General features: G+C 53.8%; 52 protein-coding genes, 3 tRNA genes, 1 pseudogene and 1 CRISPR repeat array (1 of these 57 running past the window's edge). Of the genes and pseudogenes, 24 read left to right on the plus strand and 32 right to left on the minus strand.

What is annotated here, in order from left to right:
* The 4 genes from L881_RS0101215 to L881_RS13685 all read left to right on the plus strand — a co-directional run.
* Nucleotides 1–347, plus strand: a 347-nt coding sequence (locus tag L881_RS0101215) for an integrase core domain-containing protein (RefSeq protein ID WP_025731906.1), incomplete at its 5' end; no start/stop codon positions are given.
* 383 nt (nucleotides 348–730) lie between these two features.
* Nucleotides 731–1,099 (plus strand): hypothetical protein, encoded by a 369-nt coding sequence (locus L881_RS0101225; protein ID WP_025731908.1) that lies wholly within the window; start codon nucleotides 731–733, stop codon nucleotides 1,097–1,099.
* A gap of 10 nt (nucleotides 1,100–1,109) precedes the next feature.
* Nucleotides 1,110–1,529 (plus strand): secondary thiamine-phosphate synthase enzyme YjbQ, encoded by a 420-nt coding sequence (locus L881_RS0101230; RefSeq protein ID WP_025731909.1) that lies wholly within the window; start codon nucleotides 1,110–1,112, stop codon nucleotides 1,527–1,529.
* Nucleotides 1,530–1,581: 52 nt separating this feature from the next.
* Nucleotides 1,582–1,824, plus strand: a complete 243-nt coding sequence (locus tag L881_RS13685; protein WP_025731910.1) for a secondary thiamine-phosphate synthase enzyme YjbQ — start codon at nucleotides 1,582–1,584, stop codon at nucleotides 1,822–1,824.
* Between the two features lie 80 nt (nucleotides 1,825–1,904).
* Here L881_RS13685 and hda read toward each other — a convergent pair whose 3' ends face one another.
* Nucleotides 1,905–2,603: a DnaA regulatory inactivator Hda gene (gene hda, locus L881_RS0101240; protein ID WP_025731911.1), complete on the minus strand. Its 699-nt coding sequence runs from the start codon at nucleotides 2,601–2,603 to the stop codon at nucleotides 1,905–1,907.
* Between the two features lie 359 nt (nucleotides 2,604–2,962).
* Here hda and purM point away from each other — a divergent pair, with 359 nt between their 5' ends.
* Together purM and purN are read left to right on the plus strand one after the other, a co-directional pair.
* Nucleotides 2,963–4,027, plus strand: coding sequence for a phosphoribosylformylglycinamidine cyclo-ligase (purM, locus tag L881_RS0101245; protein WP_034578139.1), 1,065 nt, complete (start codon nucleotides 2,963–2,965; stop codon nucleotides 4,025–4,027).
* A complete protein-coding gene (gene purN, locus L881_RS0101250) occupies nucleotides 4,027–4,740 on the plus strand; it encodes a phosphoribosylglycinamide formyltransferase (protein ID WP_025731913.1) in 714 nt (237 codons plus the stop codon). The genes purM and purN overlap by 1 nt, the downstream gene beginning before the upstream one ends.
* Before the next feature lie 82 nt (nucleotides 4,741–4,822).
* On the opposite strand, the gene dcd is transcribed toward purN, so the two are convergent.
* A complete protein-coding gene (gene dcd / locus L881_RS0101255) occupies nucleotides 4,823–5,392 on the minus strand; it encodes a dCTP deaminase (protein ID WP_025731914.1) in 570 nt (189 codons plus the stop codon).
* Between the two features lie 256 nt (nucleotides 5,393–5,648).
* Nucleotides 5,649–6,449 (minus strand): iron-sulfur cluster carrier protein ApbC, encoded by an 801-nt coding sequence (gene apbC, locus L881_RS12590; RefSeq protein ID WP_156926469.1) that lies wholly within the window; start codon nucleotides 6,447–6,449, stop codon nucleotides 5,649–5,651.
* Between the two features lie 234 nt (nucleotides 6,450–6,683).
* Here apbC and metG point away from each other — a divergent pair, with 234 nt between their 5' ends.
* The 3 genes from metG to nth are packed head-to-tail and all read left to right on the plus strand — an operon-like array spanning nucleotide 6,684 to nucleotide 10,338.
* Nucleotides 6,684–8,720, plus strand: coding sequence for a methionine--tRNA ligase (gene metG, locus L881_RS0101265; protein WP_025731915.1), 2,037 nt, complete (start codon nucleotides 6,684–6,686; stop codon nucleotides 8,718–8,720).
* Between the two features lie 4 nt (nucleotides 8,721–8,724).
* Nucleotides 8,725–9,684: an RnfABCDGE type electron transport complex subunit B gene (locus tag L881_RS0101270; protein ID WP_025731916.1), complete on the plus strand. Its 960-nt coding sequence runs from the start codon at nucleotides 8,725–8,727 to the stop codon at nucleotides 9,682–9,684.
* An 18-nt stretch (nucleotides 9,685–9,702) separates the two neighbouring features.
* Complete coding sequence (nth, locus tag L881_RS0101275; protein ID WP_025731917.1) at nucleotides 9,703–10,338, plus strand: endonuclease III; 636 nt, start codon at nucleotides 9,703–9,705, stop codon at nucleotides 10,336–10,338.
* 129 nt (nucleotides 10,339–10,467) lie between these two features.
* On the opposite strand, the gene L881_RS13840 is transcribed toward nth, so the two are convergent.
* The 6 genes from L881_RS13840 to L881_RS0101300 all read right to left on the minus strand — a co-directional run bounded on the left by L881_RS13840 (nucleotide 10,468) and on the right by L881_RS0101300 (nucleotide 15,107).
* Nucleotides 10,468–10,899: an ATPase gene (locus L881_RS13840; RefSeq protein ID WP_051464758.1), complete on the minus strand. Its 432-nt coding sequence runs from the start codon at nucleotides 10,897–10,899 to the stop codon at nucleotides 10,468–10,470.
* Nucleotides 10,812–11,054, minus strand: a complete 243-nt coding sequence (locus tag L881_RS14075; protein WP_156926470.1) for a hypothetical protein — start codon at nucleotides 11,052–11,054, stop codon at nucleotides 10,812–10,814. Before L881_RS14075 ends, L881_RS13840 begins: the two co-directional genes overlap by 88 nt.
* On the minus strand, nucleotides 11,041–11,304 hold the full coding sequence (locus tag L881_RS12600; protein WP_025731918.1) for a hypothetical protein: 264 nt from the start codon (nucleotides 11,302–11,304) through the stop codon (nucleotides 11,041–11,043). The genes L881_RS14075 and L881_RS12600 overlap by 14 nt, the downstream gene beginning before the upstream one ends.
* 185 nt (nucleotides 11,305–11,489) lie before the next feature.
* On the minus strand, nucleotides 11,490–12,914 hold the full coding sequence (locus tag L881_RS0101290) for an MFS transporter (RefSeq protein WP_025731919.1): 1,425 nt from the start codon (nucleotides 12,912–12,914) through the stop codon (nucleotides 11,490–11,492).
* Nucleotides 12,915–13,063: 149 nt separating this feature from the next.
* Nucleotides 13,064–14,806, minus strand: coding sequence for a SulP family inorganic anion transporter (locus L881_RS0101295; protein WP_025731920.1), 1,743 nt, complete (start codon nucleotides 14,804–14,806; stop codon nucleotides 13,064–13,066).
* Nucleotides 14,799–15,107, minus strand: coding sequence for an HlyU family transcriptional regulator (locus tag L881_RS0101300; RefSeq protein WP_025731921.1), 309 nt, complete (start codon nucleotides 15,105–15,107; stop codon nucleotides 14,799–14,801). The genes L881_RS0101295 and L881_RS0101300 overlap by 8 nt, the downstream gene beginning before the upstream one ends.
* Before the next feature lie 137 nt (nucleotides 15,108–15,244).
* Between L881_RS0101300 and rnt the strand changes: the two genes are divergently transcribed.
* Nucleotides 15,245–15,922 carry a ribonuclease T gene (gene rnt / locus L881_RS0101305; RefSeq protein ID WP_025731922.1) on the plus strand — a complete coding sequence of 226 codons (678 nt, stop codon included), beginning with the start codon at nucleotides 15,245–15,247 and terminating at the stop codon, nucleotides 15,920–15,922.
* A gap of 105 nt (nucleotides 15,923–16,027) precedes the next feature.
* On the opposite strand, the gene grxD is transcribed toward rnt, so the two are convergent.
* Together grxD and L881_RS0101315 are read right to left on the minus strand one after the other, a co-directional pair.
* The gene (grxD, locus tag L881_RS0101310; protein ID WP_025731923.1) at nucleotides 16,028–16,372 is read right to left on the minus strand and encodes a Grx4 family monothiol glutaredoxin; all 345 of its coding nucleotides are present in this window, start codon (nucleotides 16,370–16,372) and stop codon (nucleotides 16,028–16,030) included.
* A 290-nt stretch (nucleotides 16,373–16,662) separates the two neighbouring features.
* Nucleotides 16,663–16,738 (minus strand) — tRNA-Ala (locus L881_RS0101315).
* A gap of 154 nt (nucleotides 16,739–16,892) precedes the next feature.
* Here L881_RS0101315 and uvrC point away from each other — a divergent pair.
* The 3 genes from uvrC to L881_RS13880 all read left to right on the plus strand — a co-directional run bounded on the left by uvrC (nucleotide 16,893) and on the right by L881_RS13880 (nucleotide 20,763).
* Nucleotides 16,893–18,749, plus strand: coding sequence for an excinuclease ABC subunit UvrC (uvrC, locus tag L881_RS0101320; RefSeq protein WP_084055355.1), 1,857 nt, complete (start codon nucleotides 16,893–16,895; stop codon nucleotides 18,747–18,749).
* Nucleotides 18,750–19,107: 358 nt separating this feature from the next.
* Nucleotides 19,108–19,656, plus strand: coding sequence for a CDP-diacylglycerol--glycerol-3-phosphate 3-phosphatidyltransferase (pgsA, locus tag L881_RS0101325; RefSeq protein WP_025731925.1), 549 nt, complete (start codon nucleotides 19,108–19,110; stop codon nucleotides 19,654–19,656).
* Between the two features lie 888 nt (nucleotides 19,657–20,544).
* Nucleotides 20,545–20,763, plus strand: coding sequence for a hypothetical protein (locus L881_RS13880; RefSeq protein ID WP_025731926.1), 219 nt, complete (start codon nucleotides 20,545–20,547; stop codon nucleotides 20,761–20,763).
* A gap of 810 nt (nucleotides 20,764–21,573) precedes the next feature.
* Here the strand turns inward: L881_RS13880 and L881_RS0101335 are convergent.
* The 3 genes from L881_RS0101335 to L881_RS0101350 all read right to left on the minus strand — a co-directional run bounded on the left by L881_RS0101335 (nucleotide 21,574) and on the right by L881_RS0101350 (nucleotide 22,288).
* Nucleotides 21,574–21,647: transfer RNA gene (locus L881_RS0101335), tRNA-Cys, on the minus strand.
* Between the two features lie 30 nt (nucleotides 21,648–21,677).
* Nucleotides 21,678–21,752 (minus strand) — tRNA-Gly (locus L881_RS0101340).
* Between the two features lie 332 nt (nucleotides 21,753–22,084).
* Nucleotides 22,085–22,288: a hypothetical protein gene (locus L881_RS0101350; RefSeq protein WP_025731927.1), complete on the minus strand. Its 204-nt coding sequence runs from the start codon at nucleotides 22,286–22,288 to the stop codon at nucleotides 22,085–22,087.
* Between the two features lie 553 nt (nucleotides 22,289–22,841).
* On the opposite strand from L881_RS0101350, the gene L881_RS0101355 reads away from it, so the two are divergent.
* Nucleotides 22,842–24,059 (plus strand): acetyltransferase domain-containing protein, encoded by a 1,218-nt coding sequence (locus L881_RS0101355; RefSeq protein WP_051464759.1) that lies wholly within the window; start codon nucleotides 22,842–22,844, stop codon nucleotides 24,057–24,059.
* A gap of 57 nt (nucleotides 24,060–24,116) precedes the next feature.
* Here L881_RS0101355 and L881_RS0101360 read toward each other — a convergent pair whose 3' ends face one another.
* Nucleotides 24,117–24,539: a type II toxin-antitoxin system HicB family antitoxin gene (locus L881_RS0101360; RefSeq protein ID WP_025731929.1), complete on the minus strand. Its 423-nt coding sequence runs from the start codon at nucleotides 24,537–24,539 to the stop codon at nucleotides 24,117–24,119.
* Nucleotides 24,540–25,305: 766 nt separating this feature from the next.
* A complete protein-coding gene (locus tag L881_RS0101370; protein WP_025731930.1) occupies nucleotides 25,306–26,220 on the minus strand; it encodes a S66 peptidase family protein in 915 nt (304 codons plus the stop codon).
* Nucleotides 26,221–26,402: 182 nt separating this feature from the next.
* Between L881_RS0101370 and L881_RS0101375 the strand changes: the two genes are divergently transcribed.
* Nucleotides 26,403–26,678 carry a hypothetical protein gene (locus tag L881_RS0101375; protein WP_025731931.1) on the plus strand — a complete coding sequence of 92 codons (276 nt, stop codon included), beginning with the start codon at nucleotides 26,403–26,405 and terminating at the stop codon, nucleotides 26,676–26,678.
* On the opposite strand, the gene L881_RS0101380 is transcribed toward L881_RS0101375, so the two are convergent.
* The 3 genes from L881_RS0101380 to L881_RS0101390 all read right to left on the minus strand — a co-directional run bounded on the left by L881_RS0101380 (nucleotide 26,675) and on the right by L881_RS0101390 (nucleotide 28,058).
* A complete protein-coding gene (locus L881_RS0101380; protein ID WP_025731932.1) occupies nucleotides 26,675–26,890 on the minus strand; it encodes a hypothetical protein in 216 nt (71 codons plus the stop codon). The genes L881_RS0101375 and L881_RS0101380 overlap by 4 nt on opposite strands.
* 564 nt (nucleotides 26,891–27,454) lie before the next feature.
* A complete protein-coding gene (locus tag L881_RS0101385) occupies nucleotides 27,455–27,796 on the minus strand; it encodes a hypothetical protein (protein WP_156926471.1) in 342 nt (113 codons plus the stop codon).
* Complete coding sequence (locus L881_RS0101390) at nucleotides 27,780–28,058, minus strand: FAD assembly factor SdhE (RefSeq protein ID WP_025731934.1); 279 nt, start codon at nucleotides 28,056–28,058, stop codon at nucleotides 27,780–27,782. Before L881_RS0101390 ends, L881_RS0101385 begins: the two co-directional genes overlap by 17 nt.
* A gap of 223 nt (nucleotides 28,059–28,281) precedes the next feature.
* Here L881_RS0101390 and L881_RS0101395 point away from each other — a divergent pair, with 223 nt between their 5' ends.
* Together L881_RS0101395 and L881_RS0101400 are read left to right on the plus strand one after the other, a co-directional pair.
* Entirely contained in the window at nucleotides 28,282–28,593 is a 312-nt protein-coding gene (locus L881_RS0101395) for an integration host factor subunit beta (protein WP_281172165.1), read from the plus strand.
* Nucleotides 28,594–28,701: 108 nt separating this feature from the next.
* Entirely contained in the window at nucleotides 28,702–29,007 is a 306-nt protein-coding gene (locus L881_RS0101400; protein ID WP_025731936.1) for a lipopolysaccharide assembly protein LapA domain-containing protein, read from the plus strand.
* Between the two features lie 266 nt (nucleotides 29,008–29,273).
* Here L881_RS0101400 and pyrF read toward each other — a convergent pair whose 3' ends face one another.
* Nucleotides 29,274–29,981 carry an orotidine-5'-phosphate decarboxylase gene (gene pyrF / locus L881_RS0101405; protein ID WP_025731937.1) on the minus strand — a complete coding sequence of 236 codons (708 nt, stop codon included), beginning with the start codon at nucleotides 29,979–29,981 and terminating at the stop codon, nucleotides 29,274–29,276.
* Nucleotides 29,982–30,235: 254 nt separating this feature from the next.
* Between pyrF and L881_RS12605 the strand changes: the two genes are divergently transcribed.
* The 5 genes from L881_RS12605 (at nucleotide 30,236) to L881_RS0101435 (ending at nucleotide 34,700) form a co-directional block, all read left to right on the plus strand.
* On the plus strand, nucleotides 30,236–30,550 hold the full coding sequence (locus L881_RS12605) for a ComEA family DNA-binding protein (RefSeq protein ID WP_025731938.1): 315 nt from the start codon (nucleotides 30,236–30,238) through the stop codon (nucleotides 30,548–30,550).
* A 385-nt stretch (nucleotides 30,551–30,935) separates the two neighbouring features.
* On the plus strand, nucleotides 30,936–31,421 hold the full coding sequence (locus L881_RS0101420) for an FxsA family protein (RefSeq protein WP_025731940.1): 486 nt from the start codon (nucleotides 30,936–30,938) through the stop codon (nucleotides 31,419–31,421).
* 276 nt (nucleotides 31,422–31,697) lie between these two features.
* A complete protein-coding gene (locus L881_RS0101425; protein WP_025731941.1) occupies nucleotides 31,698–31,991 on the plus strand; it encodes a co-chaperone GroES in 294 nt (97 codons plus the stop codon).
* 100 nt (nucleotides 31,992–32,091) lie between these two features.
* Complete coding sequence (gene groL / locus L881_RS0101430) at nucleotides 32,092–33,735, plus strand: chaperonin GroEL (protein WP_025731942.1); 1,644 nt, start codon at nucleotides 32,092–32,094, stop codon at nucleotides 33,733–33,735.
* Between the two features lie 224 nt (nucleotides 33,736–33,959).
* Complete coding sequence (locus tag L881_RS0101435; RefSeq protein ID WP_025731943.1) at nucleotides 33,960–34,700, plus strand: RNA methyltransferase; 741 nt, start codon at nucleotides 33,960–33,962, stop codon at nucleotides 34,698–34,700.
* A 143-nt stretch (nucleotides 34,701–34,843) separates the two neighbouring features.
* Here the strand turns inward: L881_RS0101435 and cas6f are convergent, their stop codons facing one another.
* The 12 genes and pseudogenes from cas6f to gyrA all read right to left on the minus strand — a co-directional run bounded on the left by cas6f (nucleotide 34,844) and on the right by gyrA (nucleotide 55,566).
* Entirely contained in the window at nucleotides 34,844–35,413 is a 570-nt protein-coding gene (cas6f, locus tag L881_RS12610; protein ID WP_034578143.1) for a type I-F CRISPR-associated endoribonuclease Cas6/Csy4, read from the minus strand.
* A gap of 2 nt (nucleotides 35,414–35,415) precedes the next feature.
* A complete protein-coding gene (gene csy3, locus L881_RS0101440; RefSeq protein ID WP_025731944.1) occupies nucleotides 35,416–36,453 on the minus strand; it encodes a type I-F CRISPR-associated protein Csy3 in 1,038 nt (345 codons plus the stop codon).
* The gene (csy2, locus tag L881_RS0101445; protein ID WP_025731945.1) at nucleotides 36,453–37,457 is read right to left on the minus strand and encodes a type I-F CRISPR-associated protein Csy2; all 1,005 of its coding nucleotides are present in this window, start codon (nucleotides 37,455–37,457) and stop codon (nucleotides 36,453–36,455) included. The genes csy3 and csy2 overlap by 1 nt, the downstream gene beginning before the upstream one ends.
* On the minus strand, nucleotides 37,454–38,791 hold the full coding sequence (csy1, locus tag L881_RS0101450; RefSeq protein ID WP_034578145.1) for a type I-F CRISPR-associated protein Csy1: 1,338 nt from the start codon (nucleotides 38,789–38,791) through the stop codon (nucleotides 37,454–37,456). The genes csy2 and csy1 overlap by 4 nt, the downstream gene beginning before the upstream one ends.
* A 1,184-nt stretch (nucleotides 38,792–39,975) precedes the next feature.
* Nucleotides 39,976–43,313, minus strand: a pseudogene (cas3f, locus tag L881_RS14080) (type I-F CRISPR-associated helicase Cas3f).
* Nucleotides 43,310–44,284: a type I-F CRISPR-associated endonuclease Cas1f gene (cas1f, locus tag L881_RS0101460; protein ID WP_025731947.1), complete on the minus strand. Its 975-nt coding sequence runs from the start codon at nucleotides 44,282–44,284 to the stop codon at nucleotides 43,310–43,312. The pseudogene cas3f and the gene cas1f overlap by 4 nt, the downstream one beginning before the upstream one ends.
* Before the next feature lie 189 nt (nucleotides 44,285–44,473).
* A CRISPR array of direct repeats spans nucleotides 44,474–45,401; the repeat unit is 28 nt; unit sequence TTTCTGAGCTGCCTGCGCGGCAGCGAAC.
* A 357-nt stretch (nucleotides 45,402–45,758) separates the two neighbouring features.
* Nucleotides 45,759–47,435: a 30S ribosomal protein S1 gene (rpsA, locus tag L881_RS0101465; protein ID WP_025731948.1), complete on the minus strand. Its 1,677-nt coding sequence runs from the start codon at nucleotides 47,433–47,435 to the stop codon at nucleotides 45,759–45,761.
* Nucleotides 47,436–47,626: 191 nt separating this feature from the next.
* Nucleotides 47,627–48,310 (minus strand): (d)CMP kinase, encoded by a 684-nt coding sequence (gene cmk, locus L881_RS0101470; RefSeq protein WP_025731949.1) that lies wholly within the window; start codon nucleotides 48,308–48,310, stop codon nucleotides 47,627–47,629.
* Entirely contained in the window at nucleotides 48,307–50,550 is a 2,244-nt protein-coding gene (locus tag L881_RS0101475; RefSeq protein WP_025731950.1) for a bifunctional prephenate dehydrogenase/3-phosphoshikimate 1-carboxyvinyltransferase, read from the minus strand. The genes cmk and L881_RS0101475 overlap by 4 nt, the downstream gene beginning before the upstream one ends.
* 1 nt (nucleotide 50,551) lies before the next feature.
* Nucleotides 50,552–51,700: a prephenate dehydratase gene (gene pheA, locus L881_RS0101480; protein ID WP_025731951.1), complete on the minus strand. Its 1,149-nt coding sequence runs from the start codon at nucleotides 51,698–51,700 to the stop codon at nucleotides 50,552–50,554.
* A gap of 8 nt (nucleotides 51,701–51,708) precedes the next feature.
* Nucleotides 51,709–52,794, minus strand: a complete 1,086-nt coding sequence (serC, locus tag L881_RS0101485; protein ID WP_025731952.1) for a 3-phosphoserine/phosphohydroxythreonine transaminase — start codon at nucleotides 52,792–52,794, stop codon at nucleotides 51,709–51,711.
* A gap of 15 nt (nucleotides 52,795–52,809) precedes the next feature.
* Nucleotides 52,810–55,566: a DNA gyrase subunit A gene (gene gyrA / locus L881_RS0101490; RefSeq protein WP_025731953.1), complete on the minus strand. Its 2,757-nt coding sequence runs from the start codon at nucleotides 55,564–55,566 to the stop codon at nucleotides 52,810–52,812.
* Nucleotides 55,567–55,907: 341 nt separating this feature from the next.
* Here gyrA and L881_RS0101495 point away from each other — a divergent pair, with 341 nt between their 5' ends.
* Both L881_RS0101495 and L881_RS0101500 read left to right on the plus strand, forming a co-directional pair.
* Entirely contained in the window at nucleotides 55,908–56,840 is a 933-nt protein-coding gene (locus L881_RS0101495) for a recombination-associated protein RdgC (protein ID WP_025731954.1), read from the plus strand.
* Nucleotides 56,841–56,901: 61 nt separating this feature from the next.
* Nucleotides 56,902–57,671, plus strand: partial view of a 1-acyl-sn-glycerol-3-phosphate acyltransferase gene (locus L881_RS0101500; protein ID WP_025731955.1) — the 5' portion only. Its footprint extends 412 nt past the window's final position; 770 of the gene's 1,182 nt are visible here — the first part of the coding sequence; it begins with the start codon at nucleotides 56,902–56,904; the stop codon falls past the right edge of the window.

The following is a 57,671-nucleotide window of genomic DNA, read 5'->3' on the forward strand; positions in this document are numbered from 1 at the left end:
CGCGTGGAGAGCCACGGAATATCCTGTTTCATTCGGATCAGGGTTGCCAGTACACCAGCCGGGCATTCCGGCAGATGCTCTGGCGCTACCGAATGACACTGAGTCTCAGTCGCCGTGGCAATTGCTGGGACAATGCCCCAACAGAGCGCTTCTTCAGAAGCCTGAAAACGGAATGGATACCAGAGATCGGCTATCCCGATGTTGCTGCGGCGAAGCGATCTGTCACTGATTATATGATCGGTTACTACAGCAGCCTCCGGCCGCACAAGCATAACGATGGGATACCGCCGAATTTGGCAGAAAAGAACTACTGGAATGCTCAAAGCTCGGTGGCCAAAAGCACTTGACCACTACAGTATGGGGCACATGGTACCTTTATTGATCGGAACAAACCTAGCAGCAACAAACAATTGGTCTTTTCGGATAGCAGAGAAGAGCTAATAAAACAGTTCAAAAAGGGTGAAATCGCGTATGCTCAAACACCACTGGGTGCCTGCACAACGGTTGCGCCCTGTGACCAGAAGCTTCTTCGGTCGATGACTTCCTGTCTATCGTGCTCTAGGTCTGTTATCAAACAGAGCAAGCTTGATCGTGTCATTGCTAGGCAACAATTGTTCGTCGACGAGCTGGAAGACACCGCTCCTGATAGCGTAGAGTTTCGCACAGAAAAGGAGGAACTCCGCCATCTCCTCGAATACAAAGAGCGAGTCATGGGCAAGGCAGGTGAACAATGAGTGCATTGAATGATTATTGGGAAGCGTTAAGTAGGCTGAGTTCCAATACGCCGGTCAGGGTTCCCAAGAGCAGCCCCATTAACAAAGATACTGTTGCGCTTGAGGCTGGCCGCAAGCGAGGATCCATCAAGAAATCTCGTACGTCCTTTTCCGAGCTGATTAAGGCTATTGACGATGCGGCTGATAACATCAATCACTCATATCAATCCAATGATAATAGGCTGAAAGCTGAGAAAAGCGCTAAGAACAACTACCGGGAACTCTATCACCAGACTCTTAACCGTGAACTGATGCTTATGGAAAGACTTGTTCAGCTTGAGAAAGAGATTGAGAACCTAAAGAAAGTTGTTCCACTTCGAAAATAGGAGATGGATCATGTGGATGCAGAAAGAAATTACTTTGAAGCCCCGTTCTCGTGGCTTTCACCTGATAACCGATGAGATTGCACAGGCTATCGACGACTTAAATAATATAAAAATAGGCTTACTGAGTGTTTTTATAAAGCATACTTCAGCTTCATTGACGATCAACGAAAATGCCGACCCGACTGTACGAAACGACTTCGAAAGCTTTTTTAATCGTGCAGTGCCTGAAGATGAGCCGTATTACCAACACATATTTGAAGGGAGTGACGACCTTCCCGCACACTTAAAAAGCAGCCTCCTAGGTCCCAGTGTTCAGATCCCTATCTCTGATGGCCGAATGAATATGGGCACCTGGCAAGGTATCTATCTATGTGAACACCGCAACCATGGCGGCAGCCGGCGCATCGTCATTACTGCGCATGGGGAGTGACAGAGATATGGACAAAATCGTATGTGAGGTGTCCATGCGCCAAGGAGTCGATATGGACAGCCAGGAAATCCCTTCTCCCAGTAACCATGGGAAGTACAGGCGTCCATACGACGTCCATCTCAGCCGTAATGACGATATGCCCGCGCATATCAAGGCCAGTCTGCTGGGCACTCAACTGACACTGGCAGTGGAAGATGGCCGTTTGGCGACCGGAACCTGGCAGGGCATCTGGCTGGGCGAGCACCGTGACCATGGCGGCAGCCGTCGGCTGTTGGTAACGTTATTCGGTGAATAGAGGCACTAAGCCTTCTTCTTCTTCGAGAGAGAGAGAGAAGCGAATAAAAGTGCAGAAACAGGCGGCCGGAAGCAGCTTCGCTACCAATCCAGCGCCTGCTTGACGAAAGGGATCGTCAAGCGCCGATGTGCCGAGAGTGATGCGGTATCAAGGCGCTCCAGCTCCGCAAAGAGTGCCGGAAGACGCCGAGGCCCGCGGTGCATGATATAGCGGGCAACTTCATCGGGAAGCTCCATGCCGCGCTGCTGGGCGCGCAGCTTCAACGCCTCGGTGCGCTGCTCATCATCGAGCGGCTGAAGGTGAAAGGTAGCGCCCCAGCCTAGTCGTGACGCAAGGTCCGGCAGTTTGATATCGAGCTGGCGCGGTGCTGCATTGGCCGCGATCACCAGCCGCCTTGAAGCATCACGCATGCGATTGAAGCAGTGAAACAGCCCCTCTTCCCAGCGCTTGCGCCCTACTACGTAGTCAACATCGTCGATCGCCAGCAAATCCAGGCGCTCAAGATCTTCCAGCATTAACGGCGGAAAGTGCCCCAGCTCCTTGAGCGGTAGGTAAAGGATGCGCAGGCCATGGTCGTCAGCCTCGTGACAGACCGCTTGCAGCAGGTGACTTCGCCCCGTCTCGGCACCGCCCCACACATATACCAGCGGTTCCGCTGCCCCTGCGGCCTGTGCTTTAAGCGCCGCCAGCGCGGCCACATTGCTGCCGGGATAGAAGTTGGCAAAGGTAGCATCATCGCGTGGGCCAATACCCAACGGTAGCTGCCAGGGCGAGTTCATGCCGGTCTCCGCAGGCGCTGTTCAAAGGCGCACACGCCCTCTGCCCGCATGGTGGTGGCAGGAGAACAGCAGTCAGGCAGTTGGCGCAAGGCCAGGTGGTGTAGCGTCATCGCATCCTCGCGGCAGCGTTAGTGTTGCAACCTCACCGAGAGGGAAGCGTACAACCCCGCCATAGTACCCAACCACGTCCGGTGACGCGAGACGTGATACGCCAGGGCTAGCCGACTGACCTTGTGCCATGCCATTGCTGGCACGACGATGATATACTCCGCGCAGCCAGTGTTGCCGTACCTGCGCTGGCGTTTGAGCGTTGTTTTCAGCGTGATTCCCCTTTGACCGCAGCCACTTTCGAGAGCGCCATGACTACTTCCGATCCTTCATCTCAGGCTTCCATCAGCTATAAGGATGCTGGTGTCAATATCGACGCCGGCAATGCGCTGGTTGACCGCATCAAGGAGACCGTCAAATGCACCACTCGCCCTGAAGTGCTGGGCGGTCTGGGCGGGTTCGGCGCGCTGTGTGAACTGCCCAGCGGCTACCGCAAGCCGGTGCTGGTATCGGGCACCGATGGCGTAGGCACCAAGCTGCGCGTTGCCATGATGCTCGACCGCCACGACACCATCGGCATTGATCTGGTCGCCATGTGCGTCAATGATCTGGTGGTGGCGGGTGCTGAGCCGCTGTTCTTCCTTGATTACTACGCTACCGGCAAGCTGGATGTCGATATGGCGACCGATGTGGTCAAAGGCATCGGCAGCGGCTGCGAACAGGCCGGCTGCGCGCTGGTAGGTGGCGAAACCGCTGAAATGCCTGGCATGTATGAAGGCAGCGACTACGATCTGGCAGGATTCTGCGTGGGCGTGGTCGAAAAGGATGAAGTCATCGACGGCAGCAAGGTAGCGCCCGGCGACGTGGTACTGGGGCTGGCCTCTTCCGGGCCGCACTCCAACGGTTATTCGCTGATTCGCAAGATTGTCGAACGCGCAGGCGGCGATCTCACCACTGATCTCGACGGCACTCCGCTAAGCGATGCGCTGATGGCGCCTACCCGTATTTACGTCAAACCGCTGCTGTCACTGATCAAGGAGAGCGGTGTAGCAGTACATGCCCTCTCCCACATTACCGGCGGCGGTCTGCTGGAAAACCTGCCGCGAGTGCTGCCCAACAACGCTACTGCCCATATTGATGTCGCACGCTGGCAGCGTCCTGCGGTATTCGACTGGCTGCAACAGCAAGGCAACATTGAGCCGCACGAAATGTACCGCACGCTGAACTGCGGTATTGGCATGGTGGTGGTGGTTCCTGCTGCTGACGCCGACCGCGCCATCGAGCACCTCAAGGCACAGGGTGAAACGGTCTATCGCATTGGCGAAGTACGTGCGCGCCAGGGTGATGAAGAGCAGGTGGCACTGGAGAACCTTTGATGAGCGAAGAGTATACCGGCTTTGAGGCTTCCCCTGCTGAAGCACCACGTATCGTGGTGCTGATTTCAGGCAACGGCAGCAATCTACAGGCCATGATCGAGGCGCAGACCCACGATGAGCTGGGGGGCGAGATTGCCGCAGTAATCTCCAACCGCAGCGATGCCTACGGTCTTGAGCGTGCGCGCGAGGCAGGCATACCGGCCGTCGTGCTGCCGCAGGATGAATACGAGAGCCGCGAAGCCTACGATGGCGCTCTGATCAAGGTCATTGAGCGCCATGAACCCAGTCTGATTGTACTGGCGGGCTTTATGCGCATTCTCAGCCCGATATTCGTCCATCGCTTCTATGGTCGGCTGATCAATATTCACCCATCGCTGCTGCCCGCCTACAAGGGGCTACACACTCACCGCCGCGTGCTGGAAGATGGCGTCGCCACCCACGGGGTTAGCGTCCACTTCGTGAGCGATGAGTTAGATGGCGGCCCCATCATCATGCAGGCCGAAGTTGATGTGGAGAGCAGCGATACCGAACAGACGCTGGCGATCAAGGTGCAGCAGCGCGAGCATCTGATCTACCCCATTGCGGTGCGCTGGGTACTGGAAGGTCGGCTGCGCCTTGAAGGCGACAAGGCCACCTTCGATGGCATTGAACTTAAAGAGGGCGGTATGCGTCTGAGCCACGCCGATGCGCTCAGTGACATCGACGACGCCTGAGCATTGCTGGCATCCAGCCAATGAAATGCCCCGCCGGGTACAAATCCCGGCGGGGCATTTTTTGATCCGAACAGCGTGCGAATTAGGTACGCGGCAACGTAACGCCGCGCTGGCCCTGATACTTGCCGGCACGATCACCGTAGGAGACCTCACACACTTCATCGGATTCGAAGAACAGCATCTGCGCAACACCTTCATTGGCGTAAATCTTGGCGGGCAGATTGGTGGTGTTGGAGAATTCGAGGGTCACGTGCCCTTCCCACTCCGGCTCCAGCGGTGTGACATTCACGATGATGCCGCAGCGCGCATAGGTCGATTTCCCCAGACACACGGTCAACACATTGCGCGGAATACGGAAGTACTCCACGGTGCGCGCCAGAGCGAAGGAGTTGGGCGGAATCACGCACACATCCCCCTTGATATCGACAAAGCTTTTTTCATCGAAATGCTTGGGATCGACCGTCGCCGAGTGAATGTTGGTGAATACCTTGAATTCATCAGCGCAGCGTACATCGTAGCCGTAGCTGGACGTACCGTAGGAGATCAACCGAGCGCCATCGTCGGATTCACGCACCTGCCCCGCTTCATACGGCTCTATCATGCCGTGCTGTTCAGACATGCGCCGGATCCATTTATCGGCTTTGATACTCATCGCGCTGGCTACCTTCATGAAGCAAATAACGAAAATTTATGTGGCGCCATGATAGCGGCAACCTCGCGCCCTGTCGCCCCCTGCCACTTATGTGACGCAACCTGTGCTCCGACCTGGGCAACCGCAGTCGCAGCGCTTATCCTGACCTTCCGATAGCACCGCGACCAGTACCCTGAACCAGCCAAGTATCTTCGGCTTACTTCCCACGGCACGCTCCCCGTCACCCTGAATAGCACAGGACACCCCGTGGCTATTGCTAGCTAAAACCGATGGTCGGCCCTTTCTGCGCCGGGCCTGCCAGCGCTTCTTCGATGGCAGTAGCTGCACTGAAATACTCACGCGCAGCCTCGCCTTCAGGCTCCGCCACCACGCTGGGAGTACCGCCATCGGCATGCTCGCGAATCGACCGTAGCAGTGGCAATCGCCCAATCACGCGGGTGTCGTAGCTTTGCGCAATCTGCTCGCCACCACCTTCACCAAACAGCGCGTCCACATGCCCGCACTCGGAACAGATGTGCGTGCTCATGTTCTCGATAACGCCCAGCACCGGCACGTTGACCTTGCGGAACATCTCAATGCCGCGCCGCGCATCCAGCAGCGCGATATCCTGCGGAGTGGTAACAATCACCGCACCTGCAACCGCTACCTTCTGCGCGAGACTAAGCTGAATATCCCCCGTGCCGGGCGGCATATCAATCAGCAAATAATCAAGCTCGCCCCAGTCGGTCTGATTGAGAAGCTGCATGAAAGCGCCCGCCACCATTGGGCCACGCCAGACCATCGCTGTCTCGACGTCGGTCAGAAACGCCATCGACATGACCTTCAGACCATGAGCTTCAAGAGGCAGCATGGTTTTCTCATCCCGTGCCCGAGGGCGAGTGCCCGGCGCCACGCCCAGCATCTGAGCCTGACTCGGGCCGTAAATATCAGCATCGAGCACGCCCACCCGCTTGCCACCAGCGGCCAGCGCCAGTGCCAGATTGGCCGTGACGGTCGATTTCCCGACGCCGCCCTTGCCCGAGGCGACTGCCACTATCTTCTTCACACCATCAATCATCAACTGCTCCCGAAAACAACGGTTCGCTCGGCGTATCATGGCGAGCACAATGGGCGCAGTATAACGCGCCAGCCCGCCTTCCTCTCAAGCATCCTCCACGAGCAATCGGTAACACCTGCCTACCCTAACTCTCCTTCTCGCGTTAGACTTGTGGTTTCTCTCTTTCCGATACAACCAGAGCTACGCGCAGCGCGCTCCTTGATTGTTTCCGACAGCTACAGCTTCCGAGGCGTCATGTCCACACGCAAGATTCTTGTTACCAGTGCCCTTCCTTACGCTAACGGGGATATTCACCTCGGCCACATGATGGAACACGTCCAGACCGATATCTGGGTGCGCTTCCAAAAAAGCCGCGGCAATACCTGCTACTACGTGTGCGCTGACGACGCCCACGGCACGCCCATTATGCTGCGTGCCGAACAGGAAGGTATTACTCCAGAAGAGCTGATCGACAAGAGCAATCGTGCCCACCAGGCTGACTTCGCGCGCTTCGGTATCGGCTATGACAAGTACTACAGCACGCATTCGCCGGAAAACCGGATGTATGTGGAGCAGATATACACCACGCTCAAGGAAAACGGCCATATCGCCACCCGCGATATTCAGCAGATGTACGACCCTGAAAAGGGCATGTTCCTGGCTGACCGCTTTATCAAGGGCACCTGCCCCAACTGTAAGACCGAAGATCAGTACGGCGACAACTGCGAAGCATGCGGCGCTACCTATACCCCCGCTGACCTGATTGATCCGGTCTCTGCCATTTCCGGTGCGCGTCCGGAAATCCGCAGCTCGACCCACTACTTCTTCAAGCTCCCCGACTTCCAGCCCTTCCTTGAAAAGTGGCTCGCGTCTGGCACCGTCCAGCCGCAAATCGCCAACAAGCTGGGCGAATGGTTCTCGGCGGGCCTCAATGAGTGGGATATCTCCCGCGACGCGCCCTATTTCGGTTTCGAAATTCCTGATGCGCCCGGCAAATACTTCTATGTGTGGGTCGATGCGCCTATCGGCTATTTCGCCAGCCTTAAACAGCTGTGTGATCGTGAAGGCATTGATATCAACGAGTATCTGCGCCCTGACACCGATACCGAGATGCACCACTTCATCGGCAAGGATATCGTCTATTTCCACGCGCTGTTCTGGCCCGCAATGCTGGAAGGGGCCAATTTGCGCAAGCCCACCAGTGTTCACTGTCACGGCTTCTTGACCGTTAATGGTGCCAAGATGTCGAAGTCGCGCGGCACCTTTATCAAGGCCGAAACCTACGCGCGCCATCTCAATCCTGAATATCTGCGCTACTACTTTGCCGCCAAGCTATCGTCACGGCTTGATGACATTGATCTCAATCTTGAGGACTTCACGACTCGCGTCAACTCGGATCTGGTCGGCAAGGTGGTCAATATTGCCAGCCGTTGCGCGGGCTTTATCAAGAAAGGCGGTGGCACCCTTGCCGCGACGCTCAGTGAGCAGGAATTACTCGACCGCGCCATTGCTGCCGGTGACGAGATCGCTGCCGACTTCGAAGCACGCGAATATTCACGCGCGGTGCGTCACATTATGGAGCTGGCGGACGAAGCCAACGCCTACATCGCAGAACAGGCGCCGTGGGCACTGGCCAAGCAGGAAGGCACCGAAGAGCGCGTGCGCGACGTATGCTCGCTGGGCATCAATCTGTTCCGTCAGATCATCACCTATCTGGCCCCGATCATGCCCAAACTCGCCGAGGAGGCACGCCAGTTCCTCAACCTGCCAAGCCTCGACTGGGAGAGCCGCAGGCAGCCCCTCGCCGATCACGCCATCAATCCCTTCAAGCCGCTGCTTCAGCGTATTGACAGCAAGCAGGTCGATGCCATGATCGAGGACTCGAAGGAAGTCGCCGCACAAGAGCTGGAGCTGAAAAACGGAACGGCATCGGCCAACAATGAAGCGAGCGACATCGAGCCCATCGCGGACACCATCGCTTTCGATGACTTCATCAAGGTTGATTTGCGGATTGCGCGTATTGATAGCGCGGAACGGGTAGAAGGCTCCAACAAGCTGCTCAAGCTTAACCTGAACCTTGGCAACGAGACCCGCACCGTATTTTCAGGCATAGCCAAACACTATGCGCCTGAAACGCTTGAAGGTCGCTTGACCGTGATGGTGGCTAATCTGGCGCCACGCAAGATGCGCTTTGGCGTGTCGGAAGGCATGGTGCTGGCTACCGGTGACGATGAAGGCATCTATTTGCTCTCTCCCGACAGCGGTGCGCAGCCGGGTCAGCGAGTCACCTGACCCCATGAGCAGTGCCAACGCTATTCTCGTTGAGCAGATCGACGCCGTGCTGCCACAAACCCAATGCGGCAAATGCGGACATGGTGGCTGCTTGCCCTATGCAGCGGCCATCGCCGAGGGCGAGCCGATCAACAAATGCCCGCCCGGCGGTGAAGCTACTCTGCATACGCTGGCGCAGCTATTGCAGCGGCCCCTCGTGGCCCTGGAACAGCCTGCCGAAATGCCGCAGCTTGCGGTGATTCGTGAAGATGAATGCATCGGCTGCACCAAGTGCATTCAGGCTTGTCCGGTAGATGCCATTGTAGGAGCCGCCAAACAGATGCACGGAGTGCTTGAGGCAGAGTGCACGGGCTGTGAGCTGTGCGTCGCCCCTTGCCCCGTTGACTGCATTGATATTGTCGAACATCCGCAATGGCAGGCAGCGCACAATGAACTCGCTCAGCAGCGTTATCTGAACGCACGTGCAGCCAACGGTAGAGTTCGTCACCGTGCGCGCAACGCCCGCATTGAAGCGCGCAAGGCGGCCCTCGCCAACAAACGCATGGCGCGCTTCAAGCAGCGCTTGGCACCGGAATCCACGCCGGCTCAGCGCCCGCAGGCTCAACCAGCACCGTTTTCTCAAGGCTCATCGCAAGGATCGCCCAGTCGCAACAGCGCGCTGGTTGCACGTCTTCAGCACAAGCTGTCACGCATGGCCGCCGATGATCCCAAACGCGGTGAGCTGGAGCAGCGCCTGGCCGAGATGCAGCATTCTGCCAGCGCAGCGCCTCAGCAGACCCGCCAGCTGAAGATGGCGCTGGCTGCCGCCGAGCAGCGCCGCCGACTGGCCGAGCGCCATGTGCAGCACTGCTACCGTCAGGCTGGCCCTGATGAAATTACCGCTGCCCAGCACGCACTCGAACAGGCCCGCACCACTGAACAAGCGGCACGCACGGCGCTTGAGCAGAGCACTTCCCTTCATTGATTTAGATTTGGCATCGCCATGAACAACGACAAACGCCGTCAGATATTCGAGCGCTTGCGCGCCGATAATCCGCACCCCACCACGGAACTGAACTGGACTTCACCATTCGAACTGCTGGTGGCGGTGGCGCTGTCGGCCCAGTCCACCGACGTAGGCGTCAACAAGGCTACCGCCAAGCTCTTTGCTGTCGCTAATACGCCACAGACGCTGCTGGCGCTTGGGCTGGAAGGCATCAAGGCGCATATCAAAACGCTGGGGCTTTTCAACAACAAGGCGAAGAATCTGGTCGCCATGTGCGAGCAACTGATTCGCGATCATCAGGGAGAAGTGCCCGCTCAGCGCGCAGCACTGGAGGCATTGCCCGGCGTCGGCAGGAAAACGGCTAACGTCATTTTAAATACCGCTTTCGGCGAACCCACGATTGCGGTGGATACCCATATCTTTCGGGTATCAAACCGCACGCGCCTCGCCCCAGGCAAAAATGTTGATGAAGTGGAGCAGAAGCTGATCAAGGTCGTGCCCAGGGAATTCAAGCAGGATGCGCATCACTGGCTGATCCTGCTGGGGCGTTACACCTGCGTTGCGCGCAAGCCGCGCTGCGGTAGCTGCATCATTGAAGATCTGTGCGAATACAAGGAGAAAACCGACCTCTGAGTTCGCAAGCCCCGAAAGGTGTTATTCAATGGGGCTACTCGCCACCTTCCCCGCCACGCAGTGGCGCCCTAGTGTGATCGCGTGCCAAGCGCAGCTCCTCTTCAGCGCTTCCCGCATGGCGAGCTGAATTTATAGAAATTCCGCAGGAATCCACTTTATTGCCCAGTTGGGGAGAGGTGATGCCATTATGGTCGTTTTGTTTTGTACCCTGCGCATCACGAACCGCTTCTGTCGGGAAGAATTGTCCAATATCCAGCAACGGTCCGCCAAATCAATGGCTGCCGCCAGGTTATTCATGCTGGAATTATAACGCCCCGGAAGGAGTTGATCGGGCACGCTATGTCCGCCATCCCGTACTCGCGTCTGTACACGAATGAAAGAGACCATCGCACTATCCAGCCCAATGTAGATAAGGCTGATGCGATACCCAAGGCTTCTGGCTTTTTCCATCAAACGTATTGATGCGTTGCCGCTCAAGGTTGTCTCAACAGCGAAGGACCGATATTCCCCGAGATATTTTTCTCGCTGCAGGATGGCAAGACGGCCCGCGCGACTCTGCACACTGCGCTCATTCCTGTGGCAGGGTCTATCTCAAGTGCAATTTCATCCGGATTAACAATGGCTATATCACCCCACCGTTTGGTGAGGCGAGAAGACAACGTCGTTTTTCCTGCACCATTCGGCCCAGCAATTATCCAGAACTCAGGCCGTTTCATGTCGAAGAGGCAGATGTGCAACTATACGGGTAACGGCACCTTCGGGCGTAAAATCGACACGAACCAGCTCTCTCTTTCCTGATGGGTACTCAAGGATGACATGCCCCTCAGGGGTATCTTCCTCAGTATAGCCAATAGGATCGCCTGCCTTGAGATGCGCCTCTGCCGCAGCAGAATCGGTGCATTCAATAATCTGCTCAGTGGTCAACCTGGAAGATGGCGTTTGATCCTTATGATGAGAGACTGTCATGATTCAAACCTCCAGACTTGATCTTGCCGCATACCCTACCACATGCGGTAATTACACTCGCTAATGCCTTTCTTGATGCACAGGATCAATACACTTATAGCGCAGGATCTCCGAAGACCTGTGCGAATACAAGGAGAAAATCGACCTCTGAGTTCGCAAGCCCCGCCATGTGTTATTCAATGAGGCTACTCGTCATCTTCCCCGCCACGCTGTGGCGTCCTGGTGCGATCGCGTGCCAAACGCAGCTCTTCTTCAGCGCTTCCCTCTTTCAACATCTCCTGCTCACGCTCCCACGCCCAGTCTTCCGCCCTTTCACGCTCGGCGTCCTCAAGGTGCGCTTCCCGTTCATCATGAGCCTGCTGCGTTTCACTCCAGTACTCCTCGGTGCCCGCCCAGCGAGTGGCAACATGGGGAGTCGTCGGCATACTCGGGAAAGGCGCTGCCGGTTCAGGCGCTGACCGCTGCGCACGCCGCCAACTGAAAAAGAGCGCCAGCAAGACGAAGACCAGCCCGGAACCGACGAAGAAGCCGTTATCGCCCAAACGTTCCATCAAAGGAGATATAAGCGGCCCCGCCAGCACCGACCCCAGCGAATTGACGAACAGCATCCCCTGCGCCATGCCTACCATGGCACCAGCAGGAGCGCGGTCCCCCGCGTGGCTAATCGTTACGGGGTAAAGTGCGAAGGCAGCTCCTCCAAACAGGAAAAGTCCCGCCCCCAGCGTCCAGTGGTTGAGCGCCAACAGCGGCAGCAGTGCCGAAAATCCGACCAGAAATGCGGACAGCCAGATCAGCACCCATTGGCGATCGGTGCGATCAGACCAGAGTCCAATGGGGTACTGTAGAATCATGCCCCCCACCACGACCACGGCCATCATGATCCCGACGATACTGCCAGCGCCATCGGCCAGATGATTCAGATACAGGGGCAAGACACTATAGATCGCCCCCATCATGATGCCGGCGCCTAACGCTCCCCCTGAACCGGTAGGCGTAATCCGTGCCAGCTGCCACGGCGGCAGCGGCGTCTGTTGTTCAATCAACGGGGCGCTGCGGGGAATCATGGTGATAGGCACCAGGGAGAGCGCCGCGATCATGGCAGCAAAAATGAACGGTAATTGGGCATCGCTGCCATTCAAGGGCGTATTCAGCGGGCCGATCAACAGTTGCCCTACCGTCATCGCCCCGTAAAAAGCGACCATATAGAAGGCAAGAATACGGCCACGGGTTTTACCGTCGCCCATGCTCAACAGCCAGCTTTCAATGACCAGAAAAGCGCCCGCAGTTGCCCAGCCGCATAACAGGCGCGCCACCAGCCACACATAAAGATCCAGCCATACAGCCTGAATCAATGCCGTTACGGCCACCAGAGCACAAAAACAGGCGTAGGCACGAATATACCCCGCCCTCATCAGCAACCGTTCGTTAATCAGTGCGCCAGCACACAGCCCAGCGTAATAAGCCGCTGAGACATAGCCAATCGTTTGCACCGAATAATCTGCCGCCGACAATCGCAACGGCACTAGCGTGGTAAGAAACCCATTGCCTAGCGCCAGCATGAAAAAGCCAAAAATCGGAGTGCAAATCAGTGCAAACGTGTGTTTCCCCATAAATCACCTTTGAAATTGACAACACTCCCCAGAGTGACTGTTATCGTTTTATTATTCAAGGTAGAGAGAAATACGCGCAGCACCGTTAAAGATAACGGTATAAGAAAGAAGCTGGCGCTTATGTCAAAAAGAAGTGATTCCGGGCGTTGTTATTCCTGTAACGAGCAGGAAGGAGAGGAACATGCGGCGAAATATTGCCATGCTGCTTCCGCCGAAAAGAAGGTACGGGACTGATGGCTGCTCAGAAATAGCGTAGTGCTAAGCTGATCGCGGACGGGAGCACGCAATTCCGCCAACCACAGCGTGATGCCCTGACCTTGCAAGCGTTGATCCAGTCGCTCCAGCGCTTCTAACGCCGCACCATCAATGTAGAGAACGCCTGACATCACCAGCACCACATGCACAACATCACTGCGCTGCGCCAGACGGCTATTCACGAAGCGCTCAAGCGCCCCCATATTGGCAAAATTCAGATCACTGTTCGGGCGTACCATCAGCAAATGGGCGGGAATATCGACCTGGAAACGCTCAGGGTTGCGAAAGCCACCTTCAGGCAAACGGCCAATCTCATCAATATAAGGCTTGCTATTGCGTGCCAGCAGCAGCGCCAGCGACAACCCTACTCCCACGCCAAGCCCCGGCATCACTCCAAACAACAACACCCCGGTGAAGGCTGCCAGCCAGGCACAGCCATCGGCGCGCGAATAACGCCAGCAGCGGATTAATGACGTGAAGTTCATCAATCCAGCCGCTGCCTGAATCACGATAGCGGCCAATACCGCGCGAGGCAGATCAACAAACATATCACTCAGCCACATCATCACCGCGATCAGTGCCAGCGCCGAAAAGAGTGATGAGAGCGGCGTGCGTGCCCCTGCCGCTTCACTGACCGCCGCTCGCCCCAGGCCACTGGTAACGGGAAAGCCCCGGCTCAGCGCTGCCAGTACGTTACATACCCCCAACACCCACAGCTCACGCAATGGATAGGTGGCTTCACGACTACGCGCCGCCAAGGCTTCAGAAACCGACACAGCGCTCACGTAATTCACCAACGCAATACCAAGCGCGGGAAGTAACAAAACACTTACCGCTGACCAGGAGAGCAGCGGCAGCGCCAGTGATGGTAACCCCTCAGGAATACTGCCCACTTTTGCCAGCGGCAGCGACCAGCCCTGCATTACCGCTATTGCCAGCACCATCAAAATGGCAGGCCCACAGCGCCCTATAAGCTGAGCGATGGCACCAGGCACCTTCAATATCAGCAGCGCAGAGGGCAGCCAGCGCTTCACCATCATCAATACTGCCAGCGCCCCAACCCCGCTCAAGGCACTGCCTATTTGAAGTGCGGGCAGCTGCTGCCATACCCCCAGCAATTGCTCGATCAGGTTGCCGCGCACACCTTTGAATCCCAGCCAATCGCCCAGCTGCGAGAGCACGATCATTAGCGCAGAAGCCACCGTGAATCCCTGCATCACCGCCGGACTCACAAAGTCGATCAAACGGCCCAGTCGCAACACATAAAACAGCAGCAGCCAGCCACCTACCAGCAGCGCCAGGGTGCTGGCCGCCGCCGCGAGAAGCTCGGGAGCCAACCCACTTTGCTGCAAGGTACTACCCACCAGTAGCGCAGAAAGGGCCATCGGCCCCATCGACACCACCCGACTACTGCCGAACAGCGCATAGGCCAATAGCGGCAGAACCGCGCTGTATAGCCCCATTTGCGGCGCCAGTCCTGCCAGCCCCGCATAGGCCATGGCCTGCGGCACCAGCAGCGCAGCGATGATTAGCCCCGCCGCCACATCAGCAATACGCTCACTGCGGCTTAACGCGCGCCACCGAGCGATGCCCGGAAAACGACCGGGAGAATCGCCTTCCAACCGCGTCTCAGCCATGCTCAACCGATGCACCAACAAAAATCTGCTCGCCCATATCATCTATATAGCGCGCTGCTTTTTGTTGGGTAAGCTCAATACATCCCTGTAAATCAGACAGCGTATCAGAACGTTCAAACGCCACCTGCTGATAGCCGCCGTCGGGCAGCGCCTTGCGAATCACACCGCTGACGCGATACTGCCCCGCCATCTTTTCAGGCGCGGCGATAATGTCATGCCCCTTATGCTCTATGGCTGACGCCGCTTTTGCCGTTGTCGCGTTATCGGAATTGCCTAGCCATGAAAACCATCGCTTGATCACGTTATCTCCTGTTATTGAATGATGGAGAAGCCATTTGCTATCACGGGAAGCGAAGGACGCCAACGCTTACTCAATGATAAGATAACCGCCATCACTCGTTATCGCCGATTACGCGATACTAAGCAATGGAGTTCTGCATGACACAAGTGAGCGTGGCAACCATGATGAGCCAGCGCTTTCGTGGCTACCTGCCCGTCGTTATCGACGTGGAAACCGGCGGATTCAATCCTCGTCAGGATGCCCTTCTCGAAATCGGCGCCACCCTGCTCACCATGGATGAGCAAGGCCAGCTTGTGCCCGACCAACAGTTCAGCGCCCATATTACGCCGTTTGAAGGGGCCAACGTCGAGCAGTCAGCGCTCGACTTCACCGGTATCCGGCTCGACAGCCCGCTGCGCCAGCAGGCTGCCGTTAGCGAGTCAGACGCACTGGGCGAGCTATTCAAACAGGTACGCAAGGCGATTAAATCCCACGACTGCACGCGCGCTATTCTGGTTGGCCATAACGCCGCGTTCGATCACGGCTTTCTGAATGCGGCAATTGAGCGTTGCGTTATCAAGCGCAACCCCTTCCACCCATTCTCAAGCCTTGATACAGCCTCACTATCAGCGCTCGCCTATGGGCAAACCGTACTGGCGCGCGCGTGTCAGGCCGCCGGCATCCCCTTCGATCAGCAAAATGCCCATAGCGCAGGTTACGACGCCGAGCGCACAGCGACTCTATTCTGCTCCATCATTAATCGCTATCGCGATCTGGGGGGCTGGGAACTCACTCTGCGTGAGCAAGCCATGGAAGCACGCGAAGAAGAAGAGTAAGCCGCGCCGCCTGCCAGCATTGGTAATAATGCTCCACAAAGAAGGCCACCCGAGCAGATCGAGTGGCCTTCTTCTTTATCACTAAGTGAATAGCGGGCTGATCGCCTAGCTATCGCCCTCTTCAGTAGCATTTGCGGCTGCGGCTTCCTTGAGCAGCGGCTCCAGCTCACCGTTTTGATACATTTCAATCACGATATCGGCACCGCCTACCAGCTCACCGTTGACCCATAGCTGCGGGAAGGTAGGCCAGTTGGCAAAGGTTTTCAGCTCAGTACGAATATCCGGATTTTCCAGAATATTGACGAAAGCAAAGCGCTCACCGCACGCCATCACGGCCTGAACCGTTTGCGCCGAGAAACCGCACTGAGGAAACTGCGGTGTGCCTTTCATATAAAGCAGAATCGAATTCTCGCTGATCTGCTGCTTGATCGTATCAATGGTCGAGCTCATGGTTGAAATCCTTTACAGGTTGCCTGGCGCTTTCCAAGAAAATCGCCTACTGACTGGAGACGCAGCACTACCACGTCTCATCCTATGCCGTTAAGGATGAGGCGTGTTCGACCAGCTTTCAAGGCAAAAGGCTTTTTAAACGAAATTTGGGGTGGGAAAGGTGGCATTTCTACTTCAGACACCAGTAGCAAGAAGAACCCTGAAAAGGCGGTCTAGCAGAAAACTGCCATAAGCCTCTGACAATAGGCACAAAAAAAGGAGATCATATTTCTATGATCTCCCTTCAAATTTGGTGGAGCCTAGCGGGATCGAACCGCTGACCTCCTGCGTGCAAGGCAGGCGCTCTCCCAGCTGAGCTAAGGCCCCTTAGGTGGTGCATACTTTATTACCAATACCTTGAAAGGTCAAGAATTTTTTACGCCGAGTCGATCACTCCCCTTCTTAATCGAGTCGCGTGGTTTGATAAACTACAGGTTGACCTCATATCCGTCACATCGCTGCTTAACGCCCGGGGCTTCTTTTGGCATCTACTTCTGAAACCAATCGTCAGCATGAACACTTCAACGCCAGCGCTTTCCTGAAGCACATTCAGCAAGCGCCGGGGGTATATGTCATGCACAACGAGCAGCAAGAGATCATCTATGTTGGCAAGGCCAAGCGGTTGCGCGCGCGTTTATCGAGCTATTTCAGAGCGACCGGCCTGAATGTAAAAACGCAGGCGCTGGTGCGTCATATTCGTGATATTCAGGTCACTTACACCAACAATGAAACCGAAGCGCTGATTCTTGAACAGACGCTGATCAAGGCGCACCGTCCGCCTTACAATATTCTGCTGCGCGATGATAAATCCTACCCTTATATCTATCTCAGCGACAAACACCCTTACCCGGCACTGGAGTTTCGCCGTGCGCGGCAAAAGCGCAGCGATGGCCGCTATTTTGGCCCTTTCACCAGTTCGCTGGCGGTACGTGAGAGCCTGTCGCTGATACAGAAGATATTCCGCTTGCGCAATTGCAAGGACAGCTTCTTCGCCAATCGCTCCCGCCCCTGCCTGCAATACCAGATTGGCCGCTGTAGTGCGCCTTGTGTCGATCTGATTAGCCGCGAGGAGTATCGCCGCGATCTTGATAACGCCACCAAATGTCTGGAAGGCAAGAGCGAAGAGGTCACTACCCAGCTTAGCCGCGACATGGAAGCCGCCGCCGCAGCGATGGAGTTCGAGAAAGCGGCGTGGCTACGTGACCAGATTCAGCAGTTACGCCAGTTACAAACCCAGCAGACGATGGAAGTTCAGGAGGGTGACGCCGATATATTCGCTTACGTGCAGCGGCCTGGCGGCTTCGTTATTACGCTGATGGCGGTGCGTCAGGGGCGCGTGATGGGCAGCCAGCACTTCACCCCGCGCAACGGGTTGGATGTTAACCAGAGCGAACTTCTGGGCGGCACCATCGCACAGTATTACATAGGCGGCGAGCGCAAGATTCCCCACGAAATCATCACCAGTGAACCAGTCGATGACAGCAGTACCCTGCAACAGGCGCTGAGTGCGCAAGCCGGCCGTGCCGTACGTTTAACTGACCAGGTGCGCGGCCATCGGGCGCAGTGGAAGCAGCTAGCGATAACCAACGCCAACCAGCACCTTGCCTCTGAACTCGCCAATCAGCAGCGTATTATGGAGCGCTTTATCGCGCTGCGCGATCTGCTTCATCTTGATGAAGTACCGACACGGCTTGAATGCTTCGATATCAGTCATAGCCACGGTGAGGCAACAGTGGCGTCATGCGTGGTGTTTGATCAGAACGGCCCGCTGAAGTCCGATTACCGCCGCTTTAATATCGAAGGAGTGGCGGCCGGCGATGATTACGCCGCCATGCGTCAGGCGCTCCAGCGCCGCTATCAGCGCATTGTCTCGGAAGATGCCAAGCGCCCCGACCTGCTGGTGATCGACGGTGGTAAAGGACAGCTAAACATGGCCCGCGAGGTATTGGCAGACATTGAAGGTATCGGTCCGCTGAAGATAATGGGCGTTGCCAAGGGCGTTACCCGCAAGGCGGGGCTGGAAACACTGTACCTTGAAACGCCTGACCATAGCATTGAGGTAGATGCGACCTCCCCTGCACTGCACCTGCTGCAACATATACGCGATGAATCCCACCGGTTTGCCATTACCGGCCATCGCCAGCGTCGTGACAAGGCGCGCCGCACCTCGACATTGCAGGAAATAGAGGGTGTAGGCCCCAAACGGCGCCGCGAATTGCTACGTTATTTCGGGGGATTGCAAGGCGTCAAAGAGGCCAGCCGTGATGATCTTGCCAAGGTGCCGGGCGTTAGTGCACGGCTTGCCAGCCAAATTCACGCAGCGCTGCATGGGCACTAAACCATAAAGGCCTTCCGGTCATCCGTCAGAGACGTTTACAGCCCTCGATAAAACATTGATTTCGAACATCAGCGACAGCGGGTGATACTTAAGATAAGGTTGTTATCAAGGATTCAGCGATTAGCGTTTCCAGTCGGCTTTCCCTAAAATGAGAATGAAGGATCGCTTTTAGGCCAAATACGCTACGAAATATCGGCACCGATTGTCTTGCCAGGCGCTTATACAGGTATCGCCAGGTCTCTGACAGCTGCCGTATAGCGGATCGCAGTTAGCCTTTTCACCGAACATAGAGCTCTTTAGTAGGCTTTTTCGCTTAGGCGCCGCAGAGCGTCTGCAATGCGTAAGGAACTTCCCAGAAATGAATATTCCCAACATTCTGACGCTGGTTAGGGTCGTTTTTATCCCGCTTCTTGTCATTGCGTTCTACCTGCCGCCTCCGATGAGCTACTCACTGGCCGCTATTTTGTTTGGCGCCGCCTCCGTTACCGATTGGTTCGATGGTTTTCTGGCACGCCGCTGGAACCAGAGCACCCCCTTCGGTGCCTTCCTCGACCCGGTCGCCGACAAACTCATCGTCGCTGTTGCTCTCGCGTTGTTGATTGAACGCTACGCTGATATCTGGATGACGCTTCCCGCGCTCGTCATTATCGGACGTGAAATCGTTATTTCAGCGCTACGCGAATGGATGGCAGAACTCGGCAAACGCGCCAATGTCGCCGTCTCCTCCATCGGCAAGCTCAAAACCGCACTGCAAATGTTCTCCATCTTCCTGCTGCTCGGCGCCCCACTGGACTCCGGCCTCGCCCTCGCCGCCGGCCTGATGCTTTATGCCGCCGCCTTGCTGACGCTATGGTCAATGTTCCAATATTTACGCGCCGCCTGGCCCGAACTGGTTCGGGATTTGTAGAAACAGATTCCCATCGGGGCAAACAGCCCCGATGGGGATCGTGAGTTTACGCTAGGGGGGAAGGTGGGCTGATATTGAATAGCACACGCTAGCCACTCAAATGGTACTAGCCCAACCACTTCTAGACTGCCTATGCGGCAGCGCACCATGACCGGCCTTGAGCCGGTTTTTTTGTGCCCTTTCTGAGCAGCCTGTGCGGCAGCGAACGCTTCACGTCGTCAAACAGCGCCTCTGAGACATTTCTGAGCTACCTGCGCGGCAGCGAACGTTGACCGCCTGCGTGAGTGCTGCAGAGCGATTTTCTAAGCTGCCTGCGCGGCAGCGCACATAAACAAAAGCCCCGGCGACTGTGGAGGTCATTTCTAAGCCGTCTGTGCGGCAGCGAACAGGATCGGAGCGCTGAATAATTATCGCGGGAATTTTCTAAGCTGCCTATACGGCAGCGCACGGCCCAACTGCGGGAATGGTTGGAGGTTCTACTTTCTGAGCTGCCTATACGACAGCGCACGAGCAAGACTGGGAGAATCGAGCGTCAGAGCTTTTCTGAGCTGCCTTACGGCAGCGCACAACTCAAAGCAAGAGCAACCTTTTGATTATTAAATAAAAGCTCTGCATTCAGCATCTCTCCCCTTTTCCTATCATTCAACTAACTTATTGATACTAAAGGCGCTTGAGCAATTAATGGGAAAAGGGTCGCCGAGAAAAAATGTTAGCAATGTATTTAAACTCTACAAGTCATAGCGGAAATCAATCAATATATCGCTGCTCAAAGGGGATTCATCAACGCTACCAGCACTGGAGACAGATTCTTGCGATAAAAAAAAGCCCGGCTAAAAAGCCGGGCCATAACAGGGATCATTGCAAGGGAACACTATGTGAGACGCCAGGATGCGTCGGAAGTTCCCCAATGATCTTAAATTGTTCGCTGCTGTCGCTGACAAGAGCAATATCAGCTCAGCAAGCTGGAATATGGTGCGGGCGGCGGGACTTGAACCCGCACGATCTTACGATCGAGAGATTTTCTTACCGGCTACGGCTTTCGCCGCCATTATCGCGATGAACGATCATGTTTGTGGTCTGGACTATCCCTTCATCATGGCCGCATAGCGACGTTAGATGCTGCCCGTCTAGTCTCTACACCTTCCCTGCCATCAATAGGTTTAGGGCTTGGCTCGGGATTGGCATCAGCCAGCGGCTATTAGCTTTCCCCGAATTTGAGCAGTTCTACATCCAGCGTTTCCACCGGTGCACTCAAGTTGTGGTTTAAGTCTCTTGTGTCTACCGATTCCACCACGCCCGCTTGAGTCGTCGACTATTGTGGACAAATTTATTCGCCACGTCTAGCGCTACCTTTCTCAACACGTTGATTTTTATCGGGATCAACCCACGCCTTTCAGCCCCTTAACGACGTCATATATGTTCAGGGCCATACCAAGTGCGGGTTAACTGCTATTAGCTGCTCTCCAAGAAGGCTACACACAGCCCAGCTCCCATCATAAAAAGATAAGCCAGACCATCATCCAACCCCACTCTAGCGAAGCGCTTATTACACTACACGGCCACCGCCTATAATATCACGCTCGAAGTAGGCAAAGCGTCAGCGAGAGAACACCCCGCAGGACTAAGCGCTGATATGCAGTGAGAGCACTTGCCAGCACGGAAAATAACGGTGCAGATCACTTAGTAATGCCATCCGCCCTATCACGGATAACAAACGGATAGCCTTTATAGCTATTGGTTGAAGGGCTGGTATTGAATATCACATCGCTTCACGGGAGGCTGGAAGCCATAGTCACTACATTGGCATCATCGCAAAGACGAGCTATTCGGTAAGAAGCAAAATTTCTGGAGGAAAAATAAATCCAAGCTTTCGAATGAGAGCTGGAATCAGATAATACAAGGAGGGAATTCCTGAAGTGGAGGCTGGAGTCGGAATCGAACCGGCGTACACGGAGTTGCAGTCCGCTGCATAACCACTCTGCCATCCAGCCTCACGATCTTTTCAAGATCAGCATACACATTGGAGCGGGAAAGGAGATTCGAACTCCCGACCCTCGCCTTGGCAAGGCGATGCTCTACCACTGAGCTATTCCCGCTTGTGTACGAGGGCGAATTATACGGACTGGAGAGACATTGTCAACCGAAGTCGTTGCTTTGTGAGGAAAATATCTGTCTTCAGCTTTAACCTGCCAACAGCGACTCAGAACAGAGCGCTCCTGTGCGAGAGTGCCTGTTAGACCCGGCTATTCGAAGGTCCAGGCAAGGTGTTCACGGAAATTCAGCCTATTTTAAACAAGATATACCCCTTGAGACTGCCCAACAGATTAATGACAGCAGTGCTGCCGCCCTTGGACGGCAGCAGCTCCAGCATATACCACTGCTTTTATCATGCTTAACGGAATGACATCGGACTAACTCAGGCTCTTACCTATTTTTTGACCCACCCTTTGCCCGCCATGCAGTTATCAAAGGTTTCATCATTATCAGCCTGCTTCTGCATGACCTGGCATTGCGCGGTATCACTGCTTTTATCCTGAGAGGTGGCATCAGGCTTGACCCATTCACTGCCGCCGCAGGCAGAAAGCACGCACACGGAGAGAAGCCCAATAATCGAAAGCCCTAAATGTTTCATGTATAAGCCTCACTAAAGCAAGTTGACCTAATGTTGAGCCTATGAATAAGCCGCGACTGCTGCATACGAACTACAGTCTATCTCCAAGGCCACATGCAAACTACTGCATTGCTGTATAAGTTTGTAATGAGCGGAAATTGTTAAAATTAACTTAAATAATCACACATATCAGTCGCTCGAAGATGAGGCAAATATCTCATAGGTATGTAACAACTATATGTTTGTATAACAACATAGATGATCGCTGAGGGGAACGCATCATTTTCATCATCATGCTTCCACCGAGTTAACCCAGCATATGCGTGGCTCCATCCAACATTCTGGTACCAACAAGGCCCGAGCTTCAGCCAAAAATACGCCGAGCAGCACAAGCGTGGAGTAACCGAAAATGTCGTGAACATTCGTGGGTGGAAAATAGAAAACAAAATGTTATATAGTTTCATTTTTAGCAGTAAAACTCACAGTGAGCGGTACTCCCTGATCCTCCAACGTCATCAACGCACACACGTAATAATTTTTAATATCAATAACTTACCTGAGCTTTAGATACCCCATGTCTGATTCAATTTCGGCAAAAGCGGCTCCTTCCGAGCCACTGGCTCCTAAAAAGGCCACGCAATTCTCACAGCGACTGAAGTCGATAGATGCGCTGAGGGGCCTGGTGATGATCTTCATGTTGCTGGACCATGTTCGGGAAACCTTTTTCCTGCATGCTCAGGTAGCGGACCCAATGGTCGTAGATGAAACGCCGCCTGAGTTGTTCTTTAGCCGTATGCTTAGTCATTTGTGCGCACCGGTTTTTGTCTTTCTTACAGGGCTTTCTGCCTGGCTATTTTCAATCAAAGCGGGCAATGGGCGTGCAGCGGTATCAACATTTTTACTCAAAAGAGGAATTTTTCTGGTTTTCCTAGAAGTCTCTCTGGTAAGTTTCGCGTGGACATTTGAATTTCCGCCCAGCACTCTCTATTTACAAGTCATCTGGGCCATTGGCTTAAGCATGATCGCGCTCTCTGCCATGGTATGGCTACCACGTACTGTGTTGATAATTATTGGTACCCTGATTGTCGCAGGTCATAATTTACTTGATGGTCTGCACTTCCCCATGGATCATATTTTTCATGTTCCCTGGGCCATCCTTCATGATCGTAGTGTGCTCGATATAGCCAGCGTTATAAAACTGCGCACGTCTTACCCCGTACTTCCCTGGATTGGCGTTATCGCGCTCGGTTATGCGGCTGGGCCCCTTTTTACTCAAAGGGTTAACACCGCGCAGCGCCAAAAGGTGTTATGGATTAGCGGCTGGTCACTCATTCTCGGTTTTATTCTATTACGCATGGTCAACGTCTATGGAGACTCTCCCTGGGCGATGCACAGCTCAGTTATGGAAACAGTGATGAGTTTCTTCAACATCACCAAATATCCACCATCACTACTGTTTATCATGCTGACGCTAGGTATTGGGCTACTCCTGCTCCGCTGGTTTGAAAAATTGCAGAATACCCACTCATTTGGTTTGCCATTGCCGCAGCTGATTACCTTTGGGGCTGCTCCCATGTTTTTCTATCTGTTCCACCTTTATATGCTGAAGTTGCTATATATTGCGGCTGTCGCTATTTGGGGACTTAACCAGGGGAAGTATTTCGGTTTTGATTCCACCTGGGCAGTTTGGCTAACAACTATCTTATTGGCGGTGTTTTTTTACTATCCAGTACGCACCTTCGCATCATTTAAGGCGCGTCGTCGGGATATTGCCTGGCTTAAGTATCTGTAAAATAACGTGATGCGAGTCTGTACTAGAAGCCCTGCCACAAGCGGGGCTTCCTGAGTTTTATAACGCTGTTTCGGTTGTCACTACCAATTGCTTACCCAGTGTCAGAATGGCGGAATCAAATACGTCCATTTTTATTGTATAATTCACGTCCAGCAGACGGTCAATATGGGATGGATGAGTACCCATTCGATACGCCAGATCAGCGTTCGAAATCCCCTGAGCGACCATCTCGTTGGAAATAATCACCTTAAACTCCGTAGCGGTTGGCACACGCACCCAGTGCTCCCCTTCCTGCTCGGCTGTTGATGCTGGCAAAGATTCGCGGTCGTCGATATAGATGCTAATAGTTGTTTCCAGCATCTCTACCGAGTTTTTCAGTGTTTCTTCTACCGTATCGCCAGCAGCAATGAATTTAGAGAGATCTCTACACGTAGCCATATAACCGGCTGAATCAGGTGCCACCTGAATCGCGTATTTCATTTTGTACTCCTTTTGCGCTGTTCGATATTAGCCCTGCCCCAGAGTTATTCCAAGTACGTCTTTATCGTAAGAATCCGGTTTATCCCTGCCAGCCCGACAACGAACAGAGCAACAAGCAGACGTTGGTCGACTCCATTTTTCTGAACTGCCTGTACGGCAGCAAACTTGGTACCTGGGTACTGCCCCTCGCCGGGGTATTTCTGAGCCGCCTATGCGGCAGCGACTCCTCCATGAAATAATCGCTCTATCTCCACCTTTTTCTGAGCTGCCTGCGCGGCAGCGAACTAGCGGTGGCTGAATCTAACAAACGGGCACCATTTCTGAGCTGCCTGCGCGGCAGCGAACCGTGTTCCGTCATCGACCACCGTTGTCGTGCGTTTCTGAGCTGCCTGCGCGGCAGCGAACGTCTGCTGCCGGTGGATAGCATCTAACTGAGTTTTCTGAGCTGCCTGCGCGGCAGCGAACGAGTCGTAAACCATTCCGTGGCTATCAGCACTTTTCTGAGCTGCCTGCGCGGCAGCGAACATAAACAAAAGCCCCGGCGACTGTGGAGGTCGTTTCTAAGCCGTCTGCTCGGCGGACAACAGATGCGGTTTTCCCCGCCCATGCGGGAAACTCTTTTGCTGGTGACGACAGACAAAAAGCGTTGCGGGAAGCGTCGGTAGTCTCATGCTCACTTTCCATCAAAGCCCTGCCACCATGGTTCCGTGCTTATTTTAAATGTAGTCGTGTAACTGCATGTGCTCGGGGAACTTCTGTAGTTGAATTATTGCGTGCTCTTCCATTTCATTTCGGTTGAACTCAATTGCGCCTCAGCGCCTAGCGCAAATGCCTGGTTATTCCCATCGTGCCCCATCGCCAGACCCGCAAATACAGGAATGCCCAGTGGTGTCGCCCACTCCCTGAAAATGGGCAGAAGCTCAGGAGTATCACGCGGCCCCTTGCAGTCGGTGAATTCTCCCAGGCAAATTGCCTTGATCTGTGTGGTATCCACGCTTTGCAGAAGCTGCAGGAAGCTTCTTTCAAGAGCATAAAAAGCTTCTTTCACATCTTCCAATAGCAGAATGGTGGATTCCTTCAGTTTGAGAGCAGCAGGCGTTCCACAGAGCGAGGCGAGCACCGTGAGATTGCCGCCAGTCAACTTCCCCTCAATAACCTGTTCGGGGCCATTCTCAACGGCGAACTGGCCCGCTTCCCGAGAGACCGCTCGCCCAATGGAGGCGAGTGACTGCCAGCGCGTTGTTGAGGTCACATCGGGGTCAGCCAGTGTCAGTCTATTCAGCTCGGTAGCAGTGCTGCCGTGAATGGCCTTCAAGTCATGTGCATCAAAGGCGACCAGAAGCGCGGTCACATCAGAATAGCCGACCAAGGGAATTGAGCGTGCACGGGTGAGACGAGACCATTCGATATGTTCAATAAGCTGTGCTGCACCGTAGCCTCCCCGAAGACACCACACCGCGTCGATGTCCGGCTGTTCGAATGCCCAATACAGATCCTGCAAACGCTCCTCCGCACGACCAGCCAGATAACGATGACGATGGTTCAAATGGGGACTGGTGACAGCTTTAATGCCCAGTGTTTTCATGCGCCGCAGGCATTGCTCATAGGCATCGGGCGTGGTGGCACCGGAGGGTGAAATCAGTGCAACCTTGCGCATCAAGGGCCAAAGCGTGGCGGTCATATGTTATCTCCGGTAATAGCGAGCGGGCTGTCGCTGGCGAATGCGTAATTGTTCGTTACTTCCAAAAGGTAGCGTTCAGAGAGGAAGTATATTGCTGTTATGACGGTGACATGCTCGAATCGGCCGACGCTCAAATAGCATGGTTCTGATAAACTTGGTTTTCGATCAAGGAGTAAAACACCATGAGTGAAGAATATAGCGATACCAGCGACAGTGCACGAATCGCTGCCCTACAGGTAGGCTTCGCAGCGCTGCTTGAATTGGTGGGGCGCGATCATCCTGAGGTGCACTTTCGGGTGATTGAGTGCCTGCGCCAATCGGGAGAAATTCCTGACAATGCACCGTATCGGCGTGGGTTTTCAGAGCTGGCCGAGATGGTAGAAGGGCTTTCCGCGCAGCGTTCGCCCACCAGTGAAGCAGTGGTGGAAAATGATGAGCCTTCTACTACTAAAAACTAAGTACTGCTGCCTCCTGATACATAGATGAGCGCCACCCCTAGCAACGCCGGCACCATGGCGATAAGACACAATAACAATAGCTTCCTCGCTTGCAGACGTCGCTGGTGGCGCAGGTAGGCGATCAAATCAAGCAACACTATGGCGAGCGTTATCGCCATAGGGATCACCACAAACAGCATTCCGAGCACGTAATAGAAATGTGATAAAGGCACAGTGCTTCCTTTCTGATAAATCACGCCATTTTAACGCGTCTGGTTCGCAGCGGCAGCTTTTGGTCGAAGAGGGGAGTGAAGCGCGGAAGTATCCGTGTGGCCCTGTCCAATAGAGAATAGAAGAGAAGATAGAGCTGGTGCGCTTCGGAGGTTTTTTTTATAAGCCTTTGATTTAAAGCGTTTTTAACAAAAAGAAGTTGGTTAAAAATGAGCGGAATCGTTGGTGGAATTTGCACCAGCCATTTTTATCAAATAAAACAATCATGTAGGTTTAGAGAGTTCCCCGCTGCCTATGCGGCAGCGAACCTTCGCCTTGAAAAAGCGCTAGGCACTGAACCTTTCTGAGCTGCCTGTGTGGCAGCGAACTACCTCCATCAAATATCGCAGGATTCATATATTTTCTGAGCATAGGCGGGGATAAACCGCCATCTTCTTCACTCATCACATCTTCGTGGAAGAGGTTCCCATGAGTAAGACAAGACCTACTCATCGCACTTCCCCCACCGCTGCGTTCATTTGATCAAGATACGAGCCCCCATCATGCAAGCAGCACAACAGGGGCTACTAACAACACAACGATCGGCGCAACTGCCACAGTATCTGGGGAGCAGCACTATCGGGCCATAGCCATACAGTTTTGCGCTCGCAACGGAAACCAATAATCGCCGGCCCGATGCGAATTGCACTTAACGCAACTTCAGCGCCCTCGGCATCGAGCCAGCGCCGTGTAGACTCATCCCAGCAGATGTTCGGTAGATTGGCGCGCACTTCACGCCTGGTCTCAAGAACAAGCAGCAGCAGTGTCAATCCTCCCAGCGCCCAATGACACCAGAGCGCGACCAGCATCGAGAAAAACAGGGCCAGTATCAGCCCTGCACCCAATGCGTACCTAGACGGGACGAACATTAGTGGTGTGCTGGTCACGCGCAAAGTCGGTAATCTGGTCAACCATTGGCTGTAACGCTGGGTTGGCGCAGGGTTCTCGACGCATCAGCCACATGAACAACTCCTGATCCTCCCCTTGCAGCAACAGCCAATAGTCATGCTGCTTCTCGCCACTGAGGGAATCGAAACAATGATCAAAGAACGGCACCAGCAGCATATCAAGCTCCCACATGCCGCGACGGGAGTGCCAGCGCAATCGTTTACGGGTCGTTTCATCTAACACTTTAGTCTCTCCTCTGCTCGCTGTTCGAACAGTAAACAATCATCTATCGGCGCGCAGTATACGAAGTTTAGCGTGGCGTGTCGGAACGTTCTGCTAATCGTTTGTTTTTGCGCAAATTGTTTTTCACTGATACGAAGGCTATGCTGATCCCGCGATCGCCTCACATACAGCATAAACAAGTAGAAGAACAACAGCTTGCCCATCGGGCAGGCATACCAAACGTCTGGAGAGCAATTCGATGACCAAATCGGAGTTAATTGAACAGATTGCCGCTCAACACCCCGACCTGTCAGCCCGAGAGGTAGAAGCTGCGGTACGCTTGATTCTCGATGACATCACGCATGCGCTGGCCAACGGTGGTCGCGTTGAAATTCGTGGTTTCGGCAGCTTTTCGCTGCACTACCGTGAACCGCGCGTTGGTCGTAACCCTAAAACGGGCGACTCTGTTCCTCTTGAAGGCAAGTTTGTACCTCACTTCAAGCCAGGTAAAGAGTTACGCGAACAGGTGAATGCCAGCCGCGCACTAGGCTATTGATCTGCCGCCATCAGCTATTGGCTAACGCACCGACCCATCGCTGCTGCTAGAATGGTGGTTTGATCAGCTCTGTAAAGTTTGGCTTATTGGACGAGGAACATCTATTTCATGCGTTGGCTAAAAACATTAGTGCTGGCGGTTATCGCCATCGTAATCGCACTGCTGGGTATTCTGTTCAGCATTCGCAATCAGCAGGAAGTTCCGCTCGATATCATCTGGGCCAAGCTACCGGAAGCCTCTCTAGCGCTGTGGCTGCTGTTAAGTTTGGTAGTAGGCGTTATTCTCGGCATGCTGGCCATGACCGGCATGTATGTGCGTTTGCGCACCCGGCTTGCAGGTGCCCGCAGGGATATCAAGGGCAAACAGGTAGAGATAGATAGCCTGAAAAAGCAACATATTCAGGAACATCACTGACGGCACGCAGTGCCCCTCTACATCCTGACGGTAGTGGCACTTGCTGTCGCTGCTGGTGGGCGGCACAGTGCCCAGCGCACCTTCTTCTCGCCTACTTGGGGTGCCTCAGGCAGCAAGAGATTTACTGCCTGGGCCGGCATGGCGGCTGCCAGTGGAGAGATGTTACTGGCATTGCCCGCCGTGCCATCAGAGGGAATTCATTAATCCCATTCAATAAGCTCGCGCTGGCAAGGCACTCCTCAACCAGCCGATAGCCTCAGAAGGGATTACGCATTGCCCGGCTGGAACTTGATCTGCTCAAGAATACTGGCGACTGCCTCTGCCGGCTTCTCGGCACCGGTAATGGGGCGTCCTACCACCAGATGCGTACTTCCATCGTGCAACGCTTGCGAAGGTGTCGTGATGCGCTGCTGATCGTTGGCCGCGGATGACTTGGGACGAATCCCCGGCGTTACTTTGAAGAACTTGCTTCCACAGATCTGACGTACACGCCGCGCTTCACGGGCAGAACACACAATACCTTCCATGCCCGATGACTGTGCCAACTGCGCCAGCTGCTCGACCTGCTCATCAATCGTAGCGCTCACTCCTACTTCGGCAAGCTCATTACCGGCCAGACTGGTCAGCACTGTCACGGCAATCAAATGGGTTGCCATGTTATTGCGCGCCAGCGCATCCGCAGCAGCCTCCATCATGCGCCTGCCGCCCATGGCGTGCACATTGACCATCCACACACCTTGCTCGGCCGCTGCCAGCACTGCGTTGGCTACGGTATTCGGAATATCATGGAATTTCAGATCGAGGAAAACATCGAAGCCACGATTGTGCAATGCGCGCAGTATCAGTGGTCCTTCACGAGTAAACAGCTCTTTGCCAACCTTCACGCGACAAACGGTGGGATCAAGCTGATCCGCTATTTCGAGGGCATCGTCAAGTGTAGAAAAGTCGAGCGCCACTATTAGCGGTGAATGCATAGCGTTGTCCTTTAAATTAACTGAAAGCGCTCTGCTGCCTTAAAAACAAAAGTGATGGCAGCGAGCATCCCAACCGGCAGCAGCTAGAGATAACGTCCAACCGATGGCGCTTGTTTATACCTGCGCAATCCCAGGTTGCCAAGCGATAGAGGCATTGATTGTCCAGAGAGCGCTAAAAAAACGGTGAGGCTGACCGATACCAGGGTTCGGGGAATCTTTCCCCGTTTCCTCTCGTATCCGCTTTGGAGCCGCATATGAAAACCTGGTTAACCACTGCTATCTACTCACTTCTGCTTGCGTCCACTCTGGCGTTCGCAAGCCCTCCCCCCATCAACATTAATACTGCCAGTGTGGCCGAGCTGGTAGCGCTACCGGGCATCGGTAAGGCAAAAGCCGAAGCCATCGTTGCCGAGCGCGATGCCAATGGCCCCTTTGTCGATGCTGAAGACCTTTCACGCGTTAGCGGCATTGGGACCGCCACTGCCAAAAAGCTGGAACAGCATCTTGAATTCAGCACCCCGCAAGGAGACTCGGCGAAACCAGCGCCCAATGACGCGCCCAGGATGTAGCGCGCAATCTCGTAAGCGCTAGGCACATCCAAGAGCCTGTTCAACATCTCGCGAGCTAGTGACATGCAAGGCAAGTCAAAAACAGGCGAGGATGCGGAGTTTACGTAGTGTAAATGAGCAGCCCGACCCCGTTTTTAACGCAGTAAAGCCGATGCCCAGCTGACGTTGAACAGGTGCAAACATACTCGCATTTCCATAAATTCCCGCCTAGGGGAATAGCCCGTCGGGGGAACTATCTGATAGAGCTTGCTTCCACAAGGCACAGCTCCTGTACAAAAGAGTGTTCCTGGTGACGCTCTTTCCTGTAACGGCACACTTTTCCATTGAAAAAATACCCATATGGCCCAAAATCACCAGAGACTCAAGTAACGCACGGATGTTTTGCATGCCGATTCTATTGTTCCCTCTTATTTATTTTATTGTCGATATCGTCGCGCTACTCATGCTGGGCCACGCTATTGGCCTATTGCTTACCCTTGTTCTCATCGTGGGGACTGGAGCCATTGGCGCGCAGCTCATCAAGCGTCAGGGCATCAGCTCGCTGCGCAATATTCAGCAAGGCATGGCTGCCGGTCAGGTCAACAAATCTGATCTGATCAAGGGCGGTTCTTCTGTTATCGCGGGCTTTCTGCTGCTGATGCCCGGCCCCATCAGCGATATTCTGGGCCTGGTGGCACTGCTTCCACTGGTCAGCCGCAAGCTGATGGGCAAGCCACCGGTCGAAATTTATAACCCCACAGCGGATCGCAACGCACGCAGCACCTACGAAGGCGAAAGCCATGCCGCCAATGATGATTCGCACGCTTCCAATGGCACTATCATCGAAGGCGAATTCATCGAACATAAACGCGATGAACCTCCTCGCTCTTAAAGCCAGTTTCTGAAGCCTCCAGCGGCCGGTCCAAATGGGCCGGCCCTGTTTTTTTGTTCCCCCTTCCCTTCTGCTTCAGCCCTCTCTTAACTTCTTCTGAAAGCGCAAAAATTTTCCCGGGGCCTCTTGAAATTGCCCATGCCGACCATATGTACATCGGGCACGAGGAAGCTCGTAGAATATTGAGGCAAAGCCTCACGGGTGGGCTGCTCAACCAGACAGGCAACCTGACTCGACATTTATTTATCACCAAGCAACTTCAGGAGAGCGTTTGCAATGAGTATTCGTCCCTTGCATGAGCGCGTCGTTGTTCGTCGTCTCGAGGAAGAACAGAAAACTGCAGGCGGCATCGTTCTGCCCGGCAGCGCACAGGAAAAACCTACTCGCGGTGAAATTCTCGCTGTGGGCAAGGGCCGCATCCTTGAAAACGGTGACGTACGTCCCCTCGACGTCCAGGTGGGCGACAAGGTGATCTTCAAGGAAGGCTTTGGCGTTGAAAAGCAGAAAATCGACGGCGAAGAAGTGCTGATCATGAGCGAGTCCGACATTCTCGGCGTGCTTGAAGACTGATTGACGCCATGCTCTCGGTCAGTTCATGCCTTTAGGGCAACTGACCACTGATCCATACGTCTACTGAACAAGTAACTCGAAATTTGAGGAAGAGTGAACAATGGCAGGCAAACAGATTAAATTCGGTGATGATGCACGCAAACGCATGGCAAAAGGCGTCAACACCCTTGCTGATGCAGTAAAAACCACGCTCGGTCCCAAAGGCCGCAATGTCGTGCTCGACAAATCCTTCGGCGCTCCTACCGTCACCAAGGACGGTGTATCCGTCGCGAAGGAAATCGAACTGAAAGACAAGTTCGAGAACATGGGCGCGCAGATGGTCAAGGAAGTTGCTTCCAAAACTTCTGACGTTGCTGGTGACGGTACGACTACTGCAACCGTTCTTGCCCAGGCAATCGTCAACGAAGGTCTGAAAGGCGTTATCGCCGGCATGAACCCGATGGACCTGAAACGCGGCATCGACAAGGCCATCGCGGCAGCAGTTGAAGAAGTCAAATCCCTGGCCGTACCGACCAAGGACTCCAAGGCAATCGCTCAGGTAGGTACCATCTCTGCCAACGGTGATGCCAACATCGGTCAGATCATCGCCGACGCCATGGAAAAAGTGGGCAAGGAAGGCGTTATCACCGTTGATGAAGGTCGTGGCTTCGAAGACGAGCTGGAAGTGGTTGAAGGCATGCAGTTCGATCGCGGCTACCTCTCGCCCTACTTCGTCACCAACCAGGAAACCATGTCGGTAGAGCTGGAAGATCCTTACATTCTTCTGGTCGACAAGAAAATTTCCAACATCCGCGAACTGCTGCCGGTTCTCGAAGGTGTTGCCAAGGCAGGAAAGCCTTTGGTGATCATCGCTGAAGATATCGAAGGCGAAGCGCTGGCTACTCTGGTAGTCAACAACATGCGCGGTATCGTGAAAGTGGCCGCTGCCAAGGCTCCTGGTTTTGGCGACCGTCGCAAGGCAATGCTGCAGGATATCGCAGTACTGACCGGCGGTACTGTCATTTCTGAAGAAGTAGGTCTGAGCCTCGAAGAAGCTACTGTCGAAAGCCTGGGTAATGCACGCCGCATCACCATGTCGAAAGAAAACACCACCATCATTGATGGTGCTGGCAACGACGGTGACATCGAATCTCGCGTTAACCAGATTCGCGCACAGATCGAAGAAACTTCTTCTGACTACGACCGCGAAAAACTTCAGGAACGTGTTGCCAAGCTGGCTGGCGGCGTTGCCGTTATCCGCGTAGGCGCAGCTACTGAAGTTGAAATGAAAGAGAAGAAAGCCCGCGTTGAAGACGCCCTCCACTCTACTCGCGCTGCGGTAGAAGAAGGCATTGTGCCTGGCGGCGGTACTGCACTGATCCGTGCCCTGACCAAACTGCGCGACCTTAAGGGCGACAACGAAGATCAGACCCACGGCATTCAGCTTGCCCTGCGTGCTTTCGAAGCACCGCTGCGTCAGATCGTGACCAATGCTGGTGAAGAAGCCTCTGTCGTCGTCAATCAGGTAAAAGCTGGCGAAGGCAACTATGGCTACAACGCTGCGACTGGCGAATATGGCGACCTGCTGGAAGCTGGCGTGGTTGACCCGGCCAAGGTTACTCGTACTGCACTGCAGTCTGCTGGCTCCATCGGCGGCCTGATGATCACCACTGAAGCAATGGTGACTGATGATCCTGAAGAGAGCGGCAGCGCAGGCGGCGCGCCTGACATGAGCGGTATGGGTGGCATGGGCGGTATGATGTAAGCCATCCCCTTACCTGCTTCAAGCGGTAACATAGAACCACGCGGCTCCGGTCGCGTGGTTTTTTATGCCTTGAATATTTTCCTTGCAGCGCTTCAACAGCCCCATCAAGCAATTAATGGCACTCAGCCCCTGTTGCCCTTCCATTGCATTTTGGTAACGCCGATGCGATGACACCCTGCCAACGGTATAATAACGCTCCATTCATTGACCCGGCCTCTCCGCGCATGAACTCAGCCCCATTACTCTCCCGTGTTCGCATTGTTCTCGTGCATACTTTCCACGCAGGCAATATCGGTTCAAGCGCCCGCGCCATGCGCACCATGGGCGTAACTGATTTACGCCTCGTTAACCCGCGCGACTTTCCTTCCGACCAGGCAACCCAAATGGCAGCCGGCGCCACTGAAGTTATCGAGAAAGCTCAGGTTCATACCACGCTGAAAGACGCCGTCGCCGACTGCCACATGGTGATTGGTGCCAGCGCGCGACTTAGAGAGCTGGCACTGCCCTGCTTTGAACATGGCGGCAAGATGGCGCAGGAAACCATGTCAGAAGCTGAGCACGGCCCGGTAGCACTGGTCTTTGGCCGAGAACGCTCAGGACTGACCAACGAAGAACTACACCACTGTACTCATCAATTGCGCTTCCCCACCGATGACACCTACGGCGTGCTCAACCTTTCCCAGGCCGTACAAATTGCCTGCTACGAACTACGAAATGCATGGCTTGAAAGCAACGAATCGACTTCGGATAGCACCTCTCCCAAGGCCCAGCGCCCCAAAGCCTCACAGCTTGACTACTTTGAGCAGCTGCTTGTACAGCTTCTTACGCCCACAGGCTTTCTCAATCAGCCCCACGCCCGCACCGAAGAGAAACTTAACGCCATCTTCCGCAGAAGTGATATGAGCAGCAACGAACTATCAATGATGACAGGAGCGCTTAAAGCGCTAGCAGGAAAGAGGGATTAACGAAACACTAGCCAGGTATCAGAGAATAAAAGCGAACAATACCTAATACCAAAAAAGCAGCTAGTGCTGGGCAGTAACTCATAAAAACATGCCTCCTTATCGGAGGCATATTTCCATGCTATAAGCACGCAGCAAAGCATTCGTCAAAACCAGGGGATTGTCGCACTGCTACTGAGGCCATAATAGTTGAAGCGGCCCGATGTTGCTTGCGCTTGTAGTAAGCCATGCTCAATAAAAAGCGTAAAACGTTGGCCTGTTGAACGACTATTGAGCGAAACGAAAGGCAACTCAATCTTCCTACTTGCACACTCTGCAAGTCGACGCTGTGCTTCTTCCAGCCCCAGGTCATGTCGCTTTGCCAAACGTCTCGCCCGGCTTGGGCTTCCTGTATTGAATTGACGTCTTGAAACAACGCGATGCTTCACCTGCTCCGGTACAGTACTCACAGTGCCTAACGTAATATGATCGCGCATTCCCGAGAGCCAGGATGTATCAAGCAGCTGCCCAAGCCTTTGCTTGCTACCATGCACACGCAAAAGACTGCCCATAGTACGCTTTTTTACCCCAACTCTATGTTCAGGGAAACTTACACCGATATCATCAGCCTCAAGGTCAAATAAAGCACGATGAAGTTTACCAACCAGAGCGCCCATCAGTAGTTGTGGAGCAAACTCAGGGTCTTCGAGTAACCGAATATCCAAGTAGTGATCCATGGTCACCCCGCATCACCAAATACACCACCGCGAATCAGAGTTGCCATGACAAAGTGCTGCTGTTCGATCGAAGGCACTTTATCTTTTAGCAGCCAATTATCGAGCAAATTATAAAAATCCATTTTATCCTTTGGCTGACGATACGCAGCCCCCTGAGTAGTCACCGAGCCGTATGGCTCAACAGCAATAGGGCCAAGATTCCGCCCATCTTCCAAGGCAGGATACCAAGTATCAATGGTACGCAAAGCATTCCCCAATTTTTGAGAATGAATCGCCGCAATATTTTCTTCGCCAATACTATAGAGCGTTTTACTCTTGTCACCACGAGACCGCTCAAGAATCAATTCCTGAGAAGGGAAAACCTCTTGCCCTGCTCCTAAACGAACAAAAGCGATAACATCCAGCAGAAGGTAGCTGTCGCCAGAGAGTGCAGCCTCAATCGCATGGCCCAGCTCTTTCGTTTTGGCATCACCTTCAAATTCGCGCAGTGAATAACTCTGCGCATCAAAGGTCCACTGCTTCTCAGCGATCCCCCCCTTGAGTTGGCTGACGACTACCTCTACCGATTCGGCACCAATGCGGTTGCGCCACAGAAAACGCGCATTTGCCAGATTCTGAGCATACCGATGGGCCAGTTCCCCGAATCCATGTTCAGAGGTGTAACCAGCAACGGTTTCCAACAATTTTTTCTGGTAGGCAGATTCGTTACATGCCGAGGGGTAGCCCGCCCCAGCAAGTACTCGCAAGGTAAACTTAACCGCCAAGGTATCCGCTTCGTGAGGCAAGGTAGCCACATCGACGGTTTGAAGATTTGGATTCTCAATTTGAGCATCAAGCCTGGCAGGATCTTGATCCTTGGCTTTCAAACGATTGGAAATAGTACCGCGAACCGACTTTTCACGAACCGACACTCCACTCCATTTCTGATAGTTTTCTCGATCATCCCAATTACCAGCGCTGAACAGAGCATCAGAAGGGTCCAGTTTACGTTCAAAGGCAAGCACACTGGCAGTTTTCAATTTCATTTTTTCGCCGGCCATTACACAGCTCCTTGAAAAGCAGTAGATAGTGAGTCAGAGTAAAAATTCTTTAAACGATAGAGACCTTGTTGAGCACTCTCGATATCGACGCTCCAAAGTAACGCCTCCGGGTCCCTTATACGGTGCGGACTTACCCACTCCCCAATGGAGTAGATACTCTCTACAAATTGAAACTTAACCCCAGGATCGCGAACATTGACCACTTCACCTGGATTATAAAGTGGAGAAATAGCAGCGTACCCCACTGGAATAGGCACCAGCCATCCGCGATAGGGGCGACGGATGCTCCATCTAACCTGCTGCTTTATCTCTCCGTCAGACGACACTTCTTCAACCTCACGACACTCATGGTTGATTCGGCACAGATCAAGCCAGGCATCAAAGGCTGTTGCCCCCTCGTTATCTTTTTGAAGGGTCTTGGTGTGTGCTTTGAGCAAATCGTCGCGCTGTACCAATGCAAATCCGGGCAATAAGCTCCTCATCACCCGACGCCAATTAGTATAAGCCTGCTCACTGTCATCAGGATTGAAGCTAATCAGCCTGGGGCAATAGCGCTCATCTGCTACGGATGTCGTTGGAACTACACTGCCACCTGCGATGCGCATCCCTTGTGCCAAGTGGTAAAGACGCTTGGCGATCTCATTGCGCTGCTCCTGGCTATGCAGGACATCACCGTTAAATCCAACATCTATTAATAACGAAATGTCGATATGAGCGCGCCCCTCCTCAACAATGGCAGAAGTCTTACCTGTTTTATCTACCGGATTTCGCGTGAGATGGAAGGCGCGCGTTATTCCTTTCTTGGTGACCTGGGGCTCCATGGAGTGACATATCACACCTATACCGTTAAACATAAGCCCCATGTCATCAGGCAAACGGCGCTCCAATGCCTGCATGACACCGACAAAGGCACTCATGGCAGGAAAGCCCCATGTCATGGGCCCTGAAATGGCATTAGCATTCTGAATACGAAGCCGCGGGAGTACCAGTAAATGGTCTATCATAAGGCCTCCTCCGTATGCTCTTCATCCGGAAAAACTGCAGCCTGAAGATCGTCGAGCTGACGTCGAAAATCTTTCATGGTTTCCTCGAACTGGCTTTTCCAATGCCGATGCTCAGTATCGGCCAATTTCAGTGTGTTTTTCCTGTTCAGCGCCTTATTAAGCCACAATGCCGCACGATCACTTACAGCCTGATGCCAATCAGATAAACGTCGAGCCTCCGCAAAGTCACTATCCTGCTCCACTCGACCAGGATCCAACCAGTAGCATTCAGTATCAGACAGTTGGTTTTTTTCATCGGCACTCCAACCAGCAGGAAGTGAATGCATATCGAAAGTAAACAGCATCAACTCATCAATCAGTATCGTCGTAAAATCATCTCGCCAATCGCGTGTCCCCATATTCTTGCGAGGGCCAGACTCAAGGAAATATTTCAACTCATGTACCGTTCTTCTCACTATCGGACGACGTCCAAAGGATCTAAAAGCATCGCGCGTGGGAGGATATATTGATCGTGATTGCCATTGGGGAGGGAGCGAGGCCAATAGATAGTTCTGGCCTCCGCGTTCACTGTTCAATTGGGAGATGTTTTGAGGCTTGGTACCACCCAACTTCTGTACTACAAGATCGGGGTAATCGGCATATTCTTCTCCCTCGAAGTACTTGTTCTCGCGACGAGCCTTGCGCCCCTGCTTGGCATGCTCTCCAAACCGAGCCTCACTCAAGCGTATATGGAATGGATGTATCAATGCTGTGGGGTATAGAGGCGCCAGCATAACATAGTTGCTATCTTGAGTAGGGTCTTGGTCTACCAGCCAATATAGCTGTTTGCCCATTGCATGCGAGCAGGGAGTTCCCTTGGATTCAACAATACCTGCAAATGCATTTACCCAGGTTTCGCCCTCTTCTTGCTTAGGACTTAATGCTCTAATAAGTTCTTGATCTCTTGTTAGAGAGCGTTCCAGTAATGTTTTACCTTCCCATTCAAGTCGTAAAAATTTATATACATCGAGCGCTGCTGCATTACCGACAACATCCCCTTTGAACCCATCACTCAAACAGTGACTGCCAACATACTCAAGCTGCGCCAATTTCCCAGGTTCTACATACAAATTAGTGCCTTTTGCATCAGGGTGGATCGCTTTCAACGAGTGCGTCACCACCTGTAATTGGCTCACTCGCCGCGCCGCATCAGCAATCCACGTTTGCGGCTCAAACTGCTCTTGTAGTTTCAAATACTTTGGATCATCCGGTGACAGCTTCTCAACTTTGGCATTAAAGCGGTCATTAATGAATGAATCGACCAGTTGCCGGATTGATGCAACGGAAGCTGACATAATCTGCTCCTTAAAAAACTAAAAATATAGGCGACCTTAATATCTAAGATAACTACAGCATCAACTACTGAGAGCTGTAATACCTTATACCGAGATGTTCATCAACAAAGGGATTCACGAAAGCGCTCGTTCATTGCCGCGTCCGCACCCAAGCACTCCTAGGAAGTGCTAGGCAAGAGATTATTTGTATTCCCATTACTGTTGTCTCCTCAGGATCATGCTATTCATTGAAAGAAATAGCTATACTAGTCATCTGCGTAATTTCGGTATGACTCTTCCATACAGGACAGAATGAATGACCTAAGTCAGAAAACTAACCCGGCAACCCAAATGCTTCACTATGGAGAGCACTCCTCACCTGATGTACCGCGACTTGGCCGTCAGATCCGAGAACCAGTAACAGTTTGTAAGCACAACATCCTATCCTATAGTTTCAAGGTCGTACTTGCTCCTGGAAACCAACATGGCATAAAATACTGGGTCCTAAGCGCTTATGCGCTTAGGACCCAGTTGTTAATTATCTTCTACCGGAATGATAACCAACCATTCACACACCTCCCTCTCTACCTACAGAGTATCCATATCGTGTGTTTTCACCCGTTCAATAAGTGGCCGCTTACTGAACGGGTAGCCGCGCGGTAGACTATAGGGTGGCTTCGCAAAAAAGTCAACGCCTAGCACCTCTCAATATAGTCATCCTCAAAGTAGACCACTTGCTGGACAGGTTAGCGACTAATCCTATCGGAATGGCAGGTCACTCGAAGACTAACCTCAGTAATCCTTATCAAGCCCATCGAATTCTTTTGACAAATTTCAATTCATATTGCAAGCACCTCAATGGATTCCGAAAGAGGGGCCAATTCAGCTAAACTACTTTGGTGGCCGAGTAGGCCGCTCAGAAATAGCAGCTCTCAAATTAAACTGCCGCACAGGCAGCTCAGAAAGCGTTGAGTACGGCGGGGGTTTCGCAAACTGCGTTCGCTGCCGCACAGGCAGCTTGGCAATCTCTGCAGCGGTGTGCTGCAGAGTGCACACATTCGCTGCGGTGAGGAGTAGGCAGCCCTATGAATTGTCCAAACGTTTCTCCCGAGCATGGCACTATGCCTTTGAATAGCGAGTCTGGATTGCAATACGATGGTAGGGCGGAGTTATCTTAAAACCATCTCCTCTTTCTCAACACGCTCCTAGCGACGCACAAACCCAAGTGCTGGATGAAAGCTCCAACCATAAGGCGCATAGTTTGCATTAAGCTGAGCACGACCAAACTTGCAAGCGCATACCTCAATTGATAGCTCCATTGCCTCCGCCTGGTGTGTTAGAGCATCTAGATAATCAACATCATTCCAGGGAGAAATGTGCTGATTTTGAACGACCGAGTCAGGCAATCTACCTATTTCGGTCTCGGCAGGGCGCCAATCCTCATGTCGCCCCTCTCTATCAACTCTCTTGACCTCATATTCTTCGCCAGTTTCATCAGGTAAGAGTAGATACTCTTGCTTGCTCTCGGAACTATCACGGAAACGTTGTTGCTGCATAGGCAAAGCAGACAAGCTCATGGAACAGGGCCTGAAAAATAGGTACGCCCCTAGTGTGGTACGAGTTGCTTCGCCACGACGCTTGCGAGGATTCAGTCTATTGGTAGATAAAGTGCTGTTCTCTACCTTCATTAGCGCTGACAAACGAGCATGCTCAAGATCAGAAAGTTTTCCTTTGATATCCAGATTTTCTGCAGACAATAGGCGTGGTCGAGAGTCTATGCACGAAATTTCGCTCTCTCTTAGCAAGTCACTCATTTGATGAGAGTTCAGTAACCATGCACCCTCCTCAAACCCAGGCTTGCTATAGGCAACTTCTTTCTTCTTTAGGTGCCGCACATTAGTCGACAGTAAGGCCACATTTGGAGTATTCGCTATCCGTTCACGGTGGCGTTGAATACGGCCAGCCAGCTGGATAATCGAACGCATTGATGATGGCTCCACGATCGTCCAGTCATAATCGTGATCTCTACCAACCTCTGTTACAGGCGAGCCAAGTACTATAAATAGTTGATCAGACGCACCTTGCGCATCAATACGCTGACGTATATCAGTCAGTTCAAAGACAGCATTCGGTGAGTGTCGATCGAGACAAACATCCAGCCGTTCCTCTATACGCGAACGTAGCAGCAACGGAAACTGGGAGTGGTAAACGCATAGATGAATATGGTGATTCTCGGGAAGGCTGGCCTGGTAAAGCACTTTAGCCGTAGCGACCAATGGCTCTATATTAGCCATGCGAATCAACCCAAAACTGATGCGCTTACCACTCGCGGGGTCAATACTGTGATGATGACCATGTAACAGGAGCGCGTTATCAACGAAGCATTCTGCAAGCGCCTGATGAATATCCTCACTACGTGCAGAAGGAGAAGATAACTGCGCCAGATATGCTTTCCGTAACACATCCTTATTTGCCAATCGTGCCGATCTGCGCTGAGCAAATGCTTGATGTGCGGTATCGAAAGAGGCTATATCACTGCATTGGTGTTGCGTGCATCCATATTCATCAAACCAGGCGCAATATGGTGCGGCTGTTAAACCAACTGTCCCGCGATGTCGCTGATACTCCGCTCGTCCTTCATAGTAAGCGTCGAACAGCCCACTGACCAATGCGGGAGGTAATGTTGCAGAAGAGAGCAGCACCCGGGAACCAAGCAGCCCCGCCCAGTACACCAAGCGTGTAACAGCAGGCAAATCCTTGATATCAAAATCATCGGGCTCATCCAATACCAGGTCGCTACTCATCAAGCGCAACATCGGTACAATCTGATGCCCGCCTCTCATGCTTTCAGTAGCAGGCATCAAATGATCAATGGTGCACACCAACACCGGCGCAGCAATCAGAGAACGCGTATTGGGATCTTTAGCAACCCGGCTCAGCAAAGGATGATCATCAATCTGACCGTCGTAGCGTACGTGGAGCTGCTCATCCAGCAGCTCCGCACGAGATTCCGAGCCTCCCCGCTCTCTCTGCTGATGTTCAAATAGGGCTTTGGAAGCACTCCCCCCACGCGGATAGCCAAATCATCACTTCCCAGGCCCAACTTGTTGCGATACGTCTGCCCGGTCTGAAGTGTCAGAGTTCTTAAGCCAAGAGCGATAGAAAACCGAGTGCCTTCATCAGGATCACTGAGGGCGTACATGATACGACCGTTCGCGATCGTTTTCCCACACCCCGTAGACGCCATATTGATACCAAAGAAACCATGCTCACGGCTCTTTTCACGCAGGCCAGCGGCAAGGTCAAACGCTGTATCCTGCCAGCGAAATCGAGCATCACGGCTACGCTGGCGAAATCCTTTATGACGAGCAATACGCGACAGCCCAGCCATCATATCAGGCAAACGGTGCACTATTTCCGCCACATTACGTGTAACACCTAGCAGGTGTTCATCCAAAGACTGGCAAAGCTTCGTTTTTCCTTCGATTTTCAACGTATTGGCAAAGAGCGAAGTAGACCACTTTCCCGCAAGACGCCCCTTATCTTCAAGACTCGAATAGTAGTGATCAGCCAGCATCAATGCCATGCGTGAGACATGCATTAGGAAAGGAGATTCCAATGGAGGCGAAGTCTTCAACTCCCTTAGCTGCCTAGCTACACGATTAGCACGTTTACACCACTCATCGTGCGAAATGGGCAACCCTTTGGAAAATTGCCAATAAGGCTGAATTTCCGTTTGAGACGCATCGCTAATCTGCTCATTCCAGGCGGCCGATAGTTCCCTTGGCAGGGATGGGATAGCCGAGGGGGAAAGAACACCCTTTTTACCGACTCGCTCCTGATGGCCGTTATGATCATAAGCAGGTTGGGCTGGTAATCTATGATGGCTGATAATTAGCCAACCGATGGCCGCAGCTAAAGGCGGAAGATGCGTAAAGGGGCGCTGTTCATCAGCGTCAAGAGTATCCAAACCGTCCCGTTTAAGACAATCAAGCCACTCGTGTTGATCAATAGAGCTATATTGTTCAAGCCGAGTGAGCCACGCTTGGTCATCCTCCTCTCCCACAAATGCTTCCAGCAACCTAAGGGAGACCCACTCATGACGATAGAGATTGCGCCCTGTGAGACTCCCTCGCAGTCGTGCCTGAAACGCATCACTCGCTTTTCCCAGATCGTGAAATAACGCGGCCATGGATGACAATAGCTGAATAAGGTGACCGCTGTGCCAATCATTTTCATCTGATTCGCGAACAATGTTACGTCGCGTCGTATTCGTCGGTGTGGCGCCTTTTAGATTGAACTGACCAGCATTACCTACAATCCAAAGTAATTCACTATGGTCATGACCACGTATCCAGTGACAAGCAACAGCGGTATTTTTTCTGGCACGTTTTCGCAACAGTTTGCGAAGCGTATCAAGCCCTGCCTGAGTAATCGGTGTTTGCCAGGTACGGTCCCCCCGACGCTCCGCAAACTGATCAAGAATACGCCGAGTTTCTTTCAACGCATTTTTGCTGCACTGAGAAACAAATAAAACATTCATACACAGCGCGTTCCCAAATCCAGTGCGACTTCCTTGACAGTATCAATCATGAAATCAAGTGACTCGGTACGGGTTAAACGTTCGATACAGGACTGGCGAAACTCTTGCTCCTCATCTCCCTTCATGGCTGATATAAATGCCTGGGGAAGAATAACGGCATCCTTGATTAAATCAGCAATATCAAACACTAGCCCACCCCGACGGGTTTTCCCGTGCAGTACAGCCAAACCATGCGGGATACCCAAGACCCAGGTTGCAGTGGCGGCTAATCCATAAGCCAGATAATTGCCATGATCAAGAAAACGGTTAGCTGGATCAGCCCCTTTCCCCCGTTTGGCTCTAGTAAATTCACCATAATCCACCGCAGATACTGCTAATTTGAATAACGTTTTAGTTAAACGCGCTTCCAGTGTTAGAAGATCAACGGTGCTCGCCGCATTGGCAATCGACTCACGTTGAGGAGCAAGCGCCTGATTAAGCGCATCTGAAGGAATAGAAAAACCCGAATCACGCAATGCACGGTGATTCCAAAGGGCTGCAATTCGCTCTAATCTGCGTAGTTGAAACAAACGCGCCGCTTGCAACCTCAAATCATCATCAAACCAAAAGCGAACCCAGTGCTGAAGATACTCCGTCGGGCGATACTCACTCTGGGGTGTTAGCCAGGCAACATCCACATCGACCTCAGTTGCCGAAAACAGTGGTGTCCCACCACCGCCACAAAAACCAACTAAAACGCCAGCCTTGGAAAGCTCGCGCATAGCCGCTTGAGTAATGGAAGTACCGGTTCCCAAAAGAAGTGATGTGGTATTGGCAATTGGGATATTCCAGTAGCGTGACCGGCTGCCCTCATCTGTAACGTATTCAACACGGCCACCATTTACCAATACTCGACAATGCTGAAGATAATAAAGGTTTGCACGTTTGGAGTGGAGAATGGTTTTCAATTCATTTGAAGCTATCTCTTCCATTACCATCCTCCTTCAGTGATAAACACAAGGATACCAGAGACAGCACATAGACATGTGCTTCACACAGGCTAGAGCGATGACCGTAGACTACCATTTTTTGACCTTTATAACGGTCATCGCTTAATAAAGTATCAAGGCTACCTGTGCGGCAACGAACCTGCATTACTCCCCTAGCCATGTCCGCGTACTTTTCTGAGCTGCCTGTGCGGCAGCGAACAACTCCATGCGAGAGGCCCAGAAATCACTGAATTTCTGAGCTGCCTGTGCGGCAGCGAACTTGGGAGGCAGCAGCGTGTGATCAGTCATGGATTTCTGAGCTGCCTGTGCGGCAGCGAACCAGCTCTCATGGCTATCCAGCCGCGGGCCAATTTTCTGAGCTGCCTGCGCGGCAGCGAACAGATAACTCGCACCTCCCAGTTGATACCTACTTTTCTGAGCTGCCTGCGCGGCAGCGAACCTGGATCGCTTGTTGCTGAGGCCTCAGCAAATTTTCTGAGCTGCCTGCGCGGCAGCGAACTGGCGATTCTGCTCGGTTCACCATGCCTTACTTTTCTGAGCTGCCTGCGCGGCAGCGAACAGGAAATACGACGCGACCACGCTGACAACAGTTTTCTGAGCTGCCTGCGCGGCAGCGAACAAATTTCGATGACGTTTAACAGATTGAATATTTTTCTGAGCTGCCTGCGCGGCAGCGAACCTCAGGTGGCTGATGATGATGTTTTGAATTTTTTTCTGAGCTGCCTGCGCGGCAGCGAACTTAACCACGTTATCAAAGAGCACCGGACAGCGTTTCTGAGCTGCCTGCGCGGCAGCGAACGCCGCCCTGGGTGTTCGCCAATCAAGCGTTAATTTCTGAGCTGCCTGCGCGGCAGCGAACGGATTTCCCGACCGCTGCGACGCATCGCCAATTTTCTGAGCTGCCTGCGCGGCAGCGAACTCCCTCCACGCCATACCACTTTGCCAACGATATTTCTGAGCTGCCTGCGCGGCAGCGAACCTTTCCACGCTTGGAACGCTCGCATTGCTGACTTTCTGAGCTGCCTGCGCGGCAGCGAACTGCTTGGCTACATGCGCTCGTCCGATAACACTTTTCTGAGCTGCCTGCGCGGCAGCGAACTAGAACACTAAAAAGGTAACTCACTGATAAACAAACAACAATCCAACCTGCCCATATATCCCCCCCTTTTCCGCAAAGGGTCTTTAACCTGTTGATTTATTTAGGATAGAGAACGTGGTTATAAAAAGGGTCTGGACAAGGGGTAGCTACATGATAGGACTTTTAGGCACAAGCTCATATTGGGAGAAGGTTTGCCCTGTACAGATTAAAGCAATCACTGAAAAATAAACTCATCGCTCAATTGTTCATTACGCCCAAACACAAAACGCCCTGCCATCTTTCGATAGCAGGGCGTTTCCTTTAAGGCTCAGCCGTGGTGGCTAGCCTTGGCTTTGATCAATCAGCCACTGGCAGGAATTAGTCCTGGCTCAGTTTCTGTTTGATCAGGTCACCGATGGTGGTCGGGCCTTCAGACTCGGGCTCTTCGGTACGCAGCTTGTTCAGCTCGCGACGAGTATCAGCCTGATCTTTCGCACGTACAGAGATGTTGATCTGACGGTTTTTGCGATCGACGTTAACGATACGGCCTTCAACCTTGTCGCCTACGTTGATAGCGGTGCGAGCATCTTCGATACGCTCTTCAGCGATTTCGGAAGCTTTCAGTACAGCGACAACGTCGGTAGCGAGTTCAACATATGCTTCTTTCGCATCAACTTCAGTGACGGTACCGGAAACCAGTGCGCCTTTGTCGTTCACAGCCAGGAACTCGGAAACCGGGTCACTTTCCAGCTGCTTGATGCCGAGAGAGATGCGCTCGCGCTCAGGATCAATGGAGAGGATAACCGCTTCTGCTTCATCACCTTTCTTATAGTGACGAACGGCTTCTTCGCCTTGCTCGGACCAGGAGATGTCAGAGAGGTGAACCAGACCATCAATGCCACCGTTCAGGCCGATAAAGATACCGAAATCGGTAATCGACTTGATGGTGCCAGCAACGCGGTCGCCCTTGTTGTAGTTGGCGCTGAACTCTTCCCACGGGTTAGCAGTGGTCTGCTTGATACCGAGAGAAATACGACGACGTTCTTCGTCGATGTCGAGTACCATGACGTTAACGTCTTCACCTACCTGCACAACCTTGGAAGGATGGATGTTCTTGTTGGTCCAATCCATTTCGGATACGTGAACCAGACCTTCAACACCTTCTTCCAGCTCGGCAAAGCAGCCGTAGTCAGTCAGATTAGTGACTTTGGCAGCGACAACAGTGCCTTCCGGGTAACGACCCTTGATGTTGACCCACGGATCTTCGCCCAGCTGTTTCAGACCGAGGGAAACACGGTTGCGCTCGCGATCGAACTTGAGCACTTTAACGTTGATTTCGTCGCCAACAGAGACGATTTCAGACGGATGCTTGATGCGCTTCCATGCCATGTCGGTGATGTGCAGAAGGCCATCAACGCCGCCGAGATCAACGAAGGCACCGTAGTCGGTAAGGTTTTTAACGATACCCTTGATCTGCTGACCTTCCTGCAGAGTAGCGAGGAGCGCTTCACGCTCGGCACTGTTTTCTGCTTCGAGGACCGCACGACGGGAAACCACAACGTTGTTGCGCTTGGCGTCGAGTTTGATCACCTTGAAATCAAGTTCCTTGTTTTCAAGATGAGTGGTATCGCGGACAGGGCGCACGTCTACCAGAGAACCAGGCAGGAACGCACGGATAGAGTTGACATCAACAGTGAAGCCACCCTTGACCTTGCCATTGATAACGCCCTTGACGATCTCTTCGTCTTCGAACGCTTTCTCGAGTTCTTTCCACGCTTCAGCACGTTTGGCTTTTTCACGGGACAGACGAGTTTCACCGAAGCCATCTTCTACCGCTTCCAGTGCAACGCTGACTTCATCGCCAACGCCAACGGTCAGTTCGCCGTTTTCGTCCTTGAACTGCGAGGCCGGGATCTGACCTTCGGACTTCAGACCTGCGTTAACAGTGATCCAGTCGCCGTCGATATCCACGATTGTTGCGGTAACAATCGCACCCGGTTCCATGTTGATGTCGTTTAGAGACTGTTCAAACAGCTCAGCAAAGCTTTCGCTCATGTTATTCCTGCGTGATCTTCGTTAGACGGCAGAATAGCCGCGATCTCCATACCACCAGCGAGTATGGGCCAATGTAATGCACTCTGAGGATGTTAACGCTGGTTCGACGTTATGCGCCTTTCCTGAGATAGTCGGCAGATAACGCCCTCACATCTGGACAGAGCACCTTGAGAAGCAAACAGCTCGGCCATTTAGACCTTGCTTAACCCTCTCTCGACCGCCAGCTGGCGAATTCTCGCCACGACTGCGTCGATCTCAAGCTCGGTGCTATCAATGGTGATGGCATCCTCAGCAGGTTTCAGAGGAGAAACCGCACGGTTGCTATCACGCTCATCACGAGCCTGAATTTCTTCCAAAAGGTCGCTAATACTAGCAGAAACACCACTTTCAAGCAACTGAGCGTGACGTCTTCGGGCACGCTCTTCCGCCGAAGCCGTCAGAAAGATTTTCAGCGGTGCCTGCTCGAAAACAACAGTGCCCATGTCGCGCCCGTCAGCCACCAGCCCCGGCGCCTTGAGGAAATCACGCTGGCGCTTGAGCAGGGCCTGGCGCACTGCCGGCAGCGCCGCCACTACTGAAGCTGCCGTACCGACCGTTTCCTGACGAATGGTTTGGGTTACATCGTCACCGTCAAGTTCAATGGTGAGCTGCCCTTCTACCGCGATAAATTCTACTGGCAGCGCCCCTGCCAATACCACGACGCCCGCTTCGTCCTCAGCAACCAAGCGGTGGCGCTGTGCGGCCAATGCCGTGAGACGATAGAGCGCACCGGAGTCCAGCAAGTGCCAGCCGAGTGCTTCAGACAGCAGGGCAGAGACGGTGCCTTTGCCTGCCCCGCCCGGGCCATCAATGGTAATTACGGGAATGTCTGTCATGGCGTCTGCTCTTCAGTTGAAAGCTGCATGCCGATTGCGCTGGTCAGTGCCAGAAAGTTGGGGAACGAAGTAGCGACGTTGGCGCAATCATGGATAACAATGTCACCCTCGGCGCACAGGCCCGCTACCGCAAAGGCCATCGCAATGCGGTGATCGCCCAGGCTGTCCACTTCTCCACCGTGGTAGCGGCCACCCACGATATCAATGCCATCGTCATAAACGGTGTTTTCAATGCCGAGCACGGTCAGACCATCGGCCATTGCCTGAATGCGGTCAGACTCCTTCACGCGCAGCTCAGCAGCGTTGCGCAGGCGGGTTACGCCTTCGGCATTGGCTGCTGCCACGAAGAGCACCGGAAACTCATCAATCGCCAAAGGCACCTGATCTTCAGGAATATCAATACCTTTTAGCTGCGCATGGCGCACGCGCAAATCGGCTACCGGCTCACCGCCCACTTCACGCTCGTTGAGCACCTCAATATTGGCCCCCATCTCGCGCAGAATATTCAGCACGCCGACTCGGGTCGGGTTCATGCCAACATGTTCGAGCAGCAGATCAGCATCGGGCGTAATGGATGCGGCGACGAGGAAAAATGCCGCAGAAGAGATGTCGGAAGGCACATCAATCCTGCCACTGGTCAGCTTGCCACCACCTTCGATAATGGCTGTTGCACCGCTGCGCTCCACCAGATAGCCAAAGCCGCTCAGCATGCGCTCGGTATGATCGCGAGTGGGCGCAGGTTCGGTCACTCGGGTAGTGCCTTCGGCGTACATACCCGCCAGCAGCAGGCAGGATTTTACCTGGGCGCTGGCCATTGGCAGTTGATAATCAATGCCGTGCAACGCCTGAGCGCCGGTGATCTTCAACGGCGGGCGTCCACCCTCTGCTGTCTCGATATGAGCGCCCATGGTGCGCAGCGGGTCAGCAACACGATTCATCGGGCGCTTGCTCAGAGAAACATCGCCGGTCAGCTCGGTATCGAACGCCTGCCCCGCCAGCAACCCGCTGAACAGGCGCATGGCGGTTCCTGAATTGCCCAGATAGAGAGGCCCTGCCGGCTTTCTCAAACCATTCATTCCTACCCCATGAATGGTGACCTTGCCATTCAGAGGCCCTTCGATGGTCACCCCCATCTCACGGAATGCCTGCAAAGTAGCCAGGCTATCCTCACCTTCCAGAAAACCTTCCACCTCGGTAACGCCCTCGGCCAGTGCGCCCAGCATGATAGAGCGATGCGAAATGGACTTGTCACCGGGCACACGAATGGTGCCGTTCACTTTGCCACCGGGCGACGTGCGATAAATCAGGTTCTTGGATTCCATGTCTTGATAGCTCGCTTGGAAACTGGATCGGTTCAAAAGGGATTGGAAAAACTGGCGCGCGTGGCGGGCACGCGAGAAGCTACCCAGCAGAGCGTCGCCGTCGCTGCTCTCAATGGCGTGACGCAGCTGCCGAATGCCGGATTCGTAATCACTCAGTGCATCAAGCACCGCATCGCGATTGCTAATGAAAATATCGCGCCACATCACGGGGTCGGAAGCAGCAATCCGGGTAAAATCACGGAAGCCTCCGGCGGCGTAGCGAAATATTTCCAACCGCTCATCCTGCTCCGCCAGGGTGTCAACCAGCGAAAAGGCCAACAGATGCGGCAAATGGCTGGTCCGTGCCAGTACGGCGTCGTGACGCTCGATGGTCAGCTCCAGCACATCAGCGCCGAGCCGGCTCCACAGCGTGCGCACCGCAGCAATGGCAGGGGCCGAAGCATTGGTGTCAGGAGTAAGAATGACCTTACGCTGCCGATATAGATCAGCATTGGCAGCCGCAACGCCACTGCGCTCTGCGCCGGCAATCGGGTGGCCGAGCACCAGCCATTCAGGCATGGTGCCGAACACGGCCCTGGCGGCATCACGTACTTCGCCCTTCACACTCGCCACGTCGGTCACGATCGCTTTAGTAGTGCGCGCTTCCAGTGCTTCGCGCATGGCAGCAAATACCGACTGGCATGCCAGTACCGGTACCGCCACGACAATCACATCCGCGGTAGCAGCGAGGGTCACGATATCGACAGCCTGGTCAATAAAACCTAGCGCCACGCCCTGACGCAGCTCACTACTATCAGTATCGGCGGCGATGATCCGCTGCGCGGCGTTACGCTGCTTCAGGCCCGCGGCAATCGAGCCGCCAATCATTCCCAGCCCAATAATACCGATCGTCTGGGTATCGAAGTCGGCCACGCTCATATCACAGCACGCCTACCGGATATGAACCCAGCACCTTCAACTCAGCGGCGCATTCGGCCATCTCCTTGAGTGCTGCGGCAATATTCGGTTCTGCGCGATGCCCTTTAATGTCGATAAAGAAGACGTAATTCCAGATGCCGCTACGGGAGGGCCGCGTCTCGACACGCGTCATATCAACGCCATGTTCGTGCAGCGGACGTACCAGATCGTGCAAGGCACCGGGCTGGTTGCGCATCGACACTACCAGCGATGTTTTATCATCGCCGCTGGGCGGCACATCGCTATTGGCAATCATCAGAAAGCGGGTGGAATTGTCGGGGCGATCCTCGATCTTCTCGTTGATGATCGTCAGACCATAATGGAGTGCGGCCATATCTCCCGCAATCGCTGCACTGTGCCATTCACCCTTGACCATGCGCGCCGCCTCGGCATTGGAGGAGACCGCCACACGCTCGGCATGGGGATAGCGCGCATCCAGCCACTGGCGACACTGTGCCAGCGACTGCGGGTGCGAATAGATACGGGAAATCTTGTCGCAACGCGTATTTTCACCCGCCATCAGGTTGTGATGAATACGCAGCACCACTTCGCCACAGATCCTGATATTGGAATTGATGAATGAGTCGAGAGTGTGGTTAACCACACCTTCCGTGGAATTTTCGACCGGCACCACGCCATAGCTGGCGGCACCTGCTTCGACTTCACGGAACACATCATCAATCGACGGCAGCGGCTGGGCATCGGCAAAGTTACCGAAGTGCTTCAGCGCCGCCTGCTGGGTGAAGGTGCCCTCTGGGCCGAGATAAGCCACCTTGATGGGCCGCTCCAGTGCCAGACATGCTGACATGAATTCACGGAACAGATGCGCCATCTGCTCGTCGGGCAGCGGGCCGGGGTTCAGCTCCATAATGCGGCGCAATACCTGGGCTTCACGCTCGGGCCGATAAAATACTGCGTTGGGATCTTCGCCTAGCTTGACCGCCGCCACTTGCTGCGCACAGCGTGCCCGCGCACTGATCAGCGACAGCAACTCGCCATCAATGGCATCAATGCGCTGACGTAGATCGTTCAGGTTGGTGAGCTGCTCAATGCCTTGCGCCAGTACGGAAGCGGTGCCCTGCTCAGCACCGTTATTATCATATTCACTCATAGTGATGGTTACCCGTGTTTGCGAGCGAACTCCTGCATGAAGGCGATCAGCGCATCAACGCCCTCTTCCGGCATCGCATTGTAAATGCTGGCGCGCATACCGCCGACGCTGCGGTGGCCATTCAATGTGAACAGCCCCGCCTGCTGGGACTCTTCAAGAAACCGCTTGTCGAGCGCTTCATCATGCAACCGGAAAGGCACATTCATGATCGAGCGGCTGCCCACATCCATCGTGTTGCTGTAGAAAGCGCTGGCATCAATGGCGGCATAGAGCTTGGCCGCCTTGCGCCGATTGATCTTCTCGATGGCAGCAACACCGCCCTGCGCCTTGAGCCATTCAAACACCAGACCGCACAGATACCAGGCGTAAGTGGGTGGCGTGTTCAGCATGGATTTCTTCTTCGCTGCAACGCTGTAGTCACACATCACTGGAAGGTTGGGAACCGCGCGATCCAACAGGTCTTCACGAATAATGACCAACGTCAATCCTGCCGGGCCAATGTTTTTCTGAGCACCCGCGTAAATGATGCCGAAGCGCGACACATCAACACTGTGACCGAGAATCGACGACGACAGATCGCATACCAGCGGCACGCTGTCATCGACCTGGGGCAGCTCGTGATACGCAATACCGCCAATCGTTTCATTGCCGGTAAAGTGCAGATAGGCCGCATCATCGCTGAGGTCGATCTCGCTGCTGGCAGGCACCCGCCGATAGTCTTCACCCTTGGTAGAGGCCGCAATACGCACCTTGCCCAGACGCTCGCCCTCTTCAAAAGCCTTCGACGCCCAGTTGCCGCTATCAAGATAGTTGCCGGTACCGCCATTACCCAGCAGGTTAAGCGGTACACAGGAAAACTGCGCGGTGGCTCCGCCCTGCATGAACAGCACCCGATAGTTGTCGGGAATGTTCATCAATTCGCGGAAGTCTTGCTCGGCGCGCTCGGCAATTTCAACGAAATCCTTGCCGCGGTGACTCATCTCCATCACCGACAGCCCTTTGCCGTGGTAATCGACCATTTCATCGCGCGCACGCTCAAGTACCGCAAGAGGTAATGTGGCGGGGCCTGAACAAAAATTAAAGTATCGAGTCATGATTGCTAGTGCCGATTAGTCATCTTGAGGCGCATCATCCGATGCGTCGCCGTTACCTGAAGCATCCTCAGTCGCCTGCTGTTCTGCATCAGCAGCAAGCGCTTCTTCTTCTGATAGCTCGGCATCGTCGATGGATTCTTCATCGAGACGTACGGTTGCTACCAGATGTTCATTTTCTGCCGTTTTGATCAGACGCACGCCCTGGGTGTTACGCGAACTGCGAGACACTTCGCTGACCCGTGTGCGTACCAGCGTGCCGCGATCGGTAATCAGCATCATCTCGTCCTCTTCCGCTACCTGAATAGCGGCCACCAGAGCGCCGTTACGATCGGTGGTTTGCATGGCGATAACGCCCTGACCACCACGTCCGCGCAGCGGGAACTCTTCCAGACGGGTGCGCTTGCCGTAACCATTTTCAGAGGCGGTCAGAATATAGACCTGCCCACTGTCAGTGGTTTCAGCCACGACATTGCCAGCCTCATCGCTGTCACTATCGCTCGCCGACTCATCCGCTGCTGCGGTGTCGGCTGCCGCGTCAATGTCAGTGGTACGTGGAATAATCAGGCTGATCACACGGGCATCGTCAAGCAGGCGCATACCGCGCACTCCGCGGGCAGTGCGCCCCATGGAGCGCACATCATTCTCATCGAAGCGGATAGCCTTGCCATTCGAGGAGAACAGCAGCGCATGGTCGCTACCGTGAGTAATCGCGGCGCCCACCAGCTGATCGCCCTCTTCCAGATCAAGCGCAATCAGACCTGCCGAACGTGGACGCGAGAACTGATCAAGGGTGGTACGTTTTACGGTGCCGTGGGCCGTCGCAAAGAAGATAAAGCTGTCTTCGCGATACTCCCTGACCGGCAGAATGGCGGTAATCCACTCGCCCTCGTCAAGGTTGATCAGATTGACCAGCGGACGGCCACGCGCATTACGGCTGGCTACGGGCACTTCATACACTTTCAGCCAATACACCTTGCCGCGATCAGAGAAGAGCAGCACGGTATCGTGGGTCGAAGCGACGAGAAGATGCTCGATCACATCTTCATCTTTCATCGAGGTGGCCGATTTACCGCGACCGCCGCGCTTCTGCGCCTGATAATCGGAGAGCGGCTGGGTCTTGGCATAGCCTGAACGGGAAATGGTAACTACCATCTCTTCTTCGGCGATCAGATCTTCAATGGAGAGATCACGACGGCTGACCTGAATTTCGGTGCGTCGCTCATCGCTATACTGGCCGCGAATCTGCTCAAGCTCTTCGCGAATCACTTCCATCAGACGCTCGGGAGAGGCCAGAATCGCTGACAGCTCGGCGATCTTATCGAGCACTTCGTTGTAATCAGCGATCAGCTTCTCGGTTTCCAGCCCGGTCAAACGGTGCAGACGAAGATCAAGAATGGCCTGCGCCTGTCCTTCCGTCAGACGATACTCCTGACGGTCATCGGAGAGGCCAAATTCATCGCCGATATCTTCTGGCTGACAGCTATAGGCGCCTGCACGGTCGAGCATTTCCAATACCTGACCGGGCGGCCAGCTGCGGTCGATCAAACGTTCGCGCGCTTCCTGTGAACTTTTGGAAGCACGAATCAGCTCGATGACTTCATCTATATTGGAGATGGCAACCGTCAGACCTTCGAGCACATGGCCCCGCTCCTTGGCGCGGTTAAGCTCATAAAGAGTGCGGCGAGTAACCACTTCGCGACGATGGCGCAGGAAGGCTTCCAGCACATCCTTGAGGTTCAGGGTGCGCGGCTGGCCATTTTCAAGCGCCACGATATTAATGCCGAAGACATTTTCGAGCTGGGTCTGGGCAAACAGGTTATTGACGACGACATCGCCGGATTCACCGCGCTTGGTTTCGATCACCACGCGCAGGCCATCCTTGTCAGACTCATCGCGCAGCTCAGCGATGCCCTCGACGCGCTTCTCCTTGACCAGATCGGCGATCTTTTCAATCAGACGCGCCTTGTTTACCTGATAGGGAAGCTCGGTGATGATGATGTGGTCACGCCCGGATTTATCATCGTGTTCAACGGTGTGGCGCGCACGAATGTAGATACGGCCACGTCCGGTACGGTAGGCGTCGAGAATGCCCTGCTTGCCGTTGATGATACCGGCAGTGGGAAAGTCGGGGCCGGGAATGTACTCCATCAGATCGTCGATGGTCAGATTGCGATCATTGGAGAGCGCCAGACAGGCATCAAGCACCTCTCCCATATTATGGGGAGGAATATTGGTCGCCATACCGACCGCGATACCCGAAGAGCCGTTAACCAGCAGGTTGGGCACCTTGGTGGGAAGCACGTCAGGGATGCGCTGGGTACCGTCGTAGTTATCGACCCAATCGACGGTATCCTTGTCGAGATCGGCCAGCAGCTCATGCGCCAGGCGCGCCATGCGCACCTCGGTGTAACGCATGGCAGCCGCGCTATCACCATCAATGGAGCCGAAGTTGCCCTGCCCGTCGATCAGCGGATAACGCATCGAGAAATTCTGTGCCAAACGCACAATCGTGTCGTAGACGGCGCTATCACCGTGCGGGTGATACTTACCGATAACGTCGCCCACCACACGCGCAGACTTCAGATAGGCGCGGTTCCAGGCATTGTTGAGCTCATTCTGGGCATACAGCACGCGGCGGTGTACCGGCTTCAGACCGTCACGAACATCAGGGAGCGCGCGGCCGATAATGACGCTCATCGCGTAGTCGAGGTAAGACTGCTTGAGCTCATCCTCGATGTTGACTGGCAGAATCTCTCTGGCGATGTCACCCATGGAGCTATTAATCCCGATTTGACCTTAAAAGCGATACGAGGGCAGACGACAGCATGGCAGCGTTCAAAGGCATCGAACGCCAACGACACTGCCCTCTAATATAATGACCAACGAGTGTATCACACAGAGCGCCCAGCGCTCGCTTCCAGAGGCGATAAAATATCAATCGCTGGCAGACTGGCCGCTCATCCCAGCGCAATGGCTGATAACATCTCCAGGCGCCCTTCCGGCCCTGTTTTTACATGCTCTCCCTTCCTGATCGGGAGCACTGCCCATCTCGTCTCGCTAGCATGCAGTGAGCGCTTTCGCCATAATGGCGCGATTGCAACCAAGGAAGCACCATGTGGTTTAAACATTTACACCTTTATCGAGTGCACGAGCAGCCCAGCCTCAATGAATCAGAACTTGAACAGGCATTGGGTGCTCAACTGTTCCAGCCAGTAGGCAAGTATGAAGCCAAACGTACTGGGTTCGGCGCGCCGGGTGGCCGCAATGATACACGCCTGGTGCACGAGATTGCCGGCCAGCGGCTACTGCGCATGCGCCGTCAGGAGCGCGTGCTTCCTGCTGCCGTTATCAATGAAGAGGTCGAGGAGCGCTGCGCTGAATTCGAAGCCGCCAATGGATTTGCGCCCCCTCGCCGCGAGAAGCAGACGCTCAAGGAGAAGGTGGTCGAAGAGCTGCTGCCGCAGGCCTTCACTCGTAATACGCATACTGACCTATGGTGGGATACCCAGCGCTCGCTAATCGGTATAGCGTGCGCTAGTCGCAAGCGCGGCGATGAAGTGCTGGATCTGCTGCGTCAGGCTCTCGGCTCTCTGAAGGTAACCCCTGTCGCAACCAAGGTACCGGTAGCCCGCACGCTGACACAGTGGCTGAGCGACCCCACAACTCGTCCGGAAGCGCTGACCATCGGCGATAGCGTAGAGCTGCGCGGTGAGGATGACGGCGTGCTTAGAGCGCGCGCCATTGATCTTGAAAGCGGCGAAATTCAGACCGCACTTGCCGCAGGACGGCAGGTGAGCCGTTTGGCGCTGCATTTAGAGGACGAACTGGGCTTCGTGCTACAGGATGATCTGGTACTCAAAAGCCTGAAATTCGACGACCGCGTGCTGGATGAAGCTGATTCCGATGCGGGAGATGGCGACGCAATCGCCAGGCTGGAAACTGAATTTGCACTGATGAGCAACACGCTGGGCAAACTGACGGATGCTCTACTGGAGTGGCTGGGTGGCGAAACTGATGTCGCTGCCGCTCCGTGGGATCACTCATAATGCTTCCTGGCGCAACCGGGCTGCTACACGCAATGACTAAAACGCAACGTGATAACGATAGATGAAGTCTGACATTTCCGAGAATGCAGAGGGCCGCTTCGACTCTTTGCGGCCTTATCGCGACAACGAGGTTTCCGGAGTACTCAACCGGCTCTCGCATGATGACGAATTTCAGGCGGCGATAGCTCGCTATCAGCTGCCGCGCCTGGAGGGAATTGCCCCCTGGCTCGCCCGTGCAATCGTCGGCTTTGGCCTGCGTCGCAGGATGCGTGGCGTCAATACCATCTCTGACTTCCAGATGCATATCGCTGACTATATGCGTCAGATGATGGACCGCACCGTCGATGAGCTGATTATCGAGGGGCTGGAAGAACTTGATCCCGGCAAGCCGCGCCTTTTTATCAGCAATCATCGCGATATCTCGCTCGACCCGGCCTTTGTCAATCTTGCCCTGCATTTCAAGGGGCGCGACACCGTGCGCATCGCCATCGGTGACAACCTGCTTGAGAAGCCTTTTGTCTCAGCGCTCATGCGACTGAACAAGAGCTTCGTGGTGCCGCGCTCGTCATCGGGCAAGCGCGAAATGCTCAAGGCTTTCCAGCTGCTGTCAGAATATATTCAGTATTCCATCCAGCACGACAACCACTCCATTTGGCTTGCGCAGCGCCAGGGACGTGCCAAAAACGGCATTGACCGCACCGATCCCGGCATTATCAAAATGCTCAGCATGGCCGAGCGGTCACGCCAGCGCGACAAGCCAATGGCAGATATTTTCTCCAGGCTGAATATCGTGCCGGTGTCTATCAGCTACGAATATGACCCGTGCGATGT

This window comes from Carnimonas nigrificans ATCC BAA-78, assembly GCF_000526695.1.
Taxonomy (GTDB): domain Bacteria; phylum Pseudomonadota; class Gammaproteobacteria; order Pseudomonadales; family Halomonadaceae; genus Carnimonas; species Carnimonas nigrificans.

Bases quoted from the DNA above. Each gene is read 5' to 3' on its own strand.
- L881_RS0101225 (WP_025731908.1), top strand. From the start codon at position 731: ATGAGTGCATTGAATGATTATTGGGAAGCGTTAAGTAGGCTGAGTTCC.
- L881_RS0101230 (WP_025731909.1), top strand. From the start codon at position 1,110: ATGTGGATGCAGAAAGAAATTACTTTGAAGCCCCGTTCTCGTGGCTTT.
- L881_RS13685 (WP_025731910.1), top strand. From the start codon at position 1,582: ATGGACAGCCAGGAAATCCCTTCTCCCAGTAACCATGGGAAGTACAGG.
- hda (WP_025731911.1), bottom strand. From the start codon at position 2,603: ATGAACTCGCCCTGGCAGCTACCGTTGGGTATTGGCCCACGCGATGAT.
- purM (WP_034578139.1), top strand. From the start codon at position 2,963: ATGACTACTTCCGATCCTTCATCTCAGGCTTCCATCAGCTATAAGGAT.
- purN (WP_025731913.1), top strand. From the start codon at position 4,027: ATGAGCGAAGAGTATACCGGCTTTGAGGCTTCCCCTGCTGAAGCACCA.
- dcd (WP_025731914.1), bottom strand. From the start codon at position 5,392: ATGAGTATCAAAGCCGATAAATGGATCCGGCGCATGTCTGAACAGCAC.
- apbC (WP_156926469.1), bottom strand. From the start codon at position 6,449: ATGATTGATGGTGTGAAGAAGATAGTGGCAGTCGCCTCGGGCAAGGGC.
- metG (WP_025731915.1), top strand. From the start codon at position 6,684: ATGTCCACACGCAAGATTCTTGTTACCAGTGCCCTTCCTTACGCTAAC.
- L881_RS0101270 (WP_025731916.1), top strand. From the start codon at position 8,725: ATGAGCAGTGCCAACGCTATTCTCGTTGAGCAGATCGACGCCGTGCTG.
- nth (WP_025731917.1), top strand. From the start codon at position 9,703: ATGAACAACGACAAACGCCGTCAGATATTCGAGCGCTTGCGCGCCGAT.
- L881_RS14075 (WP_156926470.1), bottom strand. From the start codon at position 11,054: ATGAAACGGCCTGAGTTCTGGATAATTGCTGGGCCGAATGGTGCAGGA.
- L881_RS12600 (WP_025731918.1), bottom strand. From the start codon at position 11,304: ATGACAGTCTCTCATCATAAGGATCAAACGCCATCTTCCAGGTTGACC.
- L881_RS0101290 (WP_025731919.1), bottom strand. From the start codon at position 12,914: ATGGGGAAACACACGTTTGCACTGATTTGCACTCCGATTTTTGGCTTT.
- L881_RS0101295 (WP_025731920.1), bottom strand. From the start codon at position 14,806: ATGGCTGAGACGCGGTTGGAAGGCGATTCTCCCGGTCGTTTTCCGGGC.
- rnt (WP_025731922.1), top strand. From the start codon at position 15,245: ATGACACAAGTGAGCGTGGCAACCATGATGAGCCAGCGCTTTCGTGGC.
- grxD (WP_025731923.1), bottom strand. From the start codon at position 16,372: ATGAGCTCGACCATTGATACGATCAAGCAGCAGATCAGCGAGAATTCG.
- pgsA (WP_025731925.1), top strand. From the start codon at position 19,108: ATGAATATTCCCAACATTCTGACGCTGGTTAGGGTCGTTTTTATCCCG.
- L881_RS13880 (WP_025731926.1), top strand. From the start codon at position 20,545: ATGCGTCGGAAGTTCCCCAATGATCTTAAATTGTTCGCTGCTGTCGCT.
- L881_RS0101350 (WP_025731927.1), bottom strand. From the start codon at position 22,288: ATGAAACATTTAGGGCTTTCGATTATTGGGCTTCTCTCCGTGTGCGTG.
- L881_RS0101355 (WP_051464759.1), top strand. From the start codon at position 22,842: ATGTCTGATTCAATTTCGGCAAAAGCGGCTCCTTCCGAGCCACTGGCT.
- L881_RS0101360 (WP_025731929.1), bottom strand. From the start codon at position 24,539: ATGAAATACGCGATTCAGGTGGCACCTGATTCAGCCGGTTATATGGCT.
- L881_RS0101370 (WP_025731930.1), bottom strand. From the start codon at position 26,220: ATGACCGCCACGCTTTGGCCCTTGATGCGCAAGGTTGCACTGATTTCA.
- L881_RS0101375 (WP_025731931.1), top strand. From the start codon at position 26,403: ATGAGTGAAGAATATAGCGATACCAGCGACAGTGCACGAATCGCTGCC.
- L881_RS0101385 (WP_156926471.1), bottom strand. From the start codon at position 27,796: ATGTTCGTCCCGTCTAGGTACGCATTGGGTGCAGGGCTGATACTGGCC.
- L881_RS0101400 (WP_025731936.1), top strand. From the start codon at position 28,702: ATGCGTTGGCTAAAAACATTAGTGCTGGCGGTTATCGCCATCGTAATC.
- pyrF (WP_025731937.1), bottom strand. From the start codon at position 29,981: ATGCATTCACCGCTAATAGTGGCGCTCGACTTTTCTACACTTGACGAT.
- L881_RS12605 (WP_025731938.1), top strand. From the start codon at position 30,236: ATGAAAACCTGGTTAACCACTGCTATCTACTCACTTCTGCTTGCGTCC.
- L881_RS0101420 (WP_025731940.1), top strand. From the start codon at position 30,936: ATGCCGATTCTATTGTTCCCTCTTATTTATTTTATTGTCGATATCGTC.
- L881_RS0101425 (WP_025731941.1), top strand. From the start codon at position 31,698: ATGAGTATTCGTCCCTTGCATGAGCGCGTCGTTGTTCGTCGTCTCGAG.
- groL (WP_025731942.1), top strand. From the start codon at position 32,092: ATGGCAGGCAAACAGATTAAATTCGGTGATGATGCACGCAAACGCATG.
- L881_RS0101435 (WP_025731943.1), top strand. From the start codon at position 33,960: ATGAACTCAGCCCCATTACTCTCCCGTGTTCGCATTGTTCTCGTGCAT.
- cas6f (WP_034578143.1), bottom strand. From the start codon at position 35,413: ATGGATCACTACTTGGATATTCGGTTACTCGAAGACCCTGAGTTTGCT.
- csy3 (WP_025731944.1), bottom strand. From the start codon at position 36,453: ATGGCCGGCGAAAAAATGAAATTGAAAACTGCCAGTGTGCTTGCCTTT.
- csy2 (WP_025731945.1), bottom strand. From the start codon at position 37,457: ATGATAGACCATTTACTGGTACTCCCGCGGCTTCGTATTCAGAATGCT.
- csy1 (WP_034578145.1), bottom strand. From the start codon at position 38,791: ATGTCAGCTTCCGTTGCATCAATCCGGCAACTGGTCGATTCATTCATT.
- cas1f (WP_025731947.1), bottom strand. From the start codon at position 44,284: ATGGAAGAGATAGCTTCAAATGAATTGAAAACCATTCTCCACTCCAAA.
- rpsA (WP_025731948.1), bottom strand. From the start codon at position 47,435: ATGAGCGAAAGCTTTGCTGAGCTGTTTGAACAGTCTCTAAACGACATC.
- cmk (WP_025731949.1), bottom strand. From the start codon at position 48,310: ATGACAGACATTCCCGTAATTACCATTGATGGCCCGGGCGGGGCAGGC.
- L881_RS0101475 (WP_025731950.1), bottom strand. From the start codon at position 50,550: ATGAGCGTGGCCGACTTCGATACCCAGACGATCGGTATTATTGGGCTG.
- pheA (WP_025731951.1), bottom strand. From the start codon at position 51,700: ATGAGTGAATATGATAATAACGGTGCTGAGCAGGGCACCGCTTCCGTA.
- serC (WP_025731952.1), bottom strand. From the start codon at position 52,794: ATGACTCGATACTTTAATTTTTGTTCAGGCCCCGCCACATTACCTCTT.
- gyrA (WP_025731953.1), bottom strand. From the start codon at position 55,566: ATGGGTGACATCGCCAGAGAGATTCTGCCAGTCAACATCGAGGATGAG.
- L881_RS0101495 (WP_025731954.1), top strand. From the start codon at position 55,908: ATGTGGTTTAAACATTTACACCTTTATCGAGTGCACGAGCAGCCCAGC.